At 59.0% G+C, this 56,421-nt stretch carries 50 protein-coding genes, 1 tRNA gene and 1 pseudogene (1 of these 52 only partly in view); 24 read left to right on the top strand and 28 right to left on the bottom strand.

What is annotated here, in order from left to right; all coding sequences use genetic code 11:
* Window positions 1-275, top strand: partial view of an ABC transporter ATP-binding protein gene (locus FQ187_RS14260; protein WP_149629977.1) — the final stretch only. 490 nt of this gene lie to the left of the window's left edge; 275 of the gene's 765 nt are visible here — the last part of the coding sequence; the start codon falls outside the window, past its left edge; its stop codon occupies window positions 273-275.
* 66 nt (window positions 276-341) lie between these two features.
* Here FQ187_RS14260 and FQ187_RS14255 read toward each other — a convergent pair.
* The 6 genes and pseudogenes from FQ187_RS14255 to rpsU all read right to left on the bottom strand — a co-directional run.
* Window positions 342-716, bottom strand: a pseudogene (locus FQ187_RS14255) (transposase); the annotation flags it as partial.
* A gap of 192 nt (window positions 717-908) precedes the next feature.
* Window positions 909-985: transfer RNA gene (locus FQ187_RS14250), tRNA-Ile, on the bottom strand.
* 15 nt (window positions 986-1,000) lie between these two features.
* Window positions 1,001-4,747: an EAL domain-containing protein gene (locus FQ187_RS14245; RefSeq protein ID WP_149629976.1), complete on the bottom strand. Its 3,747-nt coding sequence runs from the start codon at window positions 4,745-4,747 to the stop codon at window positions 1,001-1,003.
* A 123-nt stretch (window positions 4,748-4,870) separates the two neighbouring features.
* Window positions 4,871-6,721 (bottom strand): RNA polymerase sigma factor RpoD, encoded by a 1,851-nt coding sequence (gene rpoD, locus FQ187_RS14240; RefSeq protein WP_149629975.1) that lies wholly within the window; start codon window positions 6,719-6,721, stop codon window positions 4,871-4,873.
* Between the two features lie 67 nt (window positions 6,722-6,788).
* Window positions 6,789-8,756 carry a DNA primase gene (gene dnaG / locus FQ187_RS14230; protein ID WP_149629974.1) on the bottom strand — a complete coding sequence of 656 codons (1,968 nt, stop codon included), beginning with the start codon at window positions 8,754-8,756 and terminating at the stop codon, window positions 6,789-6,791.
* A gap of 482 nt (window positions 8,757-9,238) precedes the next feature.
* A complete protein-coding gene (gene rpsU, locus FQ187_RS14225; protein ID WP_002551877.1) occupies window positions 9,239-9,454 on the bottom strand; it encodes a 30S ribosomal protein S21 in 216 nt (71 codons plus the stop codon).
* Between the two features lie 199 nt (window positions 9,455-9,653).
* Between rpsU and tsaD the strand changes: the two genes are divergently transcribed.
* A complete protein-coding gene (tsaD, locus tag FQ187_RS14220) occupies window positions 9,654-10,679 on the top strand; it encodes a tRNA (adenosine(37)-N6)-threonylcarbamoyltransferase complex transferase subunit TsaD (RefSeq protein WP_149629973.1) in 1,026 nt (341 codons plus the stop codon).
* A 23-nt stretch (window positions 10,680-10,702) separates the two neighbouring features.
* Here tsaD and plsY read toward each other — a convergent pair whose 3' ends face one another.
* Window positions 10,703-11,272 carry a glycerol-3-phosphate 1-O-acyltransferase PlsY gene (plsY, locus tag FQ187_RS14215; protein WP_149629972.1) on the bottom strand — a complete coding sequence of 190 codons (570 nt, stop codon included), beginning with the start codon at window positions 11,270-11,272 and terminating at the stop codon, window positions 10,703-10,705.
* 74 nt (window positions 11,273-11,346) lie between these two features.
* On the opposite strand from plsY, the gene folB reads away from it, so the two are divergent.
* Together folB and folK are read left to right on the top strand one after the other, a co-directional pair.
* Window positions 11,347-11,703 carry a dihydroneopterin aldolase gene (gene folB, locus FQ187_RS14210; RefSeq protein WP_008008297.1) on the top strand — a complete coding sequence of 119 codons (357 nt, stop codon included), beginning with the start codon at window positions 11,347-11,349 and terminating at the stop codon, window positions 11,701-11,703.
* Window positions 11,694-12,212: a 2-amino-4-hydroxy-6-hydroxymethyldihydropteridine diphosphokinase gene (gene folK / locus FQ187_RS14205; RefSeq protein WP_149629971.1), complete on the top strand. Its 519-nt coding sequence runs from the start codon at window positions 11,694-11,696 to the stop codon at window positions 12,210-12,212. The genes folB and folK overlap by 10 nt, the downstream gene beginning before the upstream one ends.
* A gap of 35 nt (window positions 12,213-12,247) precedes the next feature.
* Here the strand turns inward: folK and FQ187_RS14200 are convergent, their stop codons facing one another.
* The 11 genes from FQ187_RS14200 to FQ187_RS14150 form a co-directional block, all read right to left on the bottom strand.
* Entirely contained in the window at window positions 12,248-13,471 is a 1,224-nt protein-coding gene (locus tag FQ187_RS14200) for a multifunctional CCA addition/repair protein (RefSeq protein WP_149629970.1), read from the bottom strand.
* A 63-nt stretch (window positions 13,472-13,534) separates the two neighbouring features.
* On the bottom strand, window positions 13,535-15,097 hold the full coding sequence (locus tag FQ187_RS14195) for a SpoVR family protein (protein WP_046045370.1): 1,563 nt from the start codon (window positions 15,095-15,097) through the stop codon (window positions 13,535-13,537).
* Window positions 15,094-16,365, bottom strand: a complete 1,272-nt coding sequence (locus tag FQ187_RS14190; RefSeq protein ID WP_033056219.1) for a YeaH/YhbH family protein — start codon at window positions 16,363-16,365, stop codon at window positions 15,094-15,096. The genes FQ187_RS14195 and FQ187_RS14190 overlap by 4 nt, the downstream gene beginning before the upstream one ends.
* Window positions 16,366-16,567: 202 nt before the next feature.
* Entirely contained in the window at window positions 16,568-18,490 is a 1,923-nt protein-coding gene (locus FQ187_RS14185; RefSeq protein ID WP_008147199.1) for a PrkA family serine protein kinase, read from the bottom strand.
* A gap of 296 nt (window positions 18,491-18,786) precedes the next feature.
* The gene (glpE, locus tag FQ187_RS14180; protein WP_008147200.1) at window positions 18,787-19,116 is read right to left on the bottom strand and encodes a thiosulfate sulfurtransferase GlpE; all 330 of its coding nucleotides are present in this window, start codon (window positions 19,114-19,116) and stop codon (window positions 18,787-18,789) included.
* A 33-nt stretch (window positions 19,117-19,149) separates the two neighbouring features.
* Window positions 19,150-20,031 (bottom strand): symmetrical bis(5'-nucleosyl)-tetraphosphatase, encoded by an 882-nt coding sequence (locus FQ187_RS14175; RefSeq protein WP_149629969.1) that lies wholly within the window; start codon window positions 20,029-20,031, stop codon window positions 19,150-19,152.
* Complete coding sequence (apaG, locus tag FQ187_RS14170; RefSeq protein ID WP_008147202.1) at window positions 20,031-20,411, bottom strand: Co2+/Mg2+ efflux protein ApaG; 381 nt, start codon at window positions 20,409-20,411, stop codon at window positions 20,031-20,033. Before apaG ends, FQ187_RS14175 begins: the two co-directional genes overlap by 1 nt.
* Window positions 20,412-20,532: 121 nt before the next feature.
* Window positions 20,533-21,351 (bottom strand): 16S rRNA (adenine(1518)-N(6)/adenine(1519)-N(6))-dimethyltransferase RsmA, encoded by an 819-nt coding sequence (gene rsmA / locus FQ187_RS14165; RefSeq protein ID WP_149629968.1) that lies wholly within the window; start codon window positions 21,349-21,351, stop codon window positions 20,533-20,535.
* Window positions 21,348-22,337 carry a 4-hydroxythreonine-4-phosphate dehydrogenase PdxA gene (gene pdxA / locus FQ187_RS14160; protein WP_149629967.1) on the bottom strand — a complete coding sequence of 330 codons (990 nt, stop codon included), beginning with the start codon at window positions 22,335-22,337 and terminating at the stop codon, window positions 21,348-21,350. The genes rsmA and pdxA overlap by 4 nt, the downstream gene beginning before the upstream one ends.
* Window positions 22,334-23,650, bottom strand: a complete 1,317-nt coding sequence (gene surA / locus FQ187_RS14155) for a peptidylprolyl isomerase SurA (protein WP_149629966.1) — start codon at window positions 23,648-23,650, stop codon at window positions 22,334-22,336. Before surA ends, pdxA begins: the two co-directional genes overlap by 4 nt.
* Window positions 23,631-26,432, bottom strand: coding sequence for an LPS-assembly protein LptD (locus tag FQ187_RS14150; RefSeq protein ID WP_149629965.1), 2,802 nt, complete (start codon window positions 26,430-26,432; stop codon window positions 23,631-23,633). The genes surA and FQ187_RS14150 overlap by 20 nt, the downstream gene beginning before the upstream one ends.
* A gap of 130 nt (window positions 26,433-26,562) precedes the next feature.
* Between FQ187_RS14150 and FQ187_RS14145 the strand changes: the two genes are divergently transcribed.
* The 3 genes from FQ187_RS14145 to FQ187_RS14135 are packed head-to-tail and all read left to right on the top strand — an operon-like array spanning window position 26,563 to window position 29,019.
* Complete coding sequence (locus tag FQ187_RS14145) at window positions 26,563-27,582, top strand: aminoglycoside phosphotransferase family protein (protein WP_149629964.1); 1,020 nt, start codon at window positions 26,563-26,565, stop codon at window positions 27,580-27,582.
* Window positions 27,579-28,250, top strand: coding sequence for an N-acetylmuramate alpha-1-phosphate uridylyltransferase MurU (gene murU, locus FQ187_RS14140; RefSeq protein WP_149629963.1), 672 nt, complete (start codon window positions 27,579-27,581; stop codon window positions 28,248-28,250). The genes FQ187_RS14145 and murU overlap by 4 nt, the downstream gene beginning before the upstream one ends.
* Before the next feature lies 1 nt (window position 28,251).
* Window positions 28,252-29,019: a TerB family tellurite resistance protein gene (locus tag FQ187_RS14135; RefSeq protein WP_149629962.1), complete on the top strand. Its 768-nt coding sequence runs from the start codon at window positions 28,252-28,254 to the stop codon at window positions 29,017-29,019.
* A 118-nt stretch (window positions 29,020-29,137) separates the two neighbouring features.
* On the opposite strand, the gene FQ187_RS14130 is transcribed toward FQ187_RS14135, so the two are convergent.
* Window positions 29,138-30,127, bottom strand: a complete 990-nt coding sequence (locus FQ187_RS14130) for an alpha/beta hydrolase family protein (protein WP_149629961.1) — start codon at window positions 30,125-30,127, stop codon at window positions 29,138-29,140.
* A gap of 73 nt (window positions 30,128-30,200) precedes the next feature.
* Between FQ187_RS14130 and FQ187_RS14125 the strand changes: the two genes are divergently transcribed.
* The 10 genes from FQ187_RS14125 (at window position 30,201) to trpE (ending at window position 42,502) form a co-directional block, all read left to right on the top strand.
* Window positions 30,201-32,597, top strand: a complete 2,397-nt coding sequence (locus FQ187_RS14125) for a PAS domain S-box protein (protein WP_149629960.1) — start codon at window positions 30,201-30,203, stop codon at window positions 32,595-32,597.
* 92 nt (window positions 32,598-32,689) lie between these two features.
* Window positions 32,690-33,343, top strand: coding sequence for a response regulator transcription factor (locus FQ187_RS14120; RefSeq protein WP_178082239.1), 654 nt, complete (start codon window positions 32,690-32,692; stop codon window positions 33,341-33,343).
* A gap of 250 nt (window positions 33,344-33,593) precedes the next feature.
* Window positions 33,594-34,718 carry an ABC transporter ATP-binding protein gene (locus FQ187_RS14115; protein ID WP_149629959.1) on the top strand — a complete coding sequence of 375 codons (1,125 nt, stop codon included), beginning with the start codon at window positions 33,594-33,596 and terminating at the stop codon, window positions 34,716-34,718.
* 49 nt (window positions 34,719-34,767) lie between these two features.
* Window positions 34,768-35,811 (top strand): ABC transporter substrate-binding protein, encoded by a 1,044-nt coding sequence (locus tag FQ187_RS14110; protein ID WP_033056205.1) that lies wholly within the window; start codon window positions 34,768-34,770, stop codon window positions 35,809-35,811.
* A 107-nt stretch (window positions 35,812-35,918) separates the two neighbouring features.
* Complete coding sequence (locus tag FQ187_RS14105; RefSeq protein WP_149629958.1) at window positions 35,919-37,166, top strand: ABC transporter permease; 1,248 nt, start codon at window positions 35,919-35,921, stop codon at window positions 37,164-37,166.
* A gap of 12 nt (window positions 37,167-37,178) precedes the next feature.
* Window positions 37,179-38,003 (top strand): ABC transporter permease, encoded by an 825-nt coding sequence (locus tag FQ187_RS14100; protein ID WP_149629957.1) that lies wholly within the window; start codon window positions 37,179-37,181, stop codon window positions 38,001-38,003.
* A 228-nt stretch (window positions 38,004-38,231) separates the two neighbouring features.
* The gene (locus FQ187_RS14090) at window positions 38,232-39,380 is read left to right on the top strand and encodes an iron-containing alcohol dehydrogenase (protein ID WP_149629956.1); all 1,149 of its coding nucleotides are present in this window, start codon (window positions 38,232-38,234) and stop codon (window positions 39,378-39,380) included.
* 79 nt (window positions 39,381-39,459) lie between these two features.
* A complete protein-coding gene (gene rpe / locus FQ187_RS14085; RefSeq protein WP_149629955.1) occupies window positions 39,460-40,134 on the top strand; it encodes a ribulose-phosphate 3-epimerase in 675 nt (224 codons plus the stop codon).
* Window positions 40,131-40,949, top strand: a complete 819-nt coding sequence (locus FQ187_RS14080; RefSeq protein ID WP_149629954.1) for a phosphoglycolate phosphatase — start codon at window positions 40,131-40,133, stop codon at window positions 40,947-40,949. Before rpe ends, FQ187_RS14080 begins: the two co-directional genes overlap by 4 nt.
* 71 nt (window positions 40,950-41,020) lie before the next feature.
* Window positions 41,021-42,502, top strand: coding sequence for an anthranilate synthase component I (gene trpE, locus FQ187_RS14075; RefSeq protein WP_149629953.1), 1,482 nt, complete (start codon window positions 41,021-41,023; stop codon window positions 42,500-42,502).
* An 80-nt stretch (window positions 42,503-42,582) separates the two neighbouring features.
* Here trpE and estP read toward each other — a convergent pair whose 3' ends face one another.
* Both estP and FQ187_RS29970 read right to left on the bottom strand, forming a co-directional pair.
* On the bottom strand, window positions 42,583-44,490 hold the full coding sequence (gene estP, locus FQ187_RS14070; RefSeq protein WP_149629952.1) for an esterase EstP: 1,908 nt from the start codon (window positions 44,488-44,490) through the stop codon (window positions 42,583-42,585).
* Complete coding sequence (locus tag FQ187_RS29970) at window positions 44,487-44,849, bottom strand: hypothetical protein (RefSeq protein ID WP_178122721.1); 363 nt, start codon at window positions 44,847-44,849, stop codon at window positions 44,487-44,489. The genes estP and FQ187_RS29970 overlap by 4 nt, the downstream gene beginning before the upstream one ends.
* A 47-nt stretch (window positions 44,850-44,896) precedes the next feature.
* Here FQ187_RS29970 and FQ187_RS14065 point away from each other — a divergent pair, with 47 nt between their 5' ends.
* From FQ187_RS14065 to FQ187_RS14050, 4 genes are all read left to right on the top strand, one after another.
* A complete protein-coding gene (locus tag FQ187_RS14065; protein WP_149629951.1) occupies window positions 44,897-45,490 on the top strand; it encodes an aminodeoxychorismate/anthranilate synthase component II in 594 nt (197 codons plus the stop codon).
* 9 nt (window positions 45,491-45,499) lie between these two features.
* Window positions 45,500-46,549, top strand: coding sequence for an anthranilate phosphoribosyltransferase (gene trpD / locus FQ187_RS14060; protein WP_149629950.1), 1,050 nt, complete (start codon window positions 45,500-45,502; stop codon window positions 46,547-46,549).
* Window positions 46,546-47,382: an indole-3-glycerol phosphate synthase TrpC gene (trpC, locus tag FQ187_RS14055; protein ID WP_149629949.1), complete on the top strand. Its 837-nt coding sequence runs from the start codon at window positions 46,546-46,548 to the stop codon at window positions 47,380-47,382. The genes trpD and trpC overlap by 4 nt, the downstream gene beginning before the upstream one ends.
* A 156-nt stretch (window positions 47,383-47,538) precedes the next feature.
* Window positions 47,539-48,240 carry a lipoate--protein ligase family protein gene (locus FQ187_RS14050; RefSeq protein WP_149629948.1) on the top strand — a complete coding sequence of 234 codons (702 nt, stop codon included), beginning with the start codon at window positions 47,539-47,541 and terminating at the stop codon, window positions 48,238-48,240.
* Here the strand turns inward: FQ187_RS14050 and crp are convergent.
* A complete protein-coding gene (crp, locus tag FQ187_RS14045; RefSeq protein WP_008147233.1) occupies window positions 48,237-48,881 on the bottom strand; it encodes a cAMP-activated global transcriptional regulator CRP in 645 nt (214 codons plus the stop codon). The two genes, FQ187_RS14050 and crp, sit on opposite strands and share 4 nt — an antisense overlap.
* A 231-nt stretch (window positions 48,882-49,112) precedes the next feature.
* Between crp and FQ187_RS14040 the strand changes: the two genes are divergently transcribed.
* Window positions 49,113-49,535 carry an OsmC family protein gene (locus FQ187_RS14040; protein ID WP_149629947.1) on the top strand — a complete coding sequence of 141 codons (423 nt, stop codon included), beginning with the start codon at window positions 49,113-49,115 and terminating at the stop codon, window positions 49,533-49,535.
* Window positions 49,536-49,695: 160 nt separating this feature from the next.
* Entirely contained in the window at window positions 49,696-50,490 is a 795-nt protein-coding gene (gene speD / locus FQ187_RS14035; protein ID WP_149630020.1) for an adenosylmethionine decarboxylase, read from the top strand.
* A 68-nt stretch (window positions 50,491-50,558) separates the two neighbouring features.
* Here speD and coq7 read toward each other — a convergent pair whose 3' ends face one another.
* The 6 genes from coq7 to hemJ form a co-directional block, all read right to left on the bottom strand.
* Window positions 50,559-51,206 carry a 2-polyprenyl-3-methyl-6-methoxy-1,4-benzoquinone monooxygenase gene (coq7, locus tag FQ187_RS14030; RefSeq protein ID WP_008147238.1) on the bottom strand — a complete coding sequence of 216 codons (648 nt, stop codon included), beginning with the start codon at window positions 51,204-51,206 and terminating at the stop codon, window positions 50,559-50,561.
* Between the two features lie 126 nt (window positions 51,207-51,332).
* Complete coding sequence (locus tag FQ187_RS14025; protein ID WP_008147240.1) at window positions 51,333-51,671, bottom strand: histidine triad nucleotide-binding protein; 339 nt, start codon at window positions 51,669-51,671, stop codon at window positions 51,333-51,335.
* Between the two features lie 82 nt (window positions 51,672-51,753).
* Window positions 51,754-52,542, bottom strand: coding sequence for an SDR family oxidoreductase (locus tag FQ187_RS14020; RefSeq protein WP_046045397.1), 789 nt, complete (start codon window positions 52,540-52,542; stop codon window positions 51,754-51,756).
* 62 nt (window positions 52,543-52,604) lie between these two features.
* Window positions 52,605-53,570, bottom strand: coding sequence for a DUF805 domain-containing protein (locus FQ187_RS14015; protein WP_149629946.1), 966 nt, complete (start codon window positions 53,568-53,570; stop codon window positions 52,605-52,607).
* 86 nt (window positions 53,571-53,656) lie between these two features.
* Window positions 53,657-54,625, bottom strand: coding sequence for a nitronate monooxygenase family protein (locus FQ187_RS14010; protein WP_149629945.1), 969 nt, complete (start codon window positions 54,623-54,625; stop codon window positions 53,657-53,659).
* Between the two features lie 34 nt (window positions 54,626-54,659).
* Window positions 54,660-55,088, bottom strand: a complete 429-nt coding sequence (gene hemJ, locus FQ187_RS14005; RefSeq protein WP_046052338.1) for a protoporphyrinogen oxidase HemJ — start codon at window positions 55,086-55,088, stop codon at window positions 54,660-54,662.
* 135 nt (window positions 55,089-55,223) lie between these two features.
* Between hemJ and argC the strand changes: the two genes are divergently transcribed.
* Complete coding sequence (argC, locus tag FQ187_RS14000; protein WP_149629944.1) at window positions 55,224-56,258, top strand: N-acetyl-gamma-glutamyl-phosphate reductase; 1,035 nt, start codon at window positions 55,224-55,226, stop codon at window positions 56,256-56,258.
* Window positions 56,259-56,421 lie beyond the last annotated feature (163 nt).

The following is a 56,421-nucleotide window of genomic DNA, read 5'->3' as shown; positions in this document are numbered from 1 at the left end:
TGAGCATGGAACCGGAGATCATGCTGTTCGACGAGCCGACCTCGGCCCTGGACCCGGAGCTGGTGGGCGAAGTGCTCAAAGTGATTCAGGGGCTGGCCGAAGAAGGCCGCACCATGATCATGGTTACCCACGAAATGAGCTTTGCCCGCAAAGTGTCGAACCAAGTGCTGTTCCTGCACCAGGGGCGGGTAGAAGAGCTGGGTGTGCCCGAAGAAGTACTGGGCAACCCGAAAAGCGAACGTCTGCGGCAGTTTCTCAGCGGCAACCTGAAGTAAGCCGCCATAATCCCATGCACCTTTGAGAGACTAGTAGGTCGATCAAAGGAGCATGGATACTGGGTAACCGGCATCGCCGCAGACGTACGTTTCCTCACCATGCAAAATTCCGCCGGCTAGTTCATGTTTTTCCAGCAAGCGCCGAAAATTGAGGATCGTGGTCTCGTCGGGAATCCGATCCAGATGCAATCTCGAAAACTGGCGAACAATCGTGGTCTCCTAAAGTGATTCTTCCATCGCCGGATCGCTGAAGCCGAACCAATTCTGCATCCGATGAACCCGCAACATCGCCAGCAACGGATAGGCAGCACGACCACCTTCGCCCTTCGGATAATGCGGCTCAATCAAGGTAACCAATTCCTTCAAGGGCACCACCTGATCCATCTCGATCAGAAAACGCTCGCGGCGAGTCTGCTTACGTTTACCGGCATAATCCTGGATTCACGTATCGGTCGAACTGAACGGTGATGAGCTTGAGGGATGGGTTTACGCGCAATACACGCTGAAACTGTGATCCGGCGTGGCGGGAGGGTGGATACTTTTTGGACACTTTCCGTATTCATACAGAAGAAGCGCCTTCGAAAATCCAAGCCTCAAACACGAAAAAGCCGCGCATTGCGCGGCTTTCTTGTTTGGTGGGCCCACACGGACTTGAACCGTGGACCAAAGGATTATGAGTCCTCTGCTCTAACCAACTGAGCTATAGGCCCTCAGTAGGCCGCGGATTATAGCGACGGTTTCTCGGCTGTGCTATCCGAAAAGTCTGAAAAGGCTATACGAAGAAACGTCGCGGCAAATTCTTCCGGTGGCAAGGGCAGGCTGACGATGTAGCCCTGGATCTGTTCACAGCCTTCGGCAGCGAGGAATTGCTGCTGCGCGAGGGTTTCGACGCCCTCTGCGATGATGGTGAATTGCATGCTGCGGCCCAAGGCGATAATGGCGCGAACGATGGCTGCGTCGTGGGGATCATCCGGCAGGCCGCGGACGAAAGACTGGTCGATCTTGAGAATGTCCAGTGGCAGACGTTTGAGGTAACTCAGGGACGAGTAACCGGTGCCGAAGTCGTCGATCGCCAGTTGCACACCCAGGTGTTTGAGTTGATGCAGCACTGCCAGCGCCTCTTCAGCCTGGCTCATGATGAAGTTTTCAGTAATTTCCAGTTGCAGGAAACCGGGTTTGAGGCGGTTGTCCTTGAGCAATTGTTCGATCCGACCGAGCAGGTTCGGCTGGCGCAATTGAGCGCCCGCGAGGTTGACCGACAGCGGGCCGACGAGTTCGTAAATCTGATTCCACTCGAACATCTGCCGACAGGCGGTTTCGAGAACCCAATCGCCGATTTGCAGGATCATGCCGTTTTCTTCGGCCAGCGGAATGAAGTGCTCCGGTGGCACATCGCCGAAGGTCGGGTGGCGCCAGCGAATGAGCGCTTCTGCGCCGACCAGGCGATGGTCGACCAGGCTGATCTTCGGTTGATAATGGAGGTGCAGTTCGTTGCGCTCGATAGCGCGTCGCAGTTCATGTTCCAGTGCCACTCGCTCGCTGGCTTGAGCGGTGAGGTCGCGGGTGTAGCTTTCGACCCGGTTGCGACCCTTGGCCTTTGAGCGGTACATCGCCGCATCGGCGTTCTTGACCAGCGTGGCGACGTCGCAGCCATCCTTGGGATACAGGCTGGTGCCGATACTGGCGCTGATAAAAAACTCATGTTCGCCAGCCTGGAACGGTGCGCCGAAGCAATTGAGCAATTTGGTCGCGATGTTGTCGGCGTCACTGGATTGCTGCAGCCCGGGCAGCAAGATGATGAATTCGTCGCCGCCCAGGCGCGCCACGGTGTCGATGTCGCGCAACTGCTCCTTGAGGCGCACGGCAATGCCCTTGAGCAGCAAGTCACCGACCGGGTGACCCAGGCTGTCGTTGATGTGTTTGAAACGGTCCAGGTCCAGGAACAGCACCGCGCCCTGGCCGCCGTTTTCCTGTTGGTTGTTGAGCGCGGTCAGTAATCGGCTCTCGAACAGCGTGCGATTTGGCAACCCGGTCAGCGGGTCGTGGTGTGCCTGGTAATCGAGTTTGGCCTGGGCGTGTTTGAGGCTGGAAATGTCCGCGAACACCGCGACAAAATGGGTGACGAATCTGTCCCGGTTGCGCACCGCACTGATCGTCAGCCAGCTCGGATAGAGCTCGCCATTCTTGCGCCGGTTGGAAATTTCGCCCTGCCAATGACCTTCGGCGGTCAGTTGATGCCACATGGCGGCATAAAACGCGCTGTCGTGCAGGCCCGAGGCGAGCAGGCGAGGGGTGTGGCCCAATGCTTCGCTCTCGCTGTAGCCGGTGATTTCGGTAAACGCACGGTTGACCGCGCTGATGTGCTGTTGAGTGTCGGTGATCAATACACCTTCGGCGGTGCTCTCGAATACCGTGGCAGCCTGTTGCAGTTTCTCCTGCATCAGGTGTCGCTCGGTGATGTCCCGGGCGATGGTCAGCATGCAATCTTCATCGCCGATCGGTAGCGGACGGCTGGACAACTCGCAGAGGCGAATCTGTCCGTCGCTGCGACGTATATGGCAACTGAAGTCGCGGACGAAACCGTCCCGTTGAAGCAGATCGAGCATCTGTTTGCGTTCGTTGAGATTGACCCAGATTCCCAGCTCGAGGACGGAGCGATCCACGGACATCGCGCTGTTGAAACCGGTAATGCGACTGAAACCCTCGTTGACCTCAATCAGTAAGCCGTCGCTCTGCCGTGACAATAGCAAGCCGTCGGGTGAGGCATGGAAGGCCTTGGCGAATTTCTCTTCGGAGGTTTGCAGCTGTTTCTGGGTTTCCTTTAGCTGGCTGATGTCCCGCACGACCACTACCAGCGCAGGGGTTGTATCGAGGTCGAACGGTTCAGCGGAGATCAGGCCGGTAAACACTTGGCCATTGTTGCGGCGAAAGGGCATCTCCAGGTTACGGATGCTGCCGGCCTGCAACCGTTGCAACAAGCCGGGCCCGACGCCGGGTATGCCCCAGATGTTAAGGTCGGTGGCCGTCTGGCCGATGACGTCTTCGGCCTTGAGGCCGATCTGTTCTTCGAACGCTTCGTTGACCTCCAGCAGGCAGCCGTCGGAGAGTCGCGCGATGACTAGTATGTCCGGGCATTGCTGGAACACCGAGGCGAACTTCTGTTCCGACAGGCGCAACGCCTCTTCGGTGCGCTTGGCTTCGCTGATGTCGATCATCAGCCCGCGCATCACCGGTTCATGGCCGTGCTCGATCAGGCTGACGATATCGCGCACCCAAATACAACGGCCATCGGCGGTGATGACCCGGTAATCGAGGCTGTGATCGCGTCCGGCCAGTACTTCGTGATCGCAGAAGGTCTGGGCGCGGGTCAGGTCGGCCGGGTGGATAATGTTGCGCCAGAAGCCTGGAATCAGCCAATGAGACAAGGGGTAACCGAGCAGATCCTCGGCATGGGGGGACACATAGCTGTAGGTGAAATCGCTGATCCGCGCTTCCCAGGCGATGGCCGAAAGGCTCTCCACCAGACCGCGGTAGTGGTATTCACTGCTGCGCAGTTCTTGCTCCAGGTCGACCCGCCGGGCAATTTCTGAACTCAATCGGCGGTTGATCCGGATAACCACCGCCAGCACGATGATCAGCAGCAGCAATCCTGGTAGACCGTAAACCAGCAGATCGTTCCAGAATGTTCGATGATCGAGGACGTTGCCAACCCAGTGCTCCTGAATCCCATTGATTTCGTCCGGGGTCATGTCCGCCAGGACTTTATCCAGAATGCCGACCAGTATCTTGTTGTCCCGGGGCACGCCCATCGCCAATTGATAGCGATAGGGGGTTTCGCCGCTGACGTAGAGCCCGTCGAGCTTGAGCTGGCGCAGGCTCCAGACGCTGGAGGCGAGATCGCCGACCACCGCATCCACTTCATCGGTAGCCAGCGCCTGCAGCGCTGAGCTGACGTTGGGCATCGCCACCAGATTAAGGTCGGGATTGTGGGTGCGCAACAGCTCATGGGGTGCGTAGTTTTCCACCACGGCGACTTTCAGCCCGTACAAGTCTTCGAGTTTGCGTGGCTGGGGGCCTCCGACATGGGCGAGGATGACAATCGGAAAGTCCAGGTAGGGGCGGGTGAATGAGAGGTAAGTCTGGCGCTCCGGGGTCGACATGATGCCGGGCAACAGGTCCAGCTTGGCTTGTTTGGCCTGCTCCAGGACGACGGTCCAGCTAACAGGCTCGATGGGCGTGAGCTTGATGGCCAGGCGTTGACGGATCCGGTCGATATAGTCTGCCGCAAGGCCCTGATAGCGGCCCTGATCGTCGCGAAATTCGAAGGGTGGCCATGACGCATCGACACCCAGGCGCAAATCCGGGTGAGCCGCCAGCCAGCTACGTTCTTCGTCGGTCAGAGTCAGCGCGCCAGCCGTTGCGGTCCAGGTCATCAGCGACAGCAAAAAAAGCACGGTCGGCAGTCTGGGCATAACGGTCTCGTTATGGCTCGGGGGAATGTTTCGAGTGTAGACGGGCAATTCGGGGGGGAGGGAGGCGCGGGGGATTTAATCTGCAAAATGCAAAACCCCCGGCCTGGGCCGGGGGTTTCGTTGTTACTCGTCGAGGAAGGAGCGCAAATGCTCGCTTCTCGTCGGGTGGCGCAGCTTGCGCAGCGCCTTGGCTTCGATCTGACGAATCCGTTCACGGGTCACGTCGAACTGCTTACCAACCTCCTCGAGGGTGTGGTCGGTATTCATGTCGATACCGAAGCGCATGCGCAGAACCTTGGCTTCACGGGCAGTGAGGCCGGACAGAACTTCGCGAGTCGCTTCTTTAAGGCTCTCAACAGTGGCGACATCGATCGGCGACTGCATGGTCGAGTCTTCGATGAAGTCACCCAAATGGGAGTCTTCGTCATCACCGATCGGGGTTTCCATGGAGATCGGCTCTTTAGCGATCTTCAATACCTTGCGGATCTTGTCCTCAGGCATTTCCATACGTTCGCCCAGCTCTTCCGGGGTCGGTTCGCGACCCATTTCCTGCAACATCTGGCGGGAAATGCGGTTGAGCTTGTTGATCGTCTCGATCATGTGCACCGGAATACGGATGGTGCGGGCCTGGTCGGCGATCGAGCGAGTGATCGCCTGACGGATCCACCAGGTGGCATAAGTCGAGAACTTGTAGCCGCGGCGGTATTCGAATTTGTCTACCGCTTTCATCAAGCCGATGTTGCCTTCCTGGATCAGATCGAGGAATTGCAGGCCACGGTTGGTGTATTTCTTGGCGATGGAGATCACCAGACGCAAGTTCGCTTCTACCATCTCTTTCTTCGCGCGGCGGGCCTTGGCCTCACCGATCGACATGCGACGGTTGATGTCCTTGATCTCGGCGATCGTCAAACCGGTTTCGGTTTGCAGCGCGGTCAGCTTCTGCTGGCAACGAATGATGTCCGGTTGCAGGCGACCAATGGCTTCAGCGTATTTGCTTTTGCCTTTGGCCAGTGCGTCGGTCCAGCTTTCGTCGACTTCGTTGCCTGGGAACTGGCGCAGGAAGTCGGCACGCGGCATGCGGGCATCACGAACGCAAAGTTGCATGATCGCGCGCTCTTGCTGACGCAGACGATCCAGGGCACTGCGAACACGCTCGACCAGGCCTTCGAATTGCTTCGGGACCAGTTTGATCGGCATGAACAGCTCAGCCAGAAGCACCAGCTCGGCAATTGCCAGCTTGTTGCCACGACCGTGCTTTTTCAGCGCCTTGCGGGTGATTTCCATCTGATCGGAGACAGCGCCAAAGCGCTGAGCTGCGATGACCGGATCCGGACCGCTTTCGGCTTCTTCTTCGTCGTCGGTGCTGGCTTCAGCGTCGTCGTCTTCGGTCTCGTCGTCCGCTTTCACGGCTTTCGGGTCGACAGGCGGCGGCACTTCTGCAGCAGGCGGCGCAATGCCGTCGTCCGGGTCGATATAACCGCTCAGGACGTCGGACAGGCGGCCACCTTCGGTGGTGACGCGAGTGTATTCGGAGAGAATATGGTCAACCGTGCCAGGGAAGTGCGCAATTGCGCCCATCACTTCGCGGATGCCCTCTTCAATACGTTTGGCGATTTCGATTTCGCCTTCACGTGTGAGGAGCTCTACCGTACCCATTTCACGCATGTACATGCGCACTGGGTCGGTGGTGCGACCAATGTCGGTCTCGACCGCTGCCAACGCTGCTGCTGCCTCTTCGGCCGCGGCTTCGTCGGTATCGGCGTCGGCCAGCATAAGGGAATCCTTATCTGGCGCAACCTCGAATACGTTGATCCCCATGTCATTGATCATGCGGATGATGTCTTCCACCTGTTCCGGATCTGAAATATCCTCCGGCAGGTGGTCGTTGACCTCCGCGTAAGTCAGGTAACCCTGCTCACGACCAAGTGTGATCAACTCTTTGATACGAGACTGCTGTTGCGCTTTTCCGGACATAACACCCTATCCACTGAAGGTCTTGGCGGGCAAAAAACAAGCCGAGGATTATACCTGAGCTATGACCTCACGCGCCAGTTGAGGTCGGGCTTGTTGCGGAAACATTGCGACTTAATAGGTCGCGCAGTTGATTTTTCTCTTCGGCACTCAGTTCACTTTGACGTGCTTTCCTGAGAAGTTGTTCCAGGTTTCGCTCGCGTTGGCGGGCTGACAAGCTAGTAATGGTGTCGAAAAACTGTTGTTCAAGGTTATCTCCGTCAATCAGCCATTCCTTTTCCGCCAGCGCCTTGAGCAAACGTCCTTGCTCCGTACCGTGCCAGCGTGCAATCAACTGAAATGAGTTTAGCTTGGGATTCTTCTGTACGGCTTCGAGAAGAGCCACCAGTAATTGCGTGTTGGTGTGATCCTCGGCAGCAAAGTGCCCGGCATCCTCGACTTTCTCGGCCAATTGCGGGTGATGTAATAGTGTGCGCAAGGCGGCCAGGGTCGGCGGCTCTACAGCGGCCGGCACCCGTGGCGCGCGGGGGCGATCGTGATCACCACCGCGTTTGCCGTTTTTGTCCCACGGTTTCTTGTCCCACTTCTTGCCGCCTGCACCGGGTTTCTTCGGCGTCCATTCCTGCTGCGGCACATACATCTCTTGTGCCTGCGGCTGATGGTAGTCGCTGTAGTCCGGCATGGCGTCGTAATCGATGCCCGGGTCGTACGCCGGCGGTGCTTCCTGAGGTGCGCTTTGTACCAGTTGGCTCATGGCTTCACCGCTAAGCCCGGTAATTTCTGTCAGGCGCTGACGCATAAGGATGCGCAGGTTCGCCCCCGGGACTTTGTCGATCAGCGGCGCGGCGAGGGTGGCCATGTGGGCCTTGCCTTCGAGCGAGCGTGGGTCCGATTCCTCGGTCAGCTGTTGAAAAAAATAGTCCGCTAATGGTTGGGCGTGCTGGTTGATCCGTGCGCGGAAGGCATCAGTGCCTTCGGAGCGGACCAGTGTGTCCGGGTCTTCGCCTTCGGGGAGGAACAGAAAGCGTGCGCGCCGCCCGTCCTGCAGGCTCGGCAGCGCTGCCTCCAATGCCCGCCAGGCGGCATTTCGACCTGCCTGATCGCCGTCGAAACAGAACAGCACGTTGGGCACGACGCGAAACAGGCGCTTCAAGTGCTCTTCGCTGGTGGCGGTGCCCAAGGTCGCGACAGCATTGCGAAGGCCTTGCTGGGCGAGGGCGATAACATCCATGTAGCCTTCGACGACGATGATTTCGTCGAGGTTGCGGTTGTTCTTGCGTGCTTCATAAAGGCCGTAGAGTTCCTGGCCCTTATGGAATACCGGGGTTTCCGGTGAGTTCAGGTATTTCGGCTTGTCGTCGCCCAGTACCCGGCCGCCGAAGGCGATGATTCGTCCGCGGCTGTCGCGGATCGGGAACATCACGCGATCGCGGAAGCGGTCATAGCGTTTGCCGGTTTCGGCGTTCTCGATCAGCAGGCCGGCATCGATCATGGCTTTCTGTTGCAGGGTGTCGCTGCTCAAGTGCTTGAACAGGTTGTCCCAACCGGGCGGGGCAAAGCCGAGGCCGAAGTCTCGGGCGATTTCGCCGGTCAGTCCGCGGCCTTTCAAATAATCCACAGCCGCTTTTCGCGACGGATGGCTTTTCAGTGCCTGGCGGTAAAAGTCGGCGGCGGCGGTGAGCAACGGGTAGAGCGGCGAATCGGTCGGCTGCCGCGGTTTGTGCGGTCGTCCGCTTTCTTCGCGGGGGATTTCCATGCCGGCGGCTTTGGCCAGTTCTTCGACAGCCTGGACGAAATCCAGATTGTCGTGGTCCATCATGAAGCCGAGGGCGTTGCCGCCAGCGCCGCAGCCGAAGCAGTAGTAGAACTGCTTGTCGGGGCTGACGCTGAAGGAGGGGGTTTTCTCTTTGTGAAACGGGCAGCAGGCGGTGTAATTCTTGCCAGCCTTTTTCATTTGCAGGCGCGAGCTGACCACATCGACGATGTCGGTGCGGTTCAGAAGGTCGTCAATGAAGCTCTGGGGAATTAGCCCGGCCATGGCGTTCTCGTCATCTGCGCTGCAATGGGTCCGAAACGAAGAGCGGCTGAGCGCGGGTCGTTGTTTGAGGCGCGCAAAATGTGCGGCTCGACCAGTGTCGTCTGCGTATTCGCTGTCGGGAAGTGTATCTGCCGAAAATCCACTGACGTTAGTACCAATCAGTATTCGGCTATTTGAAAGTGTTGCGCTGAATCCGGCTGCGGCCTGTCGATGGCCTCGGATAGCTCATAAGCTGGCACGCAGGAAGGTGCCTTGGGCTGATCGTCGTGAGAGGAATCAGTGGGTGTGCTCGTCAGTAGCCTTGGAAGGCTCGTCAGAAAAGACGTGCACCGCTGGCAAAAGAGCCAGGTCTGACGCTGTGAAGCAGATTTGTCTCGGTCGCGTGTGCGGCTTTGACGGTGAAGCATCAAGCGTTTTCCGCAAATGCCATTAGCCCGGCTGAGGGCCGGGCTTGGCAGAAGCTTGCTACGAACGTCTGTGTATTAGTACAGACGAACGGCGCGGCGCTGTTCGCGCTGAACTTTCTTGGCGTGACGCTTAACAGCGGCTGCTGCTTTGCGCTTACGCTCAGAAGTAGGCTTCTCGTAGAATTCGCGGCTACGAACTTCAGCCAGTACACCGGCTTTTTCGCAGGAGCGCTTGAAACGACGCAGAGCTACGTCGAAGGGTTCGTTCTCTTTTACTTTGACGGCTGGCATCCAGAGCTACCTTCATTCATTACCGGGGTCAACATCCTCGTGGCAAAAGAGCACTTGAAGACGTCGGTTTTTAAGGGTTGCGGATGTTAACTCCTCATCGACCGGAATGCAAAGCCTCTGATCGAAAACCGCTAGTCGGGGCATCCCATGGCGACTATTATGCGCGCCTTCGAATTCAGCCTAAACAAGGCGCAAACCCATGCTAGTACTGGGATTAGAAACCTCCTGCGACGAAACCGGTGTCGCATTATATGACAGTGAACGCGGCCTGCTGGCCGACGCGCTGTTCAGTCAGATCGACCTGCACCGCGCCTATGGCGGGGTCGTGCCGGAGCTGGCCTCGCGTGACCACGTCAAACGCATGCTGCCCTTGATTCGTCAGGTGTTGGCCGAAGCTGACTGTGTGCCGACCGAGATCGACGCCATCGCTTATACCGCGGGTCCTGGCCTGGTCGGTGCCTTGCTGGTGGGCGCCTCTTGCGCTCAGGCGCTGGCCTTCGCCTGGGGTATTCCGGCGCTGGGTGTGCACCACATGGAAGGTCACCTGCTGGCGCCGATGCTGGAGTCGCAGCCACCGGAATTCCCGTTCGTCGCTTTGTTGGTGTCTGGCGGTCATACGCAGCTGGTTCAGGTCGACGGGATCGGTCAATACATACTCTTGGGCGAGACCCTCGACGATGCCGCCGGTGAAGCTTTTGACAAGACCGCGAAGATGATGGGGCTCAATTATCCGGGTGGTCCGGAAATCGCTCGGCTGGCAGAGCAAGGGGTTGCAGGACGTTTCACTTTCCCGCGCCCGATGTGCGACCGTCCAGGACTGGCTTTCAGTTTCAGTGGCTTGAAAACCTTCGCCCTGAACACCTGGCAGCAGAGCGTCAGCGCCGGGGACGACAGCGAGCAAGCCCGTTGCGACATCTCGCTGGCGTTCCAGCAGGCCGTGGTGGAGACTTTGACCATCAAGTGCAAGCGTGCCCTGAAACAGGCCGGTATGAAGCGTCTGGTGATCGCTGGCGGCGTCAGCGCCAACAAGGCACTGCGTACCTCACTGGAGAAGATGCTCGGCGACATGAAGGGCGATGTTTTTTATGCTCGTCCGGAGTTCTGCACCGACAACGGCGCGATGATTGCCTTTGCCGGCTGCCAGCGTTTGCAGGCCGGTCAGCATGAAAGCCTGGCGATCAGCGTGCAGGCGCGTTGGCCGATGGAGCAATTGTCGGCGCTGTGATGAGCGGCGCTCATGTCCGGTAATTAAAAATGCCGTTCGCGCCCGGCAAACAGGTCGCGTAGATTGCCCCGATGGCGCCAGACAATCAGTCCCGTGAGTGCGCTCATGGGCAGCAGTGCCGCCGGTTCTTGCCAGGCCAGCAGCGGCAGGGTCAGCGGTGTGGCGATCAAGGCCGCCAGTGAGCTGGTGCGAGTCAGGTAGAACGTCAGCAGCCAGGCGCAGACCGCCAGCAGTGCGGCGGGCGGGTAGAGGCCCAGCAACATGCCGGCAGCGGTGGCGACACCCTTGCCACCGCGAAAGCGAAAGTACAGCGGGAACAGGTGGCCGATAACGGCACAGACGCCGATCCAGGCCTGTTCTTGAAGCGAAAGGTCCGCAACGCCGGCGATCAGTACGGGTAGCAGGCCTTTGAAGAGGTCCCCGATCAAGGTCAGGACGGCGAGTTTTTTGCCGGCCAGGCGCAACATGTTGGTGGCGCCGGCATTGCCTGAGCCACTCATTCGCGGATCGGGGTTACCGGTCAGGCGGCTGAGCAAAATGGCGAAGGACAGAGAGCCGAGCAGGTAGGCGAGGGTCGCCAGTAACCAAAACATGCTAACTATTCCGGGCGAGGACGCCCTGATTCTAACGGCGCATTGCGCCCTTGTCGTGCAGCGGAGAAAAGTGCTTGGACAGAGTGTTTATCGAGGGCCTGGAAGTCGACACCGTGATTGGTGCCTACGACTGGGAGCGAGGCATCCGACAGTGCTTGCGTCTTGATCTGAGTTTCGCCTGGGATAATCGCCCGGCCGCCGCCGGTGATGACCTGACTCTGGCGCTCGATTACGCCAGTGTGTCGTCGCGTATCCAGGCTTTTGCCGAGCAGGCGCAGTTCCAACTGGTCGAGACCTTCGCCGAGCGTTTGGCTGAAGTCCTGATGAGCGAATTCAACATCACCTGGATGCGCCTCAAGCTGACCAAGCCAGGCGCCATCCCGGCTGCCACGGGTGGTGTGGGCGTGGAGATCGAGCGCGGATGTCGCTGACTCAGGTGTTTCTCGGGCTCGGTAGCAATATCGAGCGCGAATCCCATTTGCAGGCTGGCCTGGAAGCCTTGGCAGGTTTTCTGGTGGATATACGCTGCTCGGCGGTGTTCGAAAGCCAGCCGGTGGGGATCAAGAGCGGGCCATTCTTCAATTTTGTGGTGTCGGCTTTTACCGATCTGCCGCTGATTGAGCTGGATCGCCGGCTGAAATTCATCGAGGCGGACAACGGCCGTTATGCGCCGGATCGCAAGGGGTTGCCGCTGGATATCGACGTGCTGCTGTTCGGCGATCTGGTGGGCAACTTCGATGGCTTGATCCTGCCGCGGGCAGAAATTCTGAAAAATGCCTTCGTGCTGTGGCCGTTGTCGCTGATTGCACCGGATCGCGTGCATCCGGGTGTAGGCAAGAGCTTTGCGACGTTGTGGCGCGAGGCGCAGATTGATCAGGTGTTGGCACCGGTGGCGTTCGAGTGGCGTTGCGAGCAGCTGACGCCCTCAGATTTGCTGTAAAGCAAAAGATCGTTCGGACGATCTTTTGCTCTTGCTTAGGCTTTTTCTTTGTAGGCCTTCAGCGCCTTGAGCCGCTCACGCTTGATCGCCTCACCCAACTCCGGCCCCTTGAAACCCTTCTCCAGCAACGGCTGAACCGCTACGGTCCGAGCAGCATTCGCCGCTCCTCGCAAATATTCCGCCTGTGGATAACTTCGCTGCTCCAATCCTTTGCGTCCACGCGCATCCATCTCGCATGCCGCGATAAATTCCTCGAACCGCTGCGGCCGACGGTAAACGTCAAAACTCTGCAGCAACTCCAGCAAAGTCGATGGCTTCAGCTCCAGGGCGCGATGGCCGTGGGTGTGATATTTGCCTACCAGCAGAGCCAGTTCCTGACAGTCCTTCGGCGCCTTGAAGCGTTCGTTGACCGCTTTGATCAGTTTTAAGCCCTTGTGCTCATGAGCAATGTGTCGGGGCCACTCCTCCTCGGGCGTCAGTCCCTTGCCGAGGTCGTGCAGCAGACAGGCCCAGCGCACGGTGAGTGGTTGTTTGTGCCGCGCCGCTTGCTCCAGCACGCTCAGGGTGTGCGCGCCCGTGTCGATTTCCGGATGGTGGGCTTCCGGTTGCGGTACGCCGAACAGGGCATCGACTTCCGGCATCAATACCTTGAGAGCGCCACAATCGCGCAGCACTTCGATGAATACCCGGGGTTGGTCTTCCATCAGAGCCCGGGAAATTTCCTTCCAGCTACGTTCGGCGGTTAAGGCCTCCAGTTCGCCTGATTCGCTGAGTTGGCGCATCAGTTCCAGTGTCTCCGGCGCCACGGTGAAACCGAGCGCCGCATAACGAGCTGCGAAGCGGGCAACACGCAAAACCCTGAGCGGATCTTCGGCGAACGCGGGGGAAACGTGACGAAGGAGGCGCGCCTCTAGATCCCGCTGGCCATGATAAGGGTCGGTCAGGTTCTGCTGATCGTCTTCAGCCATGGCATTGATGGTCAGGTCACGACGGATCAGGTCTTCTTCGAGGGTGACTTCGGGGCTGGCGTGAAAGGTAAAGCCGCCGTAACCGCGTCCGCTTTTGCGTTCGGTTCGGGCGAGGGCGTATTCCTCACCGCTTTTGGGGTGAAGAAAAACCGGGAAATCCGCACCCACCGGGCGAAAGCCCTTGGCGAGCATTTCTTTAGTGGTGGCGCCAACCACAACCCAGTCGATGTCTGTGACAGGCTTGCCCAGCAGGCGATCGCGTACCGCACCGCCGACTTTATAAATCTGCATAAAAAACCTCCGTTAGCTCGACAGAATAACCTTTGCGTCGAGCCTCCGGAGGCAGAAAAAGGATCAAAGATGAATGACGGCCAGGTCCAGCCGGCCGTAATCCCCTTCGCTGTGTTCACCTCTGGGCGGAACATGATGAGTTTTCATCACCTGGTCGCCTTGCAGGGTTTCCAGATGAATATCGAAGCCCCAGAGGCGGTGCAGGTGTTTGAGCACTTCCTCGGTGGACTCGCCCAGCGGTTTGCGGTCGTGTTGCTGGTGACGCAAAGTCAGCGAGCGGTCACCACGCCGGTCGATGCTGTAAATCTGCACGTTGGGTTCACGATTGCCGAGGTTGTACTGCGCCGCCAGGGTTTCACGGATGATTCGGTAGCCACCTTCGTCATGAATGGCCGGGACCAGCAGATCGTCCTTTTGATCGTCATCAAGAATGCTGAACAACTTCAGGTCACGGATCACCTGGGGTGACAGGTACTGCAGGATGAAGCTTTCATCCTTGAAGCTGCTCATGGCGAATTTGATGCTCGACAGCCAGTCGGTGCCGGCAATCTCAGGGAACCAGCGGTAGTCCTCTTCGGTAGGGTGTTCACACATGCGGCGAATGTCCCGGTACATGGCAAAACCCAGCGTGTAGGGGTTGATGCCGTTGTAGTAGGGGCTATCGAAGCCGGGTTGATAGACCACGCTGGTGTGGGACGTCAAAAACTCCATCATGAAGCCGTCGGTCACCAGGCCTTCGTCATACAGGTCGTTCATCAGGGTGTAATGCCAGAACGTGGCCCACCCTTCGTTCATCACCTGAGTCTGACGTTGCGGGTAGAAATACTGAGCGATCTTGCGCACGATCCGCACGATTTCCCGCTGCCATGGCTCCAGCAGCGGTGCGTGTTTTTCGATGAAGTAGAGGATGTTTTCCTGAGGTTCGGCGGGGAAGCGCGCGTTGTCCTTGTCGCTGTACTTGTCTGCACCTTTTGGAATGGTCCGCCACAGATCGTTGATCTGTTTCTGCAAATGTTCTTCCCGATCCTTTTGCCGGCGACGTTCTTCTTCGGCAGAAATCGGATAGGGGCGTTTGTAGCGATCGACCCCATAGTTCATCAGGGCGTGGCAGGAATCCAGCAGGTCCTCGACCGCGTCGATACCATGGCGCTCTTCGCACTGCATGATGTATTGCTTGGCGAAAACCAGGTAATCGATGATCGAACTGGCGTCAGTCCAGGTGCGGAACAGGTAGTTGCCTTTGAAAAAGCTGTTATGCCCGTAGCAGGCATGGGCGACGACCAAAGCCTGCATGCAGATGGTGTTTTCTTCCATTAAATAGGCAATGCAGGGGTCCGAGTTGATCACGATCTCGTAGGCTAGCCCCATCTGGCCGCGGCTGTAGGATTTCTCGGTGCTGAGGAAGTGTTTGCCATAGGACCAATGGTGATAACCCAGCGGCATGCCGACGGAGGCGTAGGCGTCCATCATCTGCTCGGCGGTGATCACTTCGATCTGGTTGGGGTAAGTATCGAGCGCGTAGCGAGCCGCCAGACGACTGATTTCCTTGTCGTAGGCCTGAATCAGCTCGAACGTCCATTCGGAGCCGGTGGAAATGGGTTGGCGCTTCTGCTCTTTGGCGGTCATGTCACTAACCTGCGCTGGAAGAGTTCACGGAAGACCGGATAGATATCCCCGGCCGAGACCAGTTGTTGCTGGGCAAAAGTATCAGAGAAGGCTTCGGCGATGCGTTCGTACTCGAACCACAGGGCCTGGTGTTCGCGCGGGGTGATCTCAACGTAAGTGTAGTACTGCACGAACGGCATGATCTGGTTGATCAGAATGTCGCGGCAGATTGGCGAGTCGTCGTTCCAGTTATCGCCGTCGGAGGCCTGAGCGGCATAGATATTCCACTCATTGCTCGGATAGCGTTCGGCCATGATCTCCTGCATCAGTTTCAAGGCGCTGGAAACGATGGTGCCGCCGGTTTCGCGAGAATAGAAAAACTCCTCTTCGTCCACTTCCCGGGCACTGGTGTGGTGGCGGATGAACACGACGTCGATCTTGTCGTAGTTACGCTTGAGAAACAGGTACAGCAGTATAAAGAAGCGCTTGGCGATGTCCTTGGTCGCTTGGGTCATGGAGCCGGACACGTCCATCAGGCAGAACATCACTGCCTTGGAACTGGGGTTGGGTTGCTTGATGAGCAGGTTGTACTTGAGGTCGAAGGTATCGAGGAACGGTACGCGATGAATGCGCGCACTGAGTTTTTCGATTTCTGCTTCGACTTCCTGAATATCGCCGAAGTTGTCTGGCTCATCACGCTTGAGTCGCAGCAGTTCTTCTTTGGCTTCGCGCAGTTTTGCCCGGCTGCTGCCAGACAGGGCGATTCGCCGTGCGTGGGCCGAGCGCAAGGTCCGGATGATGTTGATCCGCGACGGATTGCCCTCGTTACTGATCCCGGCACGAACGGTCTTGAAGGTGTCGGTGCCGGTCAGGTTGCGCTTGACCAGGTTCGGCAGCTCAAGGTCCTCGAACATGAATTCGAGGAATTCCTCCTGGGTGATCTGGAAGACGAACTCGTCCATCCCTTCGCCCGAGTTGCCAGCCTTGCCGGGGCCTCTGCCACCGCCACCTCCAGGTGGGCGGGCAATGTGCTCGCCGCTGGTGAACTCCTTGTTGCCCGGGTGCACGACGGTCTGCTTGCCACCGCGGCCGTGGTGAAGCACCGGCTCGTCAATGTCGCGACCGGGAATGCTGATCTGTTCGCCGTGTTCCATATCGGTAATGGAGCGCCGGCTGACCGCCTCTTCGACAGCCTTTTTGATGTGATCACGGTAACGCCGCAGAAACCGCTGACGGTTCACCGTGCTCTTGTTCTTGCCATTGAGACGTCGGTCGATCACATAGCTCATGACTGCTCCTTAGAAGCTGTCCTGAAAGGGGCGAGCGGTTATGCAGCATCGACGGTGCCAAGGGATGTTCACGCTCCCCCAAGCGCTTTTGGACGCTGACTGAACCTCGCTACCGACTTTCGAACACCTTCCAGAGGTCTGTGTAACAGAAAATGCGTACACAGGCCTCTGGCTGACGACAGCCGGTCTGACCGGCAGCGGGTTATTGTGATTTTCTGACCCGCAGGTACCACTCGGACAGCAGTCGTACCTGTTTGTCGGTGTAGCCCCGCTCGACCATCCGTGTGACGAAGTCGTTGTGCTTCTGCTGGTCCTCTTTGCTGGCCTTGGCGTTGAAGCTGATGACTGGCAGGAGGTCCTCGGTGTTGGAGAACATTTTCTTCTCGATGACCACTCGCAGTTTTTCGTAGCTGAGCCAGGTCGGGTTTTTGCCGTTGTTGTTGGCCCGGGCGCGTAGCACGAAGTTGACGATTTCGTTGCGGAAATCCTTCGGGTTGCTGATGCCCGCCGGTTTTTCGATTTTCTCCAGTTCTTCGTTCAGCGCTACGCGGTTGAGGATCTCGCCGGTTTCCGGGTCGCGGTATTCCTGGTCCTGGATCCAGAAGTCGGCGTAGAGCACATAGCGATCGAAGATGTTTTGGCCATACTCGCTGTAAGACTCGAGGTAGGCGGTCTGAATTTCCTTGCCGATGAACTCGATATAACGCGGTGCCAGGTACTCCTTGAGGAAGCGCAAGTAGCGTTCGCGGGTTTCCGCCTGGAATTGTTCCTGTTCGATCTGTTGTTCCAGCACGTAAAGCAAGTGCACCGGGTTGGCAGCGATTTCGTGCGGATCAAAGTTGAACACTTTCGACAGGATCTTGAACGCGAAGCGGGTCGACAAACCGTTCATGCCTTCGTCGACACCCGCGTTGTCGCGGTATTCCTGGATCGACTTGGCCTTCGGATCGGTATCCTTGAGGTTTTCGCCGTCATAAACGCGCATTTTGGAGTAGATGTTGGAGTTTTCCGGCTCTTTCAGACGCGAGAGTACGGTGAACTGGGCAAGCATCTTCAGGGTGTCAGGCGCGCAGTGAGCCTTGGCCAGGGAGCTGTTGAACAAGAGCTTGTCGTAGATCTTCACTTCGTCGCTGACCCGCAAGCAGTACGGCACTTTGACGATGTAGATCCGGTCGATGAAGGCTTCGTTGTTCTTGTTGTTGCGGAAGGTGTGCCATTCCGATTCGTTGGAGTGGGCCAGCAGGATCCCGGTAAACGGAATTGCCCCCAGACCTTCGGTACTGTTGTAGTTGCCTTCCTGAGTGGCGGTCAGCAATGGGTGCAGCACCTTGATCGGTGCCTTGAACATTTCGACGAATTCCATCAGGCCCTGGTTGGCCCGGCACAGTGCGCCCGAGTAGCTGTAGGCATCGGCGTCGTTCTGTGGGTATTCCTCCAGTTTGCGGATATCGACCTTGCCCACCAGTGCCGAGATGTCCTGGTTGTTTTCATCTCCCGGCTCGGTTTTGGCCACGGCGATCTGGTTGAGGATCGACGGGTAGAGCTTCACCACCCGGAACTGGCTGATGTCGCCGCCGAATTCGGCCAGGCGTTTGGTAGCCCATGGCGACATGATGGTGTTGAGGTAGCGCCGTGGAATGCCGAAGTCTTCCTCGAGGATCGCGCCATCTTCAGTGGCGTTGAACAGACCCAGAGGCGATTCGAATACCGGCGAGCCCTTGATCGCGTAGAAGGGTACTTTTTCGATCAGCTGTTTCAGCTTCTCGGCCAGGGACGATTTACCGCCACCCACTGGGCCGAGCAAATAGAGAATCTGTTTCTTCTCTTCCAGGCCCTGAGCGGCATGGCGGAAATACGACACGATCTGGTCGATGCATTCTTCCATTCCGTGGAAGTCTTCAAAGGCCGGATAGCGGCGGATCACCTTGTTGGAAAAGATTCGCGACAGCCTCGAGTTGGCCGAGGTGTCAAGGAGCTCCGGTTCACCGATGGCCAGTAACAGACGCTCGGCGGCGGAGGCGTAGGCGCTGCGGTCGCTTTTGCACAGCTCAAGATACTCTTGCAGCGAGAGTTCTTCCTGGCGTGTGGACTCGAAGCGTTGTTGGAAGTGGCTAAAGATACTCATGACGTCACCTCGCTCGATACGTGGAGCCGACGCCGGATCATTCAGTCGATGCTGGCAGCGACCGAATATGCAGTCGCTGTTTACCCCCCAGAACTCTTTCGAAGCTGACTACCCCGAAAGCTACTCCCGATGACCCGCGCGCCGGTGTACCGGCTCTCCCCTGTTTTGGATGGCCTGCGCTTAAGGATAGTTGGGAATTCGGGAGGTAAAGGCGAGATACGTAATTAGTTGTGGCAGACCGTTCGTCTGCCACCGCGCGAGCCCACGGGGGCCGGGGCTTGCGCGTTACAAAAAAATTATTCGGAAGTGCCTTGCGCCGTTTCCGAAGGGTAAGTCGTACGCCACAGCTCAAAACCGCCATCCATGCTGTAGACGTCGGAGAAGCCCTGACTAATGAGGTACGCAGCGGCGCTCTGGCTGGAATTGCCGTGGTAGCAGACGACCACAGTCGGTGCGTCGAGGTCGGCAGCGCGGATGAAATCCGAGATGGAGTGGTTATCCAGATGCTTCGAGCCGGCGATGTGCAGCGCGGCAAAGGTCGCTGGGTCGCGAACATCGACCACCACCGCGCCTTGTTCGCGCAGGGCCTGGGCCTGTTCTGGGGGGATACGTTTGAATTCGCTCATGGCGGGCTCCTGTGGCTCGGCTGAAAGCGCAGTCTAGCGCGGGGCGCTTGCTGACGATGGTTCGGGGATAAGTGCGGCGACTGGCGGCAGGGCAAGGCCACGCTCGTCACATTTGCAAGACAGGCGTTCACCGCTGTCGACATTCATGAGGGTCAGGGCGCCACCCCAGACACAACCGGTGTCGAGGGCCGAGATGCCCGGCTCATTGCATCGGCCTTCCAGAGCGGCCCAGTGGCCGAAGATGATCTTCAGGCCCTTGGTCTTGCGCTCTTTGTGCTGAAACCAGGGTTTGTAGCCCGGGGGCGCATTGTCGAGGCCTTCCTTGCTTTTGAGGTCAAGCTTGCCCTCGGCGGTACAAAACCGCATGCGGGTGAAATAGTTGGTGATCACCCGCAGGCGTGTCACGCCTTTGAGGTCGTTGTCCCATTTCGCCGGATCGTTGCCGTACATGCCATCGAGGTAGGGCGGCAACAGGTTGTCATCGCGCAATGCCGTCTCGACTTCGGCGGCATACTTCAAGGCCTTGCGCAGTGACCACTGGGGCGCAATGCCAGCGTGTACCAGGGCGACATCGCGCTGTTCGTCGTAATGCATGAGCTTTTGCTGACGCAGCCACTCCAGCAGTTCCGCGCAATCGGGTGCTGCGAGAATCTCGAGCAGGGTGTCGGACTTCTTCAAGCGTTCGATGTTTTTCCCGGCAGCCAGCAAGTGCAGGTCGTGGTTGCCGAGCACGCATACCAGCGATTCGCGGATGCTATAGAGGAAGCGCAAGGTGTCCAGAGACTGCGGACCACGGTTGACCAGATCGCCTACCAGCCACAGACGATCCCGTGTCGGGTCGAAGGCGACTTGCTTCAGCAGGCATTGCAATGCTTGAAGGCAGCCTTGCAGATCGCCGACGGCGTACGTTGCCATCAGTGCAGGGCTCCGGGCACCGCCAGACGGAATGGGGCGATGATGGCGTCGAAGTGTTTGCCGTCGTCGGCAACCATTTCATAAGTGCCCTGCATCGTGCCGACCTTGGAGGTCATGACGGTGCCGCTGCTGTAGGTGTGGCTTTCGCCCACCTCGATCAAAGGCTGCTGGCCAACAACGCCGGCTCCGCGAACCTCTTCGACATGCCCGTCACCGTCGGTGATCACCCAGTGCCGCGACAACAGTTTGGCCGGTAGCTCGCCATTGTTGTGCACGGTGATGGTATAGGCGAAGGCAAAGCGGTTTTGCTCGGGTTGCGATTGTTCTGCCAGATAGCGGGTGACGACGCTGACGTCGACCTGGTAACGAGGATCGGACATGCAAGAGGCCTTAAACGAAGCGGAACGCGGGGCGTAGCTGATGGAGATCAGTCTAGGCCAAGTATCGGGTAGTAAACCAGACATGAAGGCTGGTGTCCTACCCGATAACGCTCATTGGCTGTCAGTCGGCGGCGGGCGTCTGTAGGACTTGTTCGCTGAGCTTGTCGGCCAGGCGTACGAAGGCGGCCAGATCGAGCTGTTCGGGGCGCAGGCTGCCATCAACGCCAGCGGCTTCGATTTCAGCGTTGCTCAGCAGCAGCTTGAGGGTGTTGCGTAGGGTCTTGCGGCGCTGGTTAAAGGCTTCGCGCACGACACGCTCCAACAGCTTGTGATCCTTGGCCGGGTGCGGCAGTACCGCGTGAGGCACCAGGCGCACGATAGCCGAATCGACTTTGGGTGGCGGATTGAACGCACCCGGGCCAACGTTGAACAGATGTTCAACCCGGCAGTGATACTGAACCATGATCGACAAGCGACCCCAGTCACCACCACCGGGGCCTGCTGCGAGGCGCTCGACCACTTCCTTTTGCAGCATGAAATGCATGTCGCGAATCACACTGGCGTTATGCAGCAGGTGAAAAATCAGCGGCGTAGAGATGTTGTACGGCAGGTTGCCGACCACCCGCAGGCTGTTCGGCGCGGCGTTCAGGCTATTGAAGTCGAACTTCAGCGCGTCGCCCTGATGCAGGTTGAAATTGCTCTTGCCGGCAAATTGCTGGTTGAGGATAGGGATCAGATCCTTGTCCAGTTCCACCACGTCCAGTTGGGCGCCGCTGTTAAGCAGGCCCTCAGTCAGCGCACCCTGGCCAGGGCCGATTTCCAGCAGGTGGTCTTCGGGTTTGGCGCGGATGGCGCGCAGGATGCGGTCGATAACGCCGGCATCGTGCAGGAAGTTCTGGCCGAAGCGCTTGCGCGCCCGGTGTTGGTAATGCTCGGTCATAAACGGGTCTCGGCCATCTGGTAGGCGGTTTCCAGGGCGACTTGCAGGCTGCCGGTATCGATTTTGCCGCTGCCGGCCAGGTCCAGGGCAGTGCCGTGGTCGACCGATGTGCGGATGATCGGCAAGCCGAGGGTCACGTTGACTGCCGCGCCGAAGCCTTTGTACTTCAGCACAGGCAGGCCCTGGTCGTGGTACATCGCCAGCACTGCATCGCAGTGCTCCAGATACTTGGGGGTAAACAGAGTGTCGGCGGGCAGGGGGCCACGAAGGTCCATTCCTTCGCCGCGCAGGCGCTCTAATGTAGGTTCGATGATGTCGATTTCTTCATGGCCCAGGTGTCCGCCTTCGCCGGCATGGGGGTTGAGCCCACATACGAGGATGCGTGGCCGGGCAATGCCGAATTTTTCTTGTAGATCGGCGTGCAGAATTCGCGTGACCCGTTCCAGACGCTCCGGCGTGATCGCATCGGCAATCTCGCGAAGAGGCAGGTGAGTGGTAACCAGCGCCACACGCAAACCGCGAGTGGCGAGCATCATCACCACTTGGGCGGTATGGGTCAGGTCGGCGAGAAATTCTGTGTGCCCGGAAAAGGCGATCCCGGATTCATTGATCACGCCCTTGTGCACAGGGGCCGTGATCATGCCGGCAAAATGCCCGTCCAGGCAGCCTTGGCCAGCTCGGGTCAGGGTTTCCAGAACGAAAGCCGCGTTGGCCTTGTCCAGTTGCCCGGCAGTGACCTTGGCGTTGAGCGGTGTATCCCAGACATACAGGCTGTTGGCTGGCGCGGGTACATCCGGCCAGTTGTCCGGGGTGACCGGCAGCAAATCGACAACCACACCCAGCTGCACGGCCCGCTCAAGGAGCAGGTCGCGGCTGGTAATGGCAATCAGGGGATGTGGCTGGGCTTGCGAGGCGAGCAGCAGGCACAGGTCAGGACCTATGCCGGCCGGTTCGCCGGGTGTCAGCGCGAAACGTTTGGGTTTCACTGCGTTGCCTGGTCTGCACCAGGGAGTTTGATCTCTACGTACGCTTCGTCACGGATCTGACGCAGCCAGGTTTGCAGCTCTTCGTCGTATTTGCGGTTACGCAATACGGTCATTGCTTGCTGCTCGCGGGCCTGGGTGGTGCTGTCAGTGGCGCGACGGCCAAGGACTTCCAGAACGTGCCAGCCATATTGGGTCTGGAATGGCTTGGACAGCTGACCTTGTGGGGTCTTGGCCATCACTTCGCGGAATTCAGGCACCAATGCATTTGGGTCGATCCAGTTCAGGTCTCCGCCGTTGAGGGCGGAACCCGGATCTTCCGAGAAGCTTTTTGCCAGTTCGCCGAAATCTTCGCCTGCTTCGATACGGGAGTAGAGCGACTGAGCCAGGGCTTTGGTTTTTGCTTCGTCGCGGATCGGGCTTGGTTTGACCAGAATGTGACGCACGTGCACTTCGTCACGCACCTGGGTCTCACCGCCACGCTTTTCGAGGATCTTCAGGATGATGAAGCCGCCCGGTGTGCGCATTGGCTGGGTAACGTCGCCGACAGCCATGGTGCTCAGCATGCGATCGAACGGAGGTGGCAGTTGACCGGCTTTACGCCAGCCCATGTCGCCACCTTCCAGTGCGGTTTCGCTGGCGGATTTGGCGATTGCCAACTGACCGAAGTCAGCGCCTTGCTTGAGCTGCTGGTAAACCGCGTCTGCCTGTTTGGCTGCATTCTGAATCGCGTCGGAGTTGGCGCTTTCCGGCGTAGGAATCAGGATGTTGGCCAGGCGGAATTCTTCGGACAGCTGCATTTTGCCAAGGTCGGAAGCGAGGAAGTTCTTCACTTCCTGTTCGGAAACCTGGATACGCTCGGCCACACGACGCTGACGCACACGGCTGATGACCATCTCGCGGCGAATCTGGTCGCGGGCGTCTTCATAAGACAGACCGTCGCGAGTCAGGGCGGCGCGGAATTGATCCACGGACATGTTGTTGCGCTGGGCAATGGTGCCGACAGCCTGGTTCAGTTCTTCGTCGGTAATGCGGATACCGGAACGTTCGCCGATCTGCAGTTGCAGGTTTTCGACGATCAGACGTTCAAGTACCTGCTGATCCAGCACGTTGGCCGGCGGTACGGCAGAACCACGCTTGGCGATGGTTTGCTGAACTTCATGAACACGTTGGTCCAGTTGGCTCTGCATGACCACGTCGTTATCGACAATGGCCACCACTTTATCGATGGACTGTACCGCGGCGTTCGCCGCGGTACCCAGGAACAACGCGCCCAACACTAGCGGGCGCAGACAATCAGAAAGCTTGGTCTTCACGTTCACGATAACCTTGGATGCCTTTGTCGAGGAAGCTCTCTACTTTGGCGCCGGTGAGGCCGCCGAGACCTTTCAGAACGATTTGTAGGAAGACGCCGTGGTCGCCTTTTTCGTTTTGCGGAGCTTCCTGACTGAACTCGTCATAAGAAACCCAGTAACGGTTGATCAGGCGCAGTTTCCAGCAGCAGTTGTCGTACTCGAAACCACCAAAGGCTTCCAGGGTACGGTTACGGTTGTAGTCATACTGCCAGCGGCTGATGGCGTTCCACTGCGGCACGATCGGCCAGATCACCGAGAAGTCGTGCTGCTTGATCTTGTAGTAGTCCTTCACGTAGCCAGGTTGGCCCGGGGTGCCGTAGTCACCGCCGCCCACCTGCCATTGACCGGTGTTCTGGTCGTAACGGATCTGGTCATTACGATAGCGATAACCGGCGTTGACGACCTTGTTCGGGTTGTCTTCAGGCTGGTAGTGGAACATCGCGCTGCCCGAGCGAGGGCTGCGGCTGTCCGGGTCCCAGTTGTAATCGGCCGTGGTGCGCCAATCGCGGTTCCAGCGATATTCATATTCCAGCGCATACGGTGAAACGTTGGAATGCGCATCTGCGCGGGTTTTTGCGTCGATACCCGGCAACTGGACTTCGCGGTCCTTGAAGTACAAGGCCTGGCCGACGCTGATGCGTTGACGTTCGAAGCCATTGTCTTCGATCCAGCGGTTGGTTACGCCCAGGGACAGCTTGTTCTCGTCGCCGACACGGTCGGAGCCGGAGAAGCGGTTGTCACGGAACAGCGACGCGTAGTTGAAGGTGTATTCGCTGGTGTCGAAGACCGGAATGTCTTCCTGATCCGTTTCAGGTACGTACAGGTAGAACAGGCGCGGCTCGAGGGTCTGGCGATAATTTTTGCCGAACCATTGGGTGTTGCGATCGAAGTACAGACCGCTATCGATGCTGGCGATTGGCACGCCACGGCTTTGGTTGCTGCCGAAGGTGCCGTTGAGCTTTTGCTGCTCCGCGGTTTGCGCGTCAATCTGGCTTTTGCCGGTACCGTCCAGATCCAGTTGGTACTGGGTGTACTGGTACTTGAGCGATGGCTTCACGAAGCCATAAGTCCAGTCCAGCGGCAGGCTGACACCCGGTTTTAGATTCAAACGGTCGCCGTTGGCACGTGCCAGGCCGGTCACGTTGGTGTCCAGGCGAGGCGAGAGGTTGCCGTCTTCATCGGAGAACTGACCCGTTTCCAGGTCACGATCAAAGCGTACGAGTTCTGTTTCGTAATCGAAATTCAGACCGCCCGGGTGCGTAGGCAACTGACCGTTGAAAGTGATCTGCGGCAAGCGGTCATACGGCGTGACGTTTGAAACGGTCGCCAGCTGATAAGCATGGGCGTTGAGGCGAGCGGTGTAGCTGTCGCCGCGATAGCTCACAGAACCCTGCTGGTTCACGTAATCGGCACTTTTTACACCGATCTGATCAGTTTGCAGATCCTGGAAGTAGTAAGGGTCGCTGATCTTGGTGTAGTCGACTTGCGTGAAGACGCGCGAGTCGAGGCCGCCCTTGTGCTGCCAGTTGTACATGTAACGGGTTTTTTCGTAGTCGGTCTGCAGCTTGCGATCGGTGTCTTCGTCGTTGAGGTACGCGGCGCCGAACTGACCTTCGCTGGACGGGGTCAGGTATCGGAACTCGCCTTCCATCAACAAACCGCGCTTGCTGATGTAGCGCGGGTACAACGTGGCATCGTAATTCGGTGCCAGGTTGAAGTAGTACGGGGTGACCAGCAAGAAACCGGTATCGCTGCCGGTGCCGATGGTCGGTGGCAGGAAGCCGGACTGGCGACGGTCATCGATCGGGAAATAGATGTACGGCGTGTACAGAACCGGAATGTCCTTGACCCGCAGCGTCACGTTGGTTGCGGTACCGAAACCGGTGGCCGGGTTCAAGGTGATGTTGTTGCCCTTGAGCTGCCAGGCGTTGCTGTCCGGTTCGCACGTGGTGTATGTACCATCCTTGAGGCGGATGATCGCGTTCTCGGCACGTTTGGCGTACAGCGCATTACCGCGGATACGGGATTTGTGCATCACGTATTCGGCGTTGTCGACCTTGGCTTCACCGGTGTCCAGCTGCACGTCGGCGTGGTCGCCAACGATCAGTGCGCCGTTGTCGCGAACACGGACGTTGCCGCTTAGTTCGCCACGGCTCTCGGCCTGGTACAGGTTCGCTTCGTCGGCTTCGACCTGCATGCTGCCCTGACGCATGACCACGTCACCCGCCAGGGTCGCGACCTGCTCATCCTGCTTATAGCGAGAGGCTTTGGCGCCGAGAAAGGTCGGAGCGTCACTTTTATTCGTCTTGTCATTCATGCCAGGACGAATCGGTTCGATATAGGAACCAGAGCAGTAAGGACCGGTTTCGGCCAATTGCGCTGCAGTGAGCTTCTCGCGCGGAACCCAATCGAGGTGACTGTAGTCTTCGCTACGCGACTTCAGGCCGCGGCCCTTGGATTCGGTCACCAGCACCGGCTTGGCGCCGGTGTCTTGACTGGAACCGCTGTCAGCCGGAGTCTCGCCGCTCGTGCTTACCGCCGCACTGCCGTCATGGACGGGGCGAGGTGGCAGCGCAGCTGCTGGAGATTTTGGCGCACAATTCCAGGCACCCGAAGCAGAGACTGAGCAGTCATACTGTTCCGCGGCGACCACGAACGAAGTGGCTAGAGGTTGCAGGGCCAGCAGACTGCCGGTAACCAACAACGGAAATTTTTTACGAAACGCGGGGGATTTCAATGCCATCTTATTAGTCCGGGCTTCCTGCGTGCCATCTGCCCGCGGTGTGGGCCGCACGCCTCTCGATGGTCTGAAAAAGATGCTGGATAATAAAGCATGACCCGCTTGACGGCTAGCGCCGTCGGAGACCCTTGCAATGCCTGACCAAGATGTACGTTTGCAACACCTGAAAGTTTGGCTCGATGAGCAACTGGCTGCCCTCTTTGCAGAACAGGGTTGGGGTGCCGTACCCCCGGCCACGTTGACCGCGGCCAGTAGCGATGCGAGTTTTCGACATTATTTCCGCTGGGAAGGCGAGGGCAGAAGCTTCGTCGTGATGGACGCGCCACCGCCCCAGGAAAACTGTAAACCCTTCGTGGATATCGCTTTTTTGCTGGCGAAATCCGGAATAAATGTTCCGAAAATTTATGCCGAAGACCTCGAACGTGGTTTTCTTTTGCTCAATGACCTGGGCAGCAAGACTTACCTGGATGTGATCGACAGCGAAAATGCCGACGATTTGTTCAAGGATGCCCTGCAAGCGCTGCTGGCTTTTCAGCAGTTGCCGATGGTTGCACCGTTGCCAAGTTATGACGTGGCGCTGCTGCGCCGCGAGCTGGAATTGTTCCCCGAGTGGTACGTGAAGCGCGAGTTGGGTATCGAGTTCGACTCGGCGCAGCAAATACTCTGGCAGAACGTGACTGAGCTATTGATCGACAGCGCACTGGCCCAGCCTAAAGTGTTGGTGCACCGCGATTACATGCCGCGCAACCTGATGCTCAGCGAGGCAAATCCCGGTGTGCTGGATTTCCAGGACGCAGTCTATGGTCCCGTGACCTACGACGTGACCTGCCTGTTCAAGGATGCTTTCCTCAGCTGGCCCGAGGAGCGTGTGCGCGGCTGGCTGGAAGCTTACTGGCAGCAAGCGGGCGATCTCGGGATCCCGGTTCAGCCCGACTTCGAAGATTTCCTGCGTGCCAGCGACCTGATGGGCGTGCAGCGGCACCTGAAAGTGATCGGCATCTTTGCCCGCATCTGTCACCGCGACGGCAAGCCGCGCTATCTCGGCGATGTACCGCGCTTCTTTGCTTATATAGACGCTGTGATCGCCCGCCGTCCTGAACTGGCCGAGCTGGATGTGTTGCTGTTGAGTCTGCGTGCTGGAGCGAATGCATGAAGGCAATGATTCTGGCCGCAGGCAAAGGCGAGCGCATGCGCCCGCTGACCTTGACCACGCCGAAACCGCTGGTTCGCGCCGGCGGTATACCGTTGATCGAGTATCACTTGAAAGCCTTGGCGGTGGCGGGGTTTACCGAGGTGGTGATCAACCATGCCTGGCTCGGCCAGCTGATCGAAAACTATCTGGGTGATGGCTCGCAATACGGCGTACGTATTCAGTACTCGCCGGAAGGTGAGCCACTGGAAACCGGAGGCGGGATTTTCCGCGCGCTGCCGTTGCTGGGTGACGAGGCCTTTATGGTGGTCAACGGTGACATCTGGACCGACTACGACTTCAGCGTGTTGCACCAACCCATCTCCGGGCTGGCGCATTTGGTGTTGGCGGATAACCCTGCCCATCATCCGACCGGCGATTTCAGCCTGATCGACGGGCAAGTACGCGACGGTCACCCGGGCACTGCAACCCTGACCTACAGCGGCATCGCGGTCCTGCACCCGCAGCTGTTCGACGGTTGCTCCGCCGGCGCCTTCAAGCTTGCACCGCTGCTGCGCAAGGCCATGGCCGATGGACAAGTCACCGGCGAGCACTTGAATGGACATTGGGTGGATGTTGGCACTCACGAGCGTCTGGCTGAAGTCGAAACCCTGTTAGAAGCGAGACGCTGACATGTTGTGGCCAGGGACTCTGATTGGAGCCGGAGCGGGCTTTTACATCGCCAACATTCCGGGGGCCATGCTTGGCGCCTTGATGGGGCAGGTGCTGGACCGGCACTTGCACTTGCAGAGCTGGGCGCACTTGCGAGAAAAGCTCGGTGGCCGCTCAGTGCTACGCAACGATGAACTGCTGTTTGTGTTGTTGGGACGGCTGGCCAAGTGCGATGGACGGGTGGTGGAAGGCCACATACAGCAGGCCCGTCAGGAAATGCGTTCGCTGGAAATGACCGAGTCGGCCCAGCATCGGGCAATTGCCGCGTTCAATCGCGGCAAGTCGGGAGATGACCGGTTGCGCGGTTATTTGCGCCGCTTGAGCACTCAGCCCCATGCGGCCGAAGGCGTCTTGCGCGCCTGCTGGCGGATGATCTGGGCGGATGGCCGCGCCGGTAGCGCTGAGCGAGAGCTGATCAGGCAGTGGGGTAAATGGCTGGGCTGGACGTCGCGGCAGGTGCAGGCGCTGTCGGCCGATTACGAGCAGCACAAGTTTGCACAGGCCAGCGGCGCGCTGACCTATCAAGATGCTCTGCTGCTTTTGGGCGTTTCGGCGACCAGCGAGCCGGCGCAGATCAAGCGTGCTTATCGACGCCTGTTGAGTCGCCATCACCCGGACAAGATCGCCGGCAGCGGTGCGACGGCGCTACAGGTGCGCGAAGCCACTGACAAGACTCGCGAACTGCATAGCGCCTACACATTGATTCGCGAGCGGCGGGATTTTCGGTAGTGGCCCGGAAGATCAAAAGATCGCAGCTTGCGGCAGCTCCTACACCGGGTTACGCGTACACCTGCAGGAGCTGCCGCAGGCTGCGATCTTTTGCTTTTGCTTTTGCTTTTGCTTTTGCTTAATTCGCGTTCTGTGGATTCAACCAACCGCGAACCCGACGGAACAGCTGCTCTTGCTCAGCCTTGGAATTACCCGGCAATGCCTTGAGCGAGACCTGACTGAACCCCGAAGTCTTCAAGCGTTTGCTGGCTTGCAAGCGTTCCAGCGCCAGGTTGCGATCCAGCGGCTTGTCCATATAGAAGATGTCTGCGGTGGGCAGCTTCAGGGTCGGTGTCAGTTCGGCCAGCTCTGGTTTGGCTTTCGCCGGCATTTGAGCGGCGACCATCACAAACTTCTCCACTTGCGAGGGCTGCTTCTCGCTCAGGTAGCGCGCGGCCCAGTAAGCGCCAGTGCCATGCCCCAGCACGACAATGCGGCGAGCGCTTTGCTGTTCGGCGTAGGCAATCGCGGCGTCGATGCGGGCGAAGATTCGTTCGGCGTCGGCTTTGGCCTGTTCCTCGGTGGTTTCGGCGATCGCCTTGTCCGCCACCTCCGCTTCGCCTCCCGCCGCTTGTTCGATGGGCGCGGCGGTGGTCGAGTCTTTGCTGCCGGCGTCAGGGGCTTTTGGTGTGGGTGCCACTTCTGCGATACGCGGCGCAATGGCATCGCTTTGCAGGTCCGGCAAGGTGATACTCAGGCTGCTCCATTCGGCGTCCGGCAATTTACGTCGCAATGGGCCTATTGCTTGCGGCCAGTCAACAGTTTCGCCGGCGCCCGGAATGATAATCACCGCACCTTTGGGTTCGGCGGTATTGGCCGGTTTCCACAAGGCCAGAAACGTGTCGCTGCCCGCTTGCAGTTGCTGCTGTTCCTGAGCCGGGATCTGTCGCTCAAGTGCAGACGCTTCTTCCTGACTACGCTCAAGCAGCGGCTGGCGCTCGGCCGGTTTTTCTTCGGCGGGTGTTCCCGTAGTGGCAGGTACCGGGTTGGCAGCCTCGACGGAAAAGGCGCAAGGCAGGATCAGCGACAGGCACAATGCTGGCAGTGCCAGGCGGTAGACAGGGGGCATCGGATATTCCAGGCCAGAAGTTATTCCGGCAGCCTAATGGGTTGGTCAGTATTTGTCAGTGTGTGAGACTTCGATGATGCGTTTTTGCTGCCTGTGGGTTATCGGCTGTTTGTGGTTTCCCTTGATGGGCTGGGCGGCTCCCGCGCCACCAGTGCACGTCGCGCAATTGTCCGCAGGCCAGCAGCAATGGCTGGCGCAACATGGCGAATTGCGCGTGGGGCTGGTGTTGCAAGTGCCCTACGCCCAATACGATCGCCGCTTGCAGCGTTTGTCCGGGGTCAATGTCGAGCTGATGAAGTGGCTGGCCAAGGCGCTCAAAGTCGAGCTGAGCTGGCGCAACTTTCCCGACCTGGCGCAGCTGGAAACCGCCGCGCGCGAGGGTGAAATCGACATCGCTCCGGGGCTGACCCAAACCCCCGGTGGCCTGCGGCTCTGGCAGTTTTCCGACCCGTACATGCGGGTGCCGCAACTGGTGGTCAGTGACCAGAAAAGCACCGGCGTGGTCGAGCTGGAAAAACTCGACAGCCAGACCCGCGTCGCCGTGCGCATGCCCGGCGCCACCGCCGATTACCTGCGCAGCAATTACCCGCACCTGAACCTTCAAGGCGTACCGATCGAGCGCCAGGCACTGCAACTGTTATTGAGTCAGCAGGCCAGTTACGCCGTGGTCGACGAAGCGCAGCTGGGACGACTGTCTGCCGAGCCGGAGTTCGCCGGGCTGGTGGTGGTCGGTGATATTGGCTTGCCGCAACTGTTGCGGGTGGCCACGCGCCGGGATTGGCCAGAACTGGCCGGCATCGTCGAAAGCGCGCTGCGGGCGATCCCGGCCAAGGACCTGGAGCAACTGCACAACCAATGGCTGCAACCCAAATACCCGCGGCTGACCGAATCCCCGGGTTTCTGGCAAAACCTCTGCCTGCTGTTGGCGGTATTGATGCTGAGCAGCATGGCCATTGTGGTCTGGCAGCGTCGGCAGCAGCACAGTCTTGAGCATCGTTTGCTGGCCGCGCGCGAAGACATTGCGCTGCGTGCCGCCAGCGAAGAAGCCTTGCGCCTCACTCAGTTTTCCATCGATCAGAGCACCGTCGGCATCCTTTGGGTCAACTGGGACAGCCATGTGCGCTACGCCAATCGCGCGGCCGAAACCATGCTGGGTTATCCGGCGGGCGGGATCATTGATCGGCCGCTGATCGACTTCGAACCCGGCTTGCACATGGACCGCTGGCTGAACCTGTGGAAACGCGCCCGGGCCAGCGAGGAAGGTCCGCAAAGTTTCGAAACCAACTGCGTACGGGCGGATGGCAGCAATCTGCCGGTGGATGTTTCGCTGAGCTTTTTGCGGTTTCGCGACAGCGAATACCTGGTGGTTTACCTCAACGACGTCACCGAGCGCCGTCGTGCGTTGGCCGCGTTGCAGGAAAGCGAGGCGCGCCTGCAAGGGATCGCCGCCAATGTCCCGGGACTGGTCTTTCGTCTGGAACGGGCGCCGGTGACGGGGCAGATCGACTTTGCCTACATCAGTGAAGGCAGCGAGAGCCTGGTCGGTTACTCACCAGCGACCCTGGCCCATCGCGACAAAGGCCTGCGCAGCCTGGTGCACCCGGACGACAAGGCCAGTTATCACCAAACCCAGGACCATGCGCTGGACACCGACAGTGACTGGTCGTGGCAAGGACGGATTCTCACCCGTTCGGGCGAACAGCGCTGGGCCGAAATCAAGGCCATCACCCGCCGACTCGAAGACGGCGCCTATGTCTGGGACGGGATCGTCTGGGACATCAGCGAGAGCAAGCGCATCGAACTGGAACTGGCCAGCTCTCGCGAACAGTTGCGTGAGTTGTCCGCGCACCTGGAGAGCGTGCGGGAAGAGGAAAAGGCCCGCATCGCCCGGGAAGTTCACGACGAACTGGGTCAGATGCTCACCGTGCTGAAGTTGGAAACCTCCATGTGTGAACTGGCCTACGCCCAGCTCGACCCCGGTCTGAACGAACGCTTGAACAGCATGAAGCGACTGATAGCGCAGCTGTTCCAATTGGTACGCGATGTGGCCACGGCGCTGCGGCCGCCGATTCTCGACGCCGGGATTGCCTCGGCCATCGAGTGGCAGGCCCGCCGATTCGAGGCGCGCACGCAGATTCCGTGTCTGGTGCAGGTGCCGGAGAACCTGCCGGTACTCAGTGATGCCAAGGCGATTGGCCTGTTCCGGATCCTTCAGGAAGCGCTGACCAATGTCATGCGCCATGCCCAGGCGCATACTGTCGAACTGACATTGGCGCTGGAAGGCGACGAGTTGTGTCTGACCGTCAGCGATGATGGCGTAGGATTTGTCCCTGCCACCGGTAGGTCAACATCCTTCGGGGTGGTCGGCATGCGCGAGCGAGTGTTGATCATGGGCGGGCAATTGTCGCTTGAGAGTGAACCGGGTGAAGGCACGACCCTGAGCGTGCGAGTGCCGCTGGATGAAGCCTGAAGCATTTGTGGTGTCTGTGCTGACGTCTTCGCGAGCAAGCCCGCTCCCACAGGGGGAACGCATTCCAAATGTGGGAGCGGGCTTGCTCGCGAATGATCTTGAATCTGGAGAAGAACGTGATCCGTGTATTGGTAGCCGAAGACCACACCATCGTCCGCGAAGGCATCAAGCAATTGATCGGCCTGGCCAAGGATTTGCTGGTGGTAGGGGAGGCGAGCAATGGCGAGCAGTTGCTCGAAACCTTGCGTCATGTTCCCTGCGAAGTGGTCTTGCTGGACATCTCCATGCCCGGGGTTAACGGGCTGGAGGCGATTCCGCGGATTCGCGCGCTGAACAATCCGCCGGCGATTCTGGTGTTGTCGATGCACGACGAAGCGCAAATGGCCGCCCGTGCGTTGAAGGTCGGCGCCGCGGGTTATGCGACCAAGGATAGCGATCCGGCGCTGCTGCTGACGGCGATCCGCAAGGTCGCAGCGGGCGGGCGTTACATTGACCCGGACCTGGCCGACCGTATGGTCTTCGAAGTCGGCCTGACCGATTCGCGGCCGTTGCACTCGTTGCTGTCCGAGCGCGAATTCTCGGTGTTCGAACGCTTGGCCCAGGGCGCCAACGTCAACGACATCGCCCAGCAACTGGCCTTGAGCAGCAAAACCATCAGCACCCATAAGGCGCGGCTGATGCAGAAACTCAACATCACCTCCCTGGCGGAGCTGGTGAAGTACGCGATGGAGCACAAACTCCTCTAAGAAAACCGCTCCCACAGGGATAGTGGTCGCATGCCCATTTACGACATCCTGCAAAGCCGCTTTTGCCCGTTCTTGCGGCTTGCAGCTTCAAGATTGTCGCTGGCCTATCCATCCCCGCCATCCTTGTAGGGCAATCCCTACCCCCAACCTTCCATCCCGCTGAGGCCATTCTCTCCTGCGCCCCGATTTGCGTGGTCGGCAGCGTCCACTAGGCTTAGTCCACAGCAGTCATCACAACAAAGGTGTGGGTATGAGCCAGGTCGATTCAAACGCAGGGGCCAGCGATATTCTGGTCAGCTTTCGTGGAGTACAAAAAAGCTACGACGGCGAGAACCTGATCGTCAAAGACCTCAACCTGGAGATTCGCAAAGGCGAATTCCTCACCTTGCTCGGGCCCTCCGGCTCCGGCAAGACCACCAGCCTGATGATGCTCGCCGGTTTCGAAACGCCGACTGCGGGCGAAATCCTGCTGGCCGGGCGAGCCATCAACAACGTGCCGCCGCACAAGCGCGACATCGGCATGGTGTTCCAGAACTACGCATTGTTCCCGCACATGACGGTCGCCGAGAACCTGGCGTTCCCGTTGACAGTGCGCGGCTTGAACAAGAGCGATGTCAGCGACAAGGTCAAAAAAGTCCTGAGCATGGTGCAGCTCGACACCTTCGCCCAGCGTTATCCGGCGCAACTGTCCGGCGGTCAGCAGCAGCGTGTGGCCCTGGCCCGCGCCTTGGTGTTCGAACCGCAACTGGTGCTGATGGACGAACCCCTCGGTGCACTCGACAAACAACTGCGTGAACACATGCAGATGGAGATCAAGCACCTGCACCAGCGACTGGGCGTGACCGTGGTCTACGTGACTCACGACCAGGGCGAAGCCTTGACCATGTCCGACCGCGTGGCAGTCTTCCACCAAGGCGAAATCCAGCAGATCGCGCCGCCGCGCACTCTCTACGAAGAGCCGAAAAACACCTTCGTCGCCAACTTCATCGGCGAGAACAACCGCCTCAACGGCCGCTTGCACAGCCAGACCGGCGACCGCTGCATCGTGGAACTGGGTCGCGGTGAAAAGGTTGAAGCCTTGGCCGTTAACGTCGGCAAGACTGGCGAACCCGTCACGCTGTCGATTCGCCCGGAACGCGTGAGCCTCAATGGTTCGAGCGAGTCGTGCGTCAACCGCTTCTCAGGGAGGGTGGAGGAATTCATCTATCTGGGCGACCACGTCCGGGTTCGCCTGGAAGTCTGCGGCAAGACCGATTTTTTTGTGAAACAACCGATTGCCGAGCTCGATCCCGCGCTGGCCGTCGGCGACGTGGTACCGCTTGGCTGGCAGGTCGAACACGTTCGCGCGCTCGACCCGCTTCTAGAGGCGCATTGATCGCCCCCTGCTTTAACAACACCAACCCTGCACGTGGAGAGAACAATAAATGTTGAGATCCCTGAAATTCACCGCTTTGGTCATGGGCATGATCGGTGCGGCACACGCAATGGCGGCGGGCCCGGACCTGACCGTGGTGTCCTTTGGCGGGGCGAACAAGGCAGCGCAGGTCAAAGCCTTCTACGCACCGTGGGAAGCGGCAGGCAACGGCAAGATCGTGGCGGGCGAGTACAACGGCGAAATGGCCAAGGTCAAAGCCATGGTCGACACCAAGAGCGTGTCCTGGGACCTGGTAGAAGTTGAGTCGCCAGAACTGTCCCGTGGTTGCGACGAAGACATGTTCGAGCAACTTGATCCGAAGTTGTTCGGCAAGTCCGAAGACTACGTCAAAGGCGCCATCCAGCCATGCGGCGTGGGCTTCTTCGTGTGGTCGACCGTGCTGGCCTACAACGCCGACAAACTGGCTTCCGCACCGACCAGCTGGGTGGATTTCTGGGACACCAAGAAATTCCCGGGCAAACGTGGCCTGCGCAAAGGCGCCAAGTACACCCTGGAATTCGCTCTGATGGCCGACGGCGTTGCGCCGAAAGACGTCTACAAAGTACTGGCCGGCAAGGATGGTCAGGACCGCGCGTTCAAGAAGCTTGATGAGCTGAAACCAAGCATCCAGTGGTGGGAAGCCGGCGCGCAACCGCCGCAGTACCTCGCTTCCGGCGACGTGGTCATGAGCTCGGCCTACAACGGCCGGATCGCTGCCGTGCAGAAAGAAAGCAACCTGAAAGTCGTGTGGAACGGCGGTATCTACGACTTCGACGCATGGGCCATCCCGAAAGGTCTGGATAAAGCACGCGCTGAAGCGGCGAAGAAATTCATCGCGTTCTCGGTGATGCCGCAGCAGCAGAAGACCTACTCGGAAAACATCGCCTACGGCCCGGCCAACACCCAAGCCGTACCGTTGCTGGCCAAGGATGTCCTGAAAGACATGCCGACCACCCCGGAAAACATCGCCAACCAGGTGCAGATCGACGTCAGCTTCTGGGCTGACAACGGTGAGCAACTGGAACAGCGCTTCAATTCCTGGGCTGCGAAGTAAGCCATCCCCTGTGGTTTGAACACCGCAATCCTTGTCGGAGCGAGCTTGCTCGCTCCCACAGGTTGTTTGTTTGCCTCTGCAACGATCAAAGATTTCCGGAGTACGCCATGGCCACCGCCATTCCCCTGAACGCGGGCACCGACCCCACCTTGAAGCAGCGGCTCAAGCACGCCGAGCGGATCAACCGCTGGAAAGCACAAGCCTTGATCGCCCCGTTGGTGCTGTTTCTGTTGCTGGTGTTCCTGGTACCCATCGTGGCGCTGCTCTACAAAAGCGTTGGTAACCCCGAAGTGGTCGGCGGCATGCCGCGCACCGTGGCGGCTATCGCCAGTTGGGATGGCCGAGGCCTGCCCGCTGAACCGGTTTACAAGGCCGCCAGCGAAGACCTCGCTGAAGCCCGCAAGAATCAGACCTTGGGCGACCTGTCCAAGCGCTTGAACATGGAGTTGGCCGGCTACCGCAGCCTGCTGACCAAAACCGCACGTGCCTTACCGTTCGCCACCGAACCGGCCTCGTATAAAGAAGCGCTGGAAGGGCTCGACGAGCGCTGGGGCGACCCGGCCTACTGGCAAGCCGTGCGCCGCAACACCAGCAGCATCACGCCTTATTACTTGCTGGCGGCGGTCGATCACCGTGTCGACGACCTCGGCGAAATCGCCCCGGCCACGCCCGATCAGGCGATCTACCTCGACATCTTTGCCCGGACGTTCTGGATGGGGCTGATCATTACCGTGATCTGCCTGCTGCTGGCGTATCCGTTGGCCTACCTGTTGGCGAACCTGCCGTCACGGCAAAGCAACCTGCTGATGATTCTGGTGCTGCTGCCGTTCTGGACCTCGATCCTGGTGCGGGTCGCCGCGTGGATCGTATTGCTGCAATCGGGTGGCTTGATCAACAGCGGCCTGATGGCGATGGGCATCATCGATAAACCGCTGGAACTGGTGTTCAACCGCACCGGGGTTTACATCTCCATGGTGCACATCCTGCTGCCGTTCATGATTCTGCCGATCTACAGCGTGATGAAAGGCATTTCGCCGACCTACATGCGCGCCGCGATTTCCCTCGGCTGCCACCCGTTCGCCAGTTTCTGGCGGGTGTACTTCCCGCAGACCTATGCCGGTGTCGGCGCCGGTTGCCTGTTGGTGTTCATCCTCGCCATCGGCTACTACATCACCCCGGCGTTGCTGGGCAGTCCGAACGATCAGATGGTCAGTTACTTCGTCGCCTTCTACACCAACACCAGCATCAACTGGGGCATGGCGACCGCGCTCGGTGGGCTGCTGTTGTTGGCGACCGTGGTGCTTTATCTGATTTACAGCTGGCTGGTGGGCGCCAGTCGCCTGCGCCTGAGCTAAGGGGAGAACGAAATGCTGAGTCCTTATATGTCGCCCATTGAGCGGGTGTGGTTCTACAGCTTGCGCATTCTCTGCGGGCTGGTCCTGTTGTTCCTGATTCTGCCAGTGCTGGTGATCATCCCGTTGTCGTTCAACTCCGGGAGTTTTCTGGTGTACCCGTTGCAAGGCTTTTCGCTGCACTGGTACCAGGACTTCTTCGCTTCGGCCGAGTGGATGCGTTCGCTGAAGAACAGCATCATCGTCGCTCCGGCGGCGACTGTGTTGGCGATGATCTTCGGTACGCTGGCGGCCATCGGCCTGACGCGGGGCGACTTCCCCGGCAAGGCGCTGGTGATGGCGCTGGTGATTTCGCCGATGGTGGTGCCGGTGGTGATCATTGGGGTGGCGAGCTATCTGTTCTTCGCGCCACTGGGTCTGGGTAACAGCTTCTTCTCGCTGATCGTGGTGCATGCGGTGTTGGGTGTGCCGTTTGTGATCATTACCGTGTCGGCGACCTTGCAGGGGTTCAATCAGAATCTGGTGCGTGCTGCTGCGAGCCTGGGTGCTTCGCCGCTGACGGCGTTCCGTCGAGTGACCTTGCCGCTGATTGCGCCTGGCGTGATTTCCGGTGCGCTGTTTGCCTTCGCCACTTCGTTCGATGAAGTGGTGGTGACGCTGTTCCTCGCCGGTCCTGAACAAGCGACCCTGCCACGGCAGATGTTCAGCGGCATCCGCGAAAACCTCAGCCCGACCATCGCGGCGGCTGCAACGCTGTTGATTGCCTTCTCGGTGATCCTGCTGCTGACCCTGGAATGGCTGCGCGGCCGTAGCGAAAAACTGCGTACCGCCCAAGTCTGACGGTTCACGCCATCAAAATGTGGGAGCGGGCTTGCTCGCGAAAGCGGTGGATCAGTCGACATCTATTGTGAATGTCACTCCGCATTCGCGAGCAAGTCGAATCGTCGCACCGCCGCTCCCACATTGGATCTTCACTGTGTCATGGTCATTCATGGCCTGAATAGCAGACAAACCCCAATCCCCAGCTACTCTTGTGCCCAGCTCCCCTATCTATAAGAGGCTGCGCACATGAGTATTTCCTCTTTCAAAATCGCTCACAAACTGATCACCGGCGCAGGTGCCATCGAGCAACTGGCAGCTGAACTGACACGCCTGGACATCGACAACCCGCTGATCGTCACCGATGCCGCACTGGTCAAGTCCGGCACGGTCGAGCTGGCGCTGGCGCAGCTGGGTGACCGAACCTACGAAATTTTCGACCGTGTGCTGCCAGACCCGGAAATCGCCATCGTCGAAGGCTGCATGCGGGTCTACCGCGAGGGCGGGCACGACGGACTGATCGGCCTGGGCGGCGGCAGTGCCATCGACATCGCTAAAAGTGTCGCGGCCTACGCCGGTTATCACGGGGCGCTGGAGGATCTGTTCGGTATTGATCAGGTTCCGCGCAAAGGTCCGCCGCTGATCGCCATTCCGACCACCGCCGGTACTGGCTCGGAAGTCACTAACGTGGCGATCCTCTCCGACAAGGTCGCGCAGCTGAAGAAAGGCATCGTCAGCGACTATCTATTGCCAGACGTGGCGCTGGTCAGCCCGCAAATGACCCTGACCTGTCCGCGCAGTGTCACGGCTGCCAGTGGCGTCGATGCACTGGTGCACGCCATCGAATCCTATCTGTCGCTCAACGCCTCACCGATTACCGACGCACTGGCCATCGGCGCCATCAAGCTCATCGCCAAGGCGCTGCCGAAGGCTTACGCCAATCCGTCAAATCTCCAGGCCCGCGAAGACATGGCCACCGCCAGCCTGATGGCCGGTATGGCGTTTGGTAATGCCGGGGTCGGGGCGGTGCACGCGCTGGCGTATCCGCTGGGCGGCCGTTTCAACATTGCCCATGGGGTCAGCAACGCCTTGCTGCTGCCATATGTCATGACCTGGAACAAAATGGCCTGCGTGGAGCGCATGCAAGATATCGCCGAGGCCATGGGGGTGAAGACCGCTCATCTGAGCGCCAACGACGCGGCGGACAAAGCCGTAGAGGCGATGACCGAGTTGTGCGCTGCGGTGGAAATCCCGCCGGGCCTGCGCAGCTTCGGCGTTCCCGAAGATGCGATCCCGGCCATGGCGGTGGAGGCAGCGGGAATTGAGCGCCTGATGCGCAACAATCCGCGCAAATTGAGTGCCGTCGATATCGAGAAGATCTATAGGGCGGCTTACTGATTATCGCGTCACGGTGCGCGGGTCAAAGCATGAGGTATACAATGCGCGCCATCGTGATTCTGCTCAAAAAAGGTGCGTCATGCAGCCCTTCGTAATTGCTCCGTCGATTCTCTCCGCCGACTTCGCCCGCCTGGGTGAAGAGGTGGACAACGTCCTGGCCGCTGGCGCCGACTTCGTGCACTTCGACGTCATGGACAACCACTACGTGCCGAACCTGACCATCGGCCCGATGGTGTGTGCCGCACTGCGCAAGTACGGCGTGACCGCGCCGATCGACGCGCACCTGATGGTCAGCCCGGTGGACCGCATCGTCGGTGACTTCATCGAAGCCGGCGCGACCTACATCACGTTTCACCCGGAAGCCACGCAGCACGTCGACCGTTCCCTGCAACTGATCCGCGAAGGTGGCTGCAAGTCGGGCCTGGTGTTCAACCCGGCGACCCCGCTGGACGTGCTCAAGTACGTGATGGACAAGGTCGACATGATCCTGCTGATGAGCGTCAACCCGGGCTTCGGCGGGCAGAAGTTCATCCCCGGCACCCTCGACAAACTGCGTGAAGCGCGGGCGCTGATCGATGCTTCCGGGCGTGACATCCGCCTGGAAATCGACGGCGGGGTGAACGTGAGCAACATTCGTGAAATCGCCGCTGCTGGCGCCGACACCTTCGTCGCCGGCTCGGCGATCTTCAATGCGCCGAACTATCAAGAGGTGATTGAAAAGATGCGTTCCGAACTGGCGCTGGCCCGCCCATGAGTGGCTTTGAGCAGTTGTTCCCGGGGTCTCTGCCACGGTTGGTGATGTTCGATCTGGATGGCACGCTGATCGATTCGGTCCCCGACCTCGCAGCGGCTGTGGATAACATGCTGCTCAAGCTCGGGCGTCAACCTGCCGGCATCGAATCGGTGCGTGAGTGGGTGGGCAACGGTGTGCACACGCTGGTACGCCGGGCCTTGGCCAACCACATCGACGCCGAGGGTGTCGATGAGGTCGAGGCCGAGCATGCCCTGGAGCTGTTCAACGGCTTTTACGAGGACGGTCACGAGCTGACGGTGGTTTACCCCGGCGTGCGCGACACCCTGAAATGGCTGCACAAGCAGGGTGTCGAGATGGCGCTGATCACCAACAAGCCGGAGCGCTTCGTCGCGCCGCTGCTGGACCAGATGAAAATCGGTCGTTATTTCCGCCTGATCATCGGCGGCGACACCCTGCCACAGAAAAAGCCGGACCCGGCTGCGCTGTTTTTCGTGATGAAAATGACCAACATCCCGGCGTCGCAATCCTTGTTCGTCGGCGATTCGCGCAGCGATGTGCTGGCGGCGAAAGCGGCGGGGGTCAAATGCGTGGCGCTCAGTTATGGCTATAACCACGGCCGGCCGATTGCCGAAGAGTCGCCGGCGCTGGTGATCGACGATCTGCGCAAGTTAATTCCCGGTTGCCTGGATCCGGCCGCTGAGATAACGTTGCCCGACGCTGTTCAACCCCCTTCTGGAAACGCCATCGTGGTGGTCACTCGCAAACTCTGGATGAAAGTCATCAAGGCCCTGGCCCGCTGGCGTTGGCGCGCCTGACTTGTTCCTGGCCGGCATACCGGCGCGTTTGCATACCTGACTGTTAGACCCTCAAGCCACGAGGCTACCCCATGATCCGCGAAGAATTCCTGCGTTTGGCCGCTGCCGGCTACAACCGCATCCCGCTTGCCTGCGAAACCCTGGCCGACTTCGACACGCCGCTGTCGATCTACCTGAAACTGGCCGACGAGCCCAACTCCTACCTGCTGGAATCTGTGCAGGGCGGGGAGAAGTGGGGCCGTTACTCGATCATCGGCCTGCCGTGCCGTACCGTGCTGCGGGTTCATGACCATCTCATCAGCGTGACCCATGACGGCATCGAGATCGAAAGCCACGAAGCTGAAGATCCGCTGGCGTTCGTCGAAGCGTTCAAGGCCCGTTACAACGTGCCGACCATCCCTGGCCTGCCGCGCTTCAATGGCGGACTGGTGGGTTATTTCGGTTACGACTGCGTGCGCTATGTGGAGAAGCGATTGGGCAAGTGCCCGAACCCGGATCCGTTGGGCGTGCCGGACATTCTGCTGATGGTTTCCGACGCGGTAGTCGTATTCGACAACCTCGCCGGCAAGATGCACGCGATTGTCCTGGCCGATCCCTCGCAAGACGATGCTTTCGAGCAAGGTCAGGCACGTCTGGAAGAGCTGCTGGAAAAACTCCGTCAGCCGATTACCCCGCGCCGTGGTCTGGATTTCAGCAAACAACAGTCTGCTGATCCGGTATTTCGTTCGAGCTTCACCCAGGGCGATTACGAAAAAGCCGTCGACACCATCAAGGAATACATCCTGGCCGGCGACTGCATGCAGGTCGTGCCGTCCCAGCGCATGTCGATCGACTTCAAGGCCGCGCCGATCGATCTGTACCGGGCGCTGCGTTGCTTCAACCCGACGCCTTATATGTACTTCTTCAACTTCGGCGACTTCCACGTCGTCGGCAGTTCGCCGGAAGTGCTGGTGCGGGTCGAAGACAACCTGATCACCGTGCGCCCGATCGCCGGCACCCGTCCGCGCGGGGCCAACGAAGAGGCGGACTTGGAGCTGGAAAAAGACCTGCTGTCCGACGACAAGGAAATCGCCGAGCACCTGATGCTGATCGACCTGGGCCGTAACGACACCGGTCGGGTCTCGGAAATCGGTTCGGTGAAACTCACCGAAAAGATGGTGATCGAGCGTTATTCCAACGTGATGCACATCGTGTCCAACGTCACCGGTCAATTGAAGGCCGGCCTGACGGCGATGGACGCACTGCGGGCGATTCTGCCGGCGGGCACCTTGTCTGGCGCACCGAAGATTCGCGCGATGGAAATCATCGACGAACTGGAACCGGTCAAGCGTGGTGTCTACGGCGGTGCGGTCGGCTACTTCGCCTGGAACGGTAACATGGACACCGCGATCGCGATCCGCACCGCGGTGATCAAGAACGGCGAACTGCACGTGCAGGCCGGTGGCGGCATCGTTGCCGACTCGGTACCGGCGCTGGAATGGGAAGAAACCCTGAACAAGCGCCGCGCGATGTTCCGTGCGGTGGCCCTGGCCGAGCAAACCCCGGCAGGCTGAGTTCACGCAAAGACCTCACCACCATAAAAAACGCGGCACCTGTGAGGGCGCCGCGTTTTTTGTGCCTGTTGTTTGCCGGGTCAGAAATCCAGCGCAACGCCAACGGTAAGCCCTTGCTGGGTAAAGTCATCATCCTTGCGGAACGTGTATCCGCCACGCAGCGCCAGATCGGCCGTCAACTTGTGGCTGACCCCCAGGCTCACGCGATTCAGGTGGCTTTGCGGTGTATAGCCGTCCAGTTTGAAGTCCAGGGACGGCTGGCTGTTGAGCGCGATGTTTACTTTCTGAGTGTCATCCTCGTATTCACGCTCATACGCGTATTCGCCGAACACTTGAGTCTGCGCGGTGATCTGATACTTACCCTGCAGACCGGCGCCCAAACGTTTTGAATCGCGAGTCTGATCATCAAAGGTCAGCGCTGTGGAACGAGTGCTGTTTTCTGAGTAGCCGTCGACTTCCACTTTTGCGTAATCGGCGCTGATGAACGGCGACAGGTGCCACTCGCTGCCCGGTTGCGCAATGTCGTAGCCAACCCGTGTGCTGAAGGCCCAGAGATCGCCATCGGTATCGCCTTTCTCCGCACCTTCGCTGGCACCCAGGTCGAATTTGCGTTTGAGGTTGTCGTAATCCAGCTTGCCGCCGGTCAACGCGGCATTGGCCCACCAGCGATTCTGCTGGAACTGGGCGAAGGCGGTGGCCAGGTAGCTGTTGAGTTTGTAGTCCGAATCGTTATTGCCTGCTTCCAGGTTCTGACGATAGAAACCCGCCGCCACACCGACGCGCCAGGCGTCATTGAGCCGATAGCTGCCGCCGATGTTCAGGTTGTAACCGTCGCCGTCGGCGCTGGCGCCGCTGCTTTGGCTATCGACATCCAGATGTTGGCCGCCACCGGCGACAATCGCGCGCCATTGGCCGACCGCTTGCCAGTTCCCCCAGTCCGATTGCCATTGGCTGCGCAGTTCATCCTGGTGCGCACGCAAGGTAGCGTGGGCCATTTCCGGCAACAATGTCAGCTCCCACGGCGCAGCCAGTAGGGAGTAGGCGTAGTCGGAAATCAGTTTCTGCCCGGCTTCGGTCGGATGAACCCCATCGTTATAAATCAGCTTGCTGGGGTCCGGGGTGGCACTGTTGATGCCATACGTAGGGTTTTCGGTGCAGCTGTTACCGCTGAAGCAAGTCGCCGTCAGGTTCTGGCCTGTAGCAAAACCGAATCGAGCCGGATCGGCGAAGGTTTCCTGCAACAGCAGCGGAATGTTCAACGGGATGATTTCGGCATCGATCCCCGCCAGTCGGGTGACCAGTTGCCGGTTGAAGGCAGAGCTCAGTAGTGAGGTGGGTGTCTGTTGGGGCGTGCCATTGATGGCGGGCGTCAAGCCCAGGTCGGGCAACAGCCAGACCATAATGTACCGGGCGCCGGCGGTTTGCAGAACCTGGACGCTGTTGGCCAGTCGATCCGCAGCGGCATTCGCCTGAGCGCCACTTTGTACACGTCCCTGAAGAAAATCGTTACCACCCCCGGAAATGTAATACAGCGCATTCGGATCGGCGCTGAAGTTGTTTGTCGGCAGATAGCCCGAGCGTGTGCGTTCACCCGTGGCGGATACGCTGGTGATCGAGGTGAGGATCTGGTCGGTGCGATATCCGCCAACGGCCCAGTTACTACCGTCCGGCAGGCCCTGGTTCGCACGCGCCGCCGAGGTTGAAGCGGCCGTCTGGTCCGGTGAAAACCCGAGCCTTCCACCCAGCAGTTGGGTCGAGTTGGCGGAGTAGGCTTCGCCGCTGCCGTCCTGGTAAACCGGTCCGGTCCGGTTGGTGAAGCGCAGGGTCGAGCCGGGAGGGCCGCCCGTGTCGGTAAACTGCCCGGCATCGTTGAGGCTATCGCCGAAGACGATGAAATTCGAATAAGGGTTGGGCGCCGCGATCGCCTGGGTGCAGGCCATAGCGAGCAAGCAGCCGGCAAGCGGTACAGCCAACGTCTGTCTGATCATGAGCAAGTCCGTTTGTTATTGTTGTAGTGAGCAAAACGACAGTGCCAAAAACTATAGAGCCTGTTGCCGTTCGGCGCGAACCCGTCAATTGTTTCAAGAGCTTCCATCGCCCCATATTGCACGCTCTGCCCAGCTAAGTTACTGTGCCAAGACGTATAAATGAGACCTTCCCCGTGTTGATCGTCAGCAAACTTCTGGATCAAGTCATCAAGGCACACGCCCGTTGGCGTTGGCGCGCCTGAATCCTTCTGCCGGCCCGGCCGGATCTTTACCGCTTTGCCTTCTTTACCCGCAAGACAAACCGCTTTGCAGCGCGACTCCAGCGCCTGACAAAGTGCAGGACGCTGCGGGTAAATCATTCGAAGGCTGTATTCAAAGTCAGTAAATTCAAGAGGTTCATAACGCCATGTTGCTGATGATCGATAACTACGACTCTTTTACTTACAACGTTGTGCAATACCTCGGTGAGCTCGGCTCCCAGGTCAAAGTCGTGCGTAACGATGAGCTCACCATTGCCGAAATCGAAGCCCTCAACCCTGAGCGGATCGTCGTTTCACCCGGCCCTTGCACCCCGACCGAAGCCGGCATTTCAATTGAAGCGATCAAGCATTTCGCCGGAAAACTGCCGATTCTGGGCGTGTGCCTGGGCCACCAGTCCATCGGCCAGGCCTTTGGCGGCGATGTGGTGCGCGCCCGTCAGGTCATGCACGGCAAGACCAGCCCGGTGTTCCACGAGGACAAAGGTGTATTCGAAGGTCTGAATCACCCGCTGACGGTCACCCGTTATCACTCGCTGATCGTCAAGCGCGAAACCCTGCCGGACTGCTTGGAGCTGACCGCCTGGACCCAGTTCGAAGACGGTTCGGTCGACGAGATCATGGGCCTGCGCCACAAGACACTGAACATCGAGGGCGTCCAGTTTCACCCTGAGTCAATACTCACCGAGCAGGGCCACGAGCTGTTCGCTAATTTCCTCAAACAAACTGGCGGCACGCGCTAAGGACTTTTCATGAATATCAAGACAGCCCTGAGCCGTATCGTCGAACAGCTCGACCTCAGCACCGATGAGATGCGCGATGTCATGCGCGAAATCATGACCGGTCAATGCTCGGATGCGCAGATCGGCGCGTTCATGATGGCCATGCGCATGAAGAGTGAAAGCATCGACGAGATCGTCGGCGCCGTGTCGGTCATGCGCGAGCTGGCGGACAAGGTCGAGCTCAAGACTCTCGACGGCGTCGTCGATGTGGTCGGCACCGGTGGCGATGGCGCGAACATTTTTAACGTCTCGACCGCTTCCTCGTTCGTGGTGGCGGCGGCCGGTTGCACGGTGGCCAAGCACGGCAACCGTGCGGTCTCGGGCAAAAGCGGCAGCGCCGATTTGCTGGAGGCGGCGGGCATCTATCTGAACCTGACGCCGGTTCAAGTCGCACGCTGCATCGACAACGTCGGCATCGGTTTCATGTTCGCCCAGACTCACCACAGTGCCATGAAGCACGCCGCCGGCCCGCGCCGGGAGCTGGGCTTGCGCACGCTGTTCAACATGCTCGGCCCGCTTACGAATCCGGCCGGCGTGAAGCATCAGGTGGTGGGCGTGTTCAATCAGGCGTTGTGCCGGCCGCTGGCCGAAGTCTTGCAGCGTATGGGCAGCAAGCACGTGCTGGTGGTTCACTCGAAGGATGGCCTGGACGAGTTCAGTCTGGCGGCGCCCACCTTTGTGGCGGAATTGAAGGATGACCAGATCACCGAGTATTGGGTCGAGCCAGAAGACCTGGGCATGAAGAGCCAGAGCCTGCACGGTCTGGCAGTGGATAGCCCGGCGGCTTCCCTGGAGCTGATTCGCGATGCCCTGGGCAAGCGCAAGACCGAGAACGGTCAGAAAGCCGCGGAAATGATTATGCTCAATGCCGGTGCCGCGCTGTACGCCGCCGACCATGCCAGCAGTTTGAAAGAAGGCGTTGCCCTGGCGCACGATGCGCTGCACACAGGCCTCGCTCGGGAAAAACTGGAGGAGTTGGGTGCATTTACCGCGGTATTCAAAGTGGAGAATGAGGGATGAGTGTACCGACGGTTCTGGAAAACATTCTGGCCCGTAAAGTCCAGGAAGTCGCTGAGCGTAGCGCTCGCGTAAGCCTGGCGGAGCTGGAAAGTCTGGCCAAGGCGGCCGATGCACCCCGTGGTTTTGCCAAGGCATTGTTGGCTCAGGCCAAGCTCAAGCAGCCAGCGGTCATTGCAGAAATCAAGAAGGCTTCACCGAGCAAAGGCGTTATCCGCGAGAACTTCGTTCCCGCCGACATCGCCAAGAGTTACGAGAAGGGCGGCGCGACCTGTCTGTCAGTGCTCACCGATATCGATTACTTCCAGGGCGCCGATGTGTACCTGCAACAGGCGCGGGCGGCGTGCAAACTGCCGGTGATCCGCAAGGATTTCATGATCGATCCGTACCAGATCGTCGAAGCCCGAACGTTGGGCGCCGACTGCGTGCTATTGATCGTCTCCGCACTGGATGACGTGAAAATGGCCGAGCTGGCTGCCGTGGCCAAAAGTGTCGGCCTCGATGTGCTGGTGGAAGTTCACGATGGCGACGAGCTGGAGCGAGCCTTGAAAACCCTCGACACTCCGTTGGTCGGCGTAAACAACCGCAACCTGCACACCTTCGAAGTCAATCTGGAAACCACGCTCGATCTGTTGCCGCGTATCCCGCGTGATCGCTTGGTGATCACCGAAAGTGGCATTCTCAACCGGGCCGATGTCGAGCTGATGGAAATCAGCGATGTGTACGCGTTCCTGGTTGGCGAAGCGTTTATGCGCGCCGAAAGCCCGGGCACTGAACTGCAGCGTCTGTTCTTTCCTGAGCGTGGTATCGCGTTGAGCGGTTCTACACTCGACTGAGTACAAATAGACAAACCGCGGCGCTCCCTTCGCGAGCAAGCCCGCTCCCACATTAGTCCGCGTCCATTCAGACAACGCCGATCCAATGTGGGAGCGGGCTTGCTCGCGAAGACGGTATGAGATGCACAGCAGATTGAACGTCCTATGGATTACCTGATGACCTCACCTATCGCTCTGCCCGTCGAAGCCGGCCTGCTCGCCGAACAGGATCTGTTGGTCCGTGTGTGCACCGGCGATTCGGAGTTTGGTCTGTTGTTCTGGCAGCCCAGTGACCGGGCGCTGGTCATGCCGCGACGGTTGAATCGTCTGCCTGGGTTCGAGGCTGCGTGCGAAGTGTCGGCTGCGGCAGGTTGGCCGGTGTTGTTGCGTGAAACTGGCGGTGAGCCGGTGCCGCAATCGGCGTCGACGATCAACATCGCGTTGGTCTACGCGCCACCCCGTAGCGAGGGTGACCAGAATCGGATCGAAACCGGTTATCGCCGGCTTTGCGATCCAATTTGTCAGCTACTCGATGAACTGGGTGGCGTTTCGTCTTTGGGCGAAATAGAGGGTGCGTTCTGTGATGGCCGTTTCAACGTCAACCTTGATGGTCGCAAGATGGTCGGCACGGCTCAACGTTGGCGCCAGAGCAAGGGCGGCACGCGTCCGGTAGGGTTGGTGCACGGTGCTTTGTTGCTCGATAACGAGCGTGAGTCGATGGTTGCAGCGGTTAACCGTTTCAATGAAGCCTGTGGCCTGGAGCAGCGAGTTCGCGCCGAGAGCCACATTGCTCTTCATGAAAAATATGCAGCCCCTGATGCGTTGGCGCGACTCGACACGTTTTACCGCGAGTTGCTGGCAGACATGTTCAGGGTTTAGCGCGTACCGAAGACCACCATGGTCTTGCCTTTGACGTCCACCAGGTTGCGTTCTTCCAGGTCCTTGAGTACGCGACCGACCATCTCACGTGAACAACCGACAATCCGCCCGATCTCCTGGCGGGTCACCTTGATCTGCATGCCATCGGGATGGGTCATTGCATCTGGCTGCTTGCACAGCTCCAAGAGGCAGCGTGCGACGCGGCCGGTAACGTCGAAGAATGCAAGGTCACCCACTTTGCGGGTGGTGTTGCGTAGGCGCTGTGCGATTTGTCCGCTGAGCACGTAAAGAATGTCTGGATCCTGTTGGGACAACTCGCGAAATTTCGCGTAGCTGATTTCCGCGACTTCGCATTCGATCTTGGCGCGCACCCAGGCGCTGCGTTCCTGTTCCAGGCCGGCCTGTTCGAACAGGCCCAACTCGCCGAAAAAGTCTCCGGAGTTCAGGTAGGCGATGATCATTTCGCGGCCATCGTCATCTTCGATCAGGATGGTGACCGAACCCTTGATTATGAAGAACAGCGTGTCCGAGCGGTCGCCGGCACAAATGATGTTGCTTTTGGCCGCATAACGACGGCGCTGGCAGTGCATCAACAGCTTGTCGAGGTTCTTGATTTTGGGTGTTGGGGTAATAGCAACCATGGTTGTATCCCGAAAAGACTTCACGGTGTGTTTGGTTTTCTTATGAGTCGCTGAGGTTGCTACAAAGCTGGCTATGCGCCAGTGAATTGGCGGCAGCTTAACAGACACTTCCTGCAATATTCGAGAATTTACCTACAGCGCAGCGGCTTGCGTCGTAGGAAGGCGAGACGCCGTCAATCAAGGCCCCTGTGCTAAGCTGGCGACCCTTTTTTATACAGTGGAGTCTTGACGATGAAGGCACGCATCCAATGGGCTGGCGAAGCCATGTTCCTCGGCGAATCCGGCAGCGGTCATGTCGTGGTCATGGACGGTCCGCCCGAAGCCGGCGGTCGCAATCTGGGTGTCCGGCCGATGGAAATGCTCCTGCTGGGTGTTGGCGGTTGCAGCAATTTCGACGTGGTCAGCATCCTCAAGAAGTCCCGTCAGGCCGTTGAAAGCTGCGAAGCCTTCCTCGAAGCCGAGCGTGCCACCGAAGATCCGAAGGTTTTCACCAAGATCCATATGCACTTCGTGGTCAAGGGCCGAGGCTTGAAAGAAGCCCAGGTCAAACGCGCCATCGAGCTGTCTGCCGAGAAGTATTGCTCGGCGTCGATCATGCTTGGTGCGGCTGGCGTGGCAATTATCCATGACTACGAGATCATCGAGCTCGGTTGAATCGACATTCAACTATCATAAAAGCGGTGCAGACTCTGGTGATCTAAAGCGGGCGCCTGTTCGGGTGTGCGGCCTGTCGGTTGACGGGCCACTACCCTGAAAAAGTGGCGCAGGCATGCTTGATTACGCGGCCGGGCCGCAATACAAGAGAGTTTTAACGGTGAAAAGCAAACTCAAGCTCCACGGGTTCAATAACCTGACAAAGACCTTGAGCTTCAACATCTATGACATCTGCTACGCGGAAACCCCGCAAGACCAACAGGCTTACGTCGAGTACATCAATAAAGAGTACAACGCGAAGCGCCTGACGCAGATCCTCACAGAAGTTGTCGATATCATTGGTGCCAACATCCTGAACATTGCCAGTCAGGACTATGAACCCCAGGGCGCCAGTGTCACGATTCTGATCTCTGAAGAGCCGGTGACTCCTACCGACAGCCAGATCGAAGAGTCCCCGGGCCCGCTGCCTGAAATTATCCTGGCCCACCTCGACAAGAGCCACATCACGGTGCACACCTACCCGGAAATCCATCCGGACGATGGCATCGCGACATTCCGTGTGGACATTGATGTGTCGACCTGTGGCGTCATTTCACCGCTTAAGGCGCTCAACTTCCTGATTCACCAGTTCGATTCGGACATCGTGACCGTGGATTATCGTGTGCGCGGCTTCACCCGTGACGTGGAAGGCAAAAAGCACTTCATCGACCACGAGATCAACTCGATTCAGAACTACCTTTCCGAAGACACCCGCGACGCGTACCAGATGACCGACGTGAACGTGTACCAGGAAAACCTGTTCCACACCAAAATGCTGCTGAAGAACTTCGAACTCGACAACTACCTGTTCGGCGACGCCACCAGCAGCCTGTCCCCTGAGCAGCGTGCCCAGGTGACCGAGCGTGTGAAACACGAAATGCTGGAAATCTTCTATGCGCGCAATATGTCGAGCTGATTTTCTGCAAAAAGAAAGGGCGCTGAAATGCGCCCTTTTTTGTGCCCGGGATTTTTTTGGGGAGGGGATCAGATCCGGTAAGTACTCTTGGTCATGACCTTGGCCATCAGGCTCATGCCGAACTTCACCGGTGCCGGGAAGCGGAAACCCCCAGCCTCCAGCGCGCTTTCGGCGTGGTGTTCTTCATCAATACGCATCTGCTCGAGGATCGCCCGAGACTTTTCGTCCTCGGCTGGCAGTTGCTCAAGGTGTTCGTTCAAGTGTTTGCAGACCTGATGCTCGGTCGCGGCAACGAAACCCAGGCTGACTTTATCGCTGATCAACCCGGCCACCGCGCCAATCCCGAACGACATGCCGTAGAACAGCGGATTGAGAATACTGGTGTGGCTGCCCAACTGTTTTATGCGTTGTTCACACCAGACCAGGTGGTCGATTTCTTCTTCGGCGGCATGTTCCATGGCGGCGCGAACTTGCGGCAGCTTGGCGGTCAGGGCCTGACCCTGATACAGCGCCTGGGCACAGACTTCGCCGGTATGGTTGATGCGCATCAGACCGGCGACGTGCCGGGTGTCTTCGTCGCTCATTTGCGCATCCGGCTGCACGATAGCGGGTGAAGGACGGTACGGCTGACCACTGAAGGGCAACAAGGTACGCATCGCGGCATCGGCTTGCAGCAGAAGGCGGTCAATCGGCGAGTAGTGACGTTGGGTAGTCATGCTGACCTCCGGGAAGAATCTCGGCGGCCAGTTTAACCCAATCGGCCGGGGGAAAGTTTGCGCTGGGTCATTGCGACGCAGGTGCTTGTGGGGGCGGGGTCGCCTACCCCCACAGGGTTTACTCGATCAGCCCGGCGGCCAATGCATCTGGCGTTGACCCAATACATGCATATGAATGTGATAGACGGTCTGCCCACCCAGTGGATTGCAATTCATGACCACGCGGAAGCCCTCTTCGCAACCCAGTTCCAGGGCCAGACGCTGGGCGGTGAACAGAATATGCCCAGCCAATGCCTTGTCGTCCTCGGTCAGGTCGTTAAGCGTGCGCACCGCTTTTTTCGGGATCACCAGAAAATGCACCGGTGCCTGTGGGGCGATGTCGTGGAAGGCCAGTACCTGGTCGTCCTCGTAAATGATCTTTGCCGGGATTTCCCGGTTGATGATCTTGGTGAACAGAGTATCCACAGCTGTTTTCTCCGTTGTTTGGGCTGGCCTGAGTGTAACCATGGGTTATGCCCGAGCCCAGCCTTTTACCTTGTGGGTGCGATCAGCGCGGGCAGTAAGCCTTGTTGACCATGCCGGCGATTGTCCGGGTCAGCCAGCGGGAGCCGAGTCGCGGCAGGAATGCGCGCCAGCGGTTGCGTCGACCCGGAATAATGATGGCGCGATTTTTCTCCAGAGCCCGCACGGTGTAGAGCGCGACTTCCTCGGGGCTCATCAGCATTTTGCTGTCGATCAGTTTTCCAGCGTCCAATTGCGCGGTGCGGAAAAACGCCGTGCGAGTAGGGCCAGGGCAGAGCACCGAGACCTTGACCGCGCATTTTTTCAGTTCGACGCGCAACCCTTCGGAAAAATGCAGCACATAAGCCTTGCTGGCGTAATAAGTACTCATCCACGGGCCGGGATGGAACGCCGCCACCGAGGCGACATTCAAAATTTGTCCGCCGCCCTGCAGCGCCATACTGTTGCCGATCGCGTGACACAGGCGAGTGAGTGCGAGGATGTTCACTTCGATCAGGTCCTGCTCGGTCATCCAGTCCTGAGCCAGGAAAGGGCCGCAAGTGCCGATGCCGGCGCAGTTGACCAGCAAATCGATCTGTCGGTCACCTTCCTCCAGCTCCAGCAGAAAACCGGACAGCCGTAGCGGCTCGCCGAGGTCACAGGCTCGGAACAACACTTCCACGCCAAAACGTTGAGTCAGTTCAATCGCAATACTTTCCAGCTGATCACGCTGACGGGCCACCAGAATCAGGCTGCGGCCGCGCCGGGCCAGCGCTTCGGCCATCGCCAGGCCGATGCCGCTGGAAGCGCCAGTGATCAGAGCGTAACGGGTCATGCATTTCTCCATCGCAACAGCTCCGCGCCGGCGACGCAGGTGTCACGGGCGGGGAGCGCTGTTCATTCTTTCGCAGAGTCTACAGGGGGCTGGGCGTTTTCGGCTGCATCGTCGGCTGAATTTGGCGCTGGCTCTGCTTCCACGGCGGTTTGATCTTCGATCTCTTCGGTGGTCACGGAGTCACTTTCATAGCTGCTCTGGGTGGCGCTTTCGTATTCGCTATGGAGGGTAGTAAGGCCACCGGTCAGTCCGCCGATGAACAGGATCGCGATAAATACCAGCCACAGCGAAGACAGGATCTTGACCGCGGAGCTGTTGGGCGGTGGTGGCGCGCCGTATCGATTGGCGGTGTTATTACCCGGCACAATCACCATCACGAATGGAAAGATGCCGCCCACGAACGGCACGAGCGTCAGCAGCCAGAGCCAACCAGACCAACCAATATCATGCAGGCGCTGGACACTGAACTGGATACTGACGAACCCGAGCGCCACGAAGCCAATCAAGGCCAGCACGCCTCCGAGAATGAAGGCGGTGGTCGAGTCCGTGTTGATGAGGGCCAAGGCGAAAACAGCAAGCAAAGAGCCAGCGCTAAGGGTCACCAGCGTCAGCGACATCGTCCAGGCCAGATAACGCAAGCGACCGATCCGACCCTCGAAGCTGAACGCCTTGAGTGCGGCGAATTCAGGCAAGGCTTCGCCGACGGTAGCCCGGGGTGGTGCATAAGGGGATTCGGGATCTGCCGCGACGGCAGGGGCGTGTTCATGAACGTCGGACAGGTTCAGCTCGATCGAGGGTTCCGATTCGATCCGGGCATCGATACCGGTTTTGGTCAGCGCCTGGAGATAAGTCTGCGCATCGACCTGCGACAGGTCGCGTTTGAGCGCAACCGGCTTGCCACTGAACAGCCGCTCGATGGCAGCCACATCGCTTTTGAACAACTCGGCGAGATTGAGCTTGGCGGTGGTGACGTCAACACCTGGCAGCAGAGCGCCGTCGAACACGATCTTGAAACGGTTTTCGCTCATTGCGAGGCATCCTTGTCGCGAATGTTTTAGGGAGTATTGCGGGTTGAGTGTAAAGCCAGCCGGAATGGACTGGCCCAGTTTTCCTGTCAGCGTGGCCAGCGCTTGGGCAGCGCTGCCGCCAGCTCCAGCGCTTTGCGGTACTCGGCATCAAGGCGAGCGACCAATTGATCGACACTCGGCAGGTCATCGATCTCGCCGACACCCTGGCCCGCGGACCAGACGGTTTTCCAGGCTTTGGCTTCATCGCTTATAGGCTTGAGTTTGGAGCCGAAGTCCACTTCACCCTTGCCTTGCAGCGCGGCCATGTCGAAACCTGCAGCCTCAAGACTCTGACGCATAAAGCTCGCCGGTACTCCCGAGACTGCTGGAGTATGGACGATGTCCGCGGCTCTGGAAGTCAGCAGCATCGCTTTATACGCGTCAGACGCATGACTTTCGGTGGTGCCGATAAATCGCGTGCCGAAGTAGGCCAGATCCGCACCGAGCAGTTGTGCCGCGAGAATCTCGTGGCCGTGGTTCAGGCAACCGGCCAGCAGCAGGGTCTTGTCGAAGAATTGGCGGATCTCGGCAATCAGCGAGAACGGGCTCCAGGTTCCGGCGTGTCCACCGGCGCCCGCTGCCACGGCGATCAAACCGTCGACCCCGGCCTCGGCGGCTTTCTCTGCGTGGCGACGAGTCGTCACGTCATGGAACACCAGACCGCCATAGCTGTGCACTGCATCGACCAGTTCTTTCACAGCTCCGAGGCTGGTGATCACAATCGGCACTTTGTGCTCGATGCAGATCGCCAGGTCCGCTTGCAGTCGCGGGTTGCTGTTGTGGACGATCAGGTTCACCGCATAAGGCGCAGGGTTCTCCAGTGTCGCCAACCCTGCTTCGATCTCTTCCAGCCAGGCCTTGAAGCCGCTGCTCTCGCGCTGGTTCAGCGCAGGAAAGCTGCCCACCACGCCATTACGGCAGCAGGCGAGCACCAGTTGTGGGTTGGAGATCAGGAACATTGGCGCTGCCACCACTGGCAGACGCAAGCGTTGTTCGAGCAGAGCGGGCAGCGACATTGGAAGTACCCCGGTGAGTTGTGCTTAATTGGAGTTAGAACGGCCGAACGACGACCAGAATTACAATGGCCAGCAATATCAGAACCGGCACTTCATTGAACCAGCGATAAAAGACATGACTGCGGGTGTTCTCGCCACGGGCAAAACGTTTCACCTGAGCGCCGCACATGTGGTGGTAGCCGATCAGGATCACCACCAGGGTCAACTTGGCGTGAATCCACGCACCCTGACTGAATATGCTTGGGTTCAGGCCGATCAGTGCGATGCCGAAAATCAAGGTGGCGATCATCGCCGGCCCCATGATGCCGCGGTACAGCTTGCGCTCCATGATGCTGAAGCGTTCCTTGCTGACGGTGTCTTCGCTTTGGGCGTGATAAACGAACAGGCGCGGCAGATAGAACAGGCCGGCAAACCAGCAGACCATGCTGATGATGTGAAGCGCTTTGAGCCACAGATAAAGCATTTTTAGTTATTCCCAGGTTCACGGTAGCCCGAATAGTAGGGGCTTGAGCGTCCGCACGTCACCTTGCCGGTTGTCGCAGGACGATACGGGCCCTATTATCGACGGCTTTCCAGTGGGTTCGTTGAGGGCAGGTTTATGGTCAAGGTCGGTATCGTCGGCGGCACGGGTTACACCGGTGTCGAACTGCTGCGTCTGTTGGCACAGCATCCGCAAGCAGAAGTGGCAGTCATCACTTCCCGATCCGAGGCCGGTCTGGCCGTGGCTGATATGTATCCGAACCTGCGCGGTCATTACGACGGTCTGGCGTTCAGCGTTCCGGACATCAAGACGTTGGGTGCTTGCGACGTGGTGTTCTTCGCCACGCCCCACGGTGTTGCCCATGCGCTGGCTGGCGAACTGTTGGCGGCCGGGACCAAAGTCATCGACCTGTCGGCGGACTTCCGTCTGCAAGACGCCGATGAGTGGGCCAAGTGGTACGGTCAGCCACACGGCGCGCCGGAACTGCTGGAAGAGGCTGTCTATGGCTTGCCGGAAGTCAATCGAGAGCAGATCAAGCAGGCTCGTTTGATCGCCGTGCCGGGTTGCTACCCGACCGCTACGCAATTGGGATTCCTGCCATTGCTAGAAGCAGGTCTGGCCGATACCACTCGCTTGATTGCTGACTGCAAATCCGGTGTCAGTGGTGCCGGTCGTGGTGCTTCTGTAGGTTCGCTGTACTCCGAGACGTCGGAAAGCATGAAGGCTTACGCCGTCAAAGGGCACCGTCACTTGCCGGAAATCCGCCAGGGTCTGCGTCGTGCCGCAGGCAAGGACGTCGGTCTGACTTTCGTTCCGCACCTGACGCCTATGATTCGAGGCATCCACTCGACTCTTTACGCGACGGTCGTGGATCGCTCGGTGGATCTGCAGGCACTGTTTGAAAAGCGCTATGCCAGCGAACCGTTCGTCGATGTCATGCCGGCCGGCAGTCATCCGGAAACCCGCAGCGTGCGCGGTGCCAACGTTTGTCGTATAGCGGTGCATCGTCCGCAGGACGGTGACCTGGTGGTGGTGTTGTCGGTGATCGACAACCTGGTCAAAGGTGCGTCGGGGCAGGCGGTGCAGAACCTGAACATCCTGTTTGGCCTGGATGAGCGCTTGGGCCTGTCCCATGCAGGCATGCTGCCGTAAGGCTTTAGCCCGCTCAGCAAAAAGGCCCGTCTGACGGCAATGCTGTTCACTTAAGGATTGTTGACTAATCCTCAGGCAGCAGGAAAATCCGGAATCTGATAAGGATTCCGGATTTTTTATGTCTGTTGCTCAGGATTTAAGCGCGGTTTTGGATTTTGCTGAG

It is taken from the genome of Pseudomonas sp. ANT_J28, from assembly GCF_008370005.1.
GTDB classification, from domain to species: Bacteria; Pseudomonadota; Gammaproteobacteria; order Pseudomonadales; family Pseudomonadaceae; genus Aquipseudomonas; species Aquipseudomonas frigoris.
The sequence above is the reverse complement of the archived record's forward strand: the minus strand, read 5'-3'. Positions and strand labels throughout refer to the sequence as shown.

What these genes read in the sequence shown, in the direction of transcription:
- FQ187_RS14245 (WP_149629976.1), bottom strand. Translation starts at nt 4,747, where the DNA reads ATGCCCAGACTGCCGACCGTGCTTTTTTTGCTGTCGCTGATGACCTGG.
- rpoD (WP_149629975.1), bottom strand. Translation starts at nt 6,721, where the DNA reads ATGTCCGGAAAAGCGCAACAGCAGTCTCGTATCAAAGAGTTGATCACA.
- dnaG (WP_149629974.1), bottom strand. Translation starts at nt 8,756, where the DNA reads ATGGCCGGGCTAATTCCCCAGAGCTTCATTGACGACCTTCTGAACCGC.
- rpsU (WP_002551877.1), bottom strand. Translation starts at nt 9,454, where the DNA reads ATGCCAGCCGTCAAAGTAAAAGAGAACGAACCCTTCGACGTAGCTCTG.
- tsaD (WP_149629973.1), top strand. Translation starts at nt 9,654, where the DNA reads ATGCTAGTACTGGGATTAGAAACCTCCTGCGACGAAACCGGTGTCGCA.
- plsY (WP_149629972.1), bottom strand. Translation starts at nt 11,272, where the DNA reads ATGTTTTGGTTACTGGCGACCCTCGCCTACCTGCTCGGCTCTCTGTCC.
- folK (WP_149629971.1), top strand. Translation starts at nt 11,694, where the DNA reads ATGTCGCTGACTCAGGTGTTTCTCGGGCTCGGTAGCAATATCGAGCGC.
- FQ187_RS14200 (WP_149629970.1), bottom strand. Translation starts at nt 13,471, where the DNA reads ATGCAGATTTATAAAGTCGGCGGTGCGGTACGCGATCGCCTGCTGGGC.
- FQ187_RS14195 (WP_046045370.1), bottom strand. Translation starts at nt 15,097, where the DNA reads ATGACCGCCAAAGAGCAGAAGCGCCAACCCATTTCCACCGGCTCCGAA.
- FQ187_RS14190 (WP_033056219.1), bottom strand. Translation starts at nt 16,365, where the DNA reads ATGAGCTATGTGATCGACCGACGTCTCAATGGCAAGAACAAGAGCACG.
- FQ187_RS14185 (WP_008147199.1), bottom strand. Translation starts at nt 18,490, where the DNA reads ATGAGTATCTTTAGCCACTTCCAACAACGCTTCGAGTCCACACGCCAG.
- glpE (WP_008147200.1), bottom strand. Translation starts at nt 19,116, where the DNA reads ATGAGCGAATTCAAACGTATCCCCCCAGAACAGGCCCAGGCCCTGCGC.
- FQ187_RS14175 (WP_149629969.1), bottom strand. Translation starts at nt 20,031, where the DNA reads ATGGCAACGTACGCCGTCGGCGATCTGCAAGGCTGCCTTCAAGCATTG.
- apaG (WP_008147202.1), bottom strand. Translation starts at nt 20,411, where the DNA reads ATGTCCGATCCTCGTTACCAGGTCGACGTCAGCGTCGTCACCCGCTAT.
- rsmA (WP_149629968.1), bottom strand. Translation starts at nt 21,351, where the DNA reads ATGACCGAGCATTACCAACACCGGGCGCGCAAGCGCTTCGGCCAGAAC.
- FQ187_RS14150 (WP_149629965.1), bottom strand. Translation starts at nt 26,432, where the DNA reads ATGGCATTGAAATCCCCCGCGTTTCGTAAAAAATTTCCGTTGTTGGTT.
- FQ187_RS14145 (WP_149629964.1), top strand. Translation starts at nt 26,563, where the DNA reads ATGCCTGACCAAGATGTACGTTTGCAACACCTGAAAGTTTGGCTCGAT.
- murU (WP_149629963.1), top strand. Translation starts at nt 27,579, where the DNA reads ATGAAGGCAATGATTCTGGCCGCAGGCAAAGGCGAGCGCATGCGCCCG.
- FQ187_RS14135 (WP_149629962.1), top strand. Translation starts at nt 28,252, where the DNA reads ATGTTGTGGCCAGGGACTCTGATTGGAGCCGGAGCGGGCTTTTACATC.
- FQ187_RS14130 (WP_149629961.1), bottom strand. Translation starts at nt 30,127, where the DNA reads ATGCCCCCTGTCTACCGCCTGGCACTGCCAGCATTGTGCCTGTCGCTG.
- FQ187_RS14125 (WP_149629960.1), top strand. Translation starts at nt 30,201, where the DNA reads ATGATGCGTTTTTGCTGCCTGTGGGTTATCGGCTGTTTGTGGTTTCCC.
- FQ187_RS14120 (WP_178082239.1), top strand. Translation starts at nt 32,690, where the DNA reads ATGATCTTGAATCTGGAGAAGAACGTGATCCGTGTATTGGTAGCCGAA.
- FQ187_RS14115 (WP_149629959.1), top strand. Translation starts at nt 33,594, where the DNA reads ATGAGCCAGGTCGATTCAAACGCAGGGGCCAGCGATATTCTGGTCAGC.
- FQ187_RS14110 (WP_033056205.1), top strand. Translation starts at nt 34,768, where the DNA reads ATGTTGAGATCCCTGAAATTCACCGCTTTGGTCATGGGCATGATCGGT.
- FQ187_RS14105 (WP_149629958.1), top strand. Translation starts at nt 35,919, where the DNA reads ATGGCCACCGCCATTCCCCTGAACGCGGGCACCGACCCCACCTTGAAG.
- FQ187_RS14100 (WP_149629957.1), top strand. Translation starts at nt 37,179, where the DNA reads ATGCTGAGTCCTTATATGTCGCCCATTGAGCGGGTGTGGTTCTACAGC.
- FQ187_RS14090 (WP_149629956.1), top strand. Translation starts at nt 38,232, where the DNA reads ATGAGTATTTCCTCTTTCAAAATCGCTCACAAACTGATCACCGGCGCA.
- rpe (WP_149629955.1), top strand. Translation starts at nt 39,460, where the DNA reads ATGCAGCCCTTCGTAATTGCTCCGTCGATTCTCTCCGCCGACTTCGCC.
- FQ187_RS14080 (WP_149629954.1), top strand. Translation starts at nt 40,131, where the DNA reads ATGAGTGGCTTTGAGCAGTTGTTCCCGGGGTCTCTGCCACGGTTGGTG.
- trpE (WP_149629953.1), top strand. Translation starts at nt 41,021, where the DNA reads ATGATCCGCGAAGAATTCCTGCGTTTGGCCGCTGCCGGCTACAACCGC.
- estP (WP_149629952.1), bottom strand. Translation starts at nt 44,490, where the DNA reads ATGATCAGACAGACGTTGGCTGTACCGCTTGCCGGCTGCTTGCTCGCT.
- FQ187_RS29970 (WP_178122721.1), bottom strand. Translation starts at nt 44,849, where the DNA reads ATGATTTACCCGCAGCGTCCTGCACTTTGTCAGGCGCTGGAGTCGCGC.
- FQ187_RS14065 (WP_149629951.1), top strand. Translation starts at nt 44,897, where the DNA reads ATGTTGCTGATGATCGATAACTACGACTCTTTTACTTACAACGTTGTG.
- trpD (WP_149629950.1), top strand. Translation starts at nt 45,500, where the DNA reads ATGAATATCAAGACAGCCCTGAGCCGTATCGTCGAACAGCTCGACCTC.
- trpC (WP_149629949.1), top strand. Translation starts at nt 46,546, where the DNA reads ATGAGTGTACCGACGGTTCTGGAAAACATTCTGGCCCGTAAAGTCCAG.
- FQ187_RS14050 (WP_149629948.1), top strand. Translation starts at nt 47,539, where the DNA reads ATGACCTCACCTATCGCTCTGCCCGTCGAAGCCGGCCTGCTCGCCGAA.
- crp (WP_008147233.1), bottom strand. Translation starts at nt 48,881, where the DNA reads ATGGTTGCTATTACCCCAACACCCAAAATCAAGAACCTCGACAAGCTG.
- FQ187_RS14040 (WP_149629947.1), top strand. Translation starts at nt 49,113, where the DNA reads ATGAAGGCACGCATCCAATGGGCTGGCGAAGCCATGTTCCTCGGCGAA.
- coq7 (WP_008147238.1), bottom strand. Translation starts at nt 51,206, where the DNA reads ATGACTACCCAACGTCACTACTCGCCGATTGACCGCCTTCTGCTGCAA.
- FQ187_RS14020 (WP_046045397.1), bottom strand. Translation starts at nt 52,542, where the DNA reads ATGACCCGTTACGCTCTGATCACTGGCGCTTCCAGCGGCATCGGCCTG.
- FQ187_RS14015 (WP_149629946.1), bottom strand. Translation starts at nt 53,570, where the DNA reads ATGAGCGAAAACCGTTTCAAGATCGTGTTCGACGGCGCTCTGCTGCCA.
- FQ187_RS14010 (WP_149629945.1), bottom strand. Translation starts at nt 54,625, where the DNA reads ATGTCGCTGCCCGCTCTGCTCGAACAACGCTTGCGTCTGCCAGTGGTG.
- hemJ (WP_046052338.1), bottom strand. Translation starts at nt 55,088, where the DNA reads ATGCTTTATCTGTGGCTCAAAGCGCTTCACATCATCAGCATGGTCTGC.
- argC (WP_149629944.1), top strand. Translation starts at nt 55,224, where the DNA reads ATGGTCAAGGTCGGTATCGTCGGCGGCACGGGTTACACCGGTGTCGAA.